We start from the raw sequence: 41402 nt of genomic DNA, 5'->3' as shown, positions 1-41402 counted from the left end.
TGGCTCGGTAGCTCAGTTGGTAGAGCAATGGATTGAAGCTCCATGTGTCGGCGGTTCGATTCCGTCTCGCGCCATTTGTTTATATTTTGGAAGGGTAGCGAAGAGGCTAAACGCGGCGGACTGTAAATCCGCTCCTTCGGGTTCGGGGGTTCGAATCCCTCCCCTTCCATAGTTACGGGCATAGTTTAAAGGTAGAACTAAGGTCTCCAAAACCTTCAGTGTGGGTTCAATTCCTACTGCCCGTGTTAGTAAAGTGGCGAATGTGGTGAAGTGGTTAACACATCAGATTGTGGCTCTGACATTCGGGGGTTCGATTCCCCTCATTCGCCTATATATTTGGGGTATAGCCAAGCGGTAAGGCAAGGGACTTTGACTCCCTCATGCGTTGGTTCGAATCCAGCTACCCCAGTTATACTTTGCCGGCGTGGCGGAATTGGCAGACGCGCTGGACTCAAAATCCAGTGTCCGCAAGGACGTGCCGGTTCGACCCCGGCCGCCGGTATAGTATTAAAGACAAGGTTTTCGGACCTTGTCTTTTTTTCTTTGTTGTAAGTCGAGTTACCAATTTTTTCCATTTTAAAATAAATCATCAAGTTTATTAGCTAATGTTTTCTGTTTGCTAGGGTACAAATGGGAATAAGTATCAATTGTTGTCGTAATAGATGCGTGTCCTAATCTTTCTTTAACAACAAGATAATCTTCCCCTTGATTTATAAGTAATGATGCATGAGAGTGTCTTAAATCATGAATTCTTATTCTCTTTAAATCTTTATCCCTTTCTAGTATTTGCTTAAACTTCTTATCAATCATATTTTTTGTAATAGTTATTGGTGTACTCTGTATTATTTGTAGTTCGTCAGTATTTTTGGTAAATTCCTTAAGTTTTTCTTTTTGTTTTTCTTTCCAATCTTTTAACATTTCTGCTAATTTCTGATTGATTGTAATATTTCTAGTTCCTGAACGTGTTTTTGTTGTATTAATGTAGCTTGTATTATTTACAAAGTATACCGTTTTGGTAACGAAAATTGTATTTGTTAAAAGATTTATATCATTCCAGTTCAATGCGAGTATTTCTCCCATTCTCATCCCAGTAAAGAAAGCAATTACGAAAAACAGGTCATAGCTTATTTCATCATCTTGAATAAGTTCTCTAAATCTCGTGAATTCTTCTATACTCCAAAATTTGATATTAGGCTTCCTAATTGGTAATTTTCTCAGATTCTCAACAGGATTTTTATCAATAAGGGATTTTCTTATACCAGTGTCAAAAATTTTTTTAAGTAGAATTAGAACTTTATTAATTGTATTAAAACTTAAAGTTTCATTTTCATTTTGTTTTTTAGGTTTTGTTTTTAGGTATTCACGAAATTCGAATATATGGTCATACGTTAATTTATTTAAATTTGTATTTTTAAAATATGGTTTAATATGACGCTCATAATTGTTTCTTTGTGTACTTGTATAGCTTATTTTTCTGCCATTTTTCAAATCGTCTTCTTCAAGCAACTGGAATAACATATCTGTTGTTACTACAAAGTCAAATTGTTTTTCCTTTAATTCTACAACTCGAATATGTTGTTCTAGTTCTAGTGCTTCCTTTTTAGATTTTAATCCTTTTCGAATGATACGTATTCTTTTTTGTGTGACTGGGTGGAAACCATTAGAAACATCAACGGTCCATTTACCACTTTTAGTTTTACGAATAGTCATTCATTATGCTTCTTTCTGGAGTTCAATTCCTAGTAGTTCTTCAGCGACACTGGCTGGAATTGTACCAATCCGTTTGTTATCGTAGATGTTAAAACCACGATTTACTAATAGTAATTTGCCAGTATGGATAATCTTTCTTGCAGTTCCTGGAGCAAATCCAAGTTCGATAAGGTCATCTTTTGTTACAGTTTTAATCATGTGATCTCCTTTTCTAATTAGATTAAGTAAGGGGAGGATTAACTCCCCTTGTCTGATACTTATTTTTGTTTTACATCTACTAAATGGATAGCATCCGCCTTGTAATACATTGTCGAACTAATCATAGTAGCTTGTAAATTGTCAAATGTAACTGGTACTTCATCCATTGCTTGGATATAGTCATTATCAACTAAAGCTTCTGGATTGTCTACAGAGACTTGGGTTGATTTCTTTTTGAATTGTCCATCCTTGATTGTTACATTGTATTTCCAACCAATGATTTTATCGGTATTAAAACGTCTTTCGCTACCATCTCGGTTTTTGATAATTTCTCCGTTTGCATCTGCACGGACTTCCGTTTCAAATTTTGGAATGACTTCATCCAATTCAAATTTTGTTCCAATGTTATTAAAATTCCAGTCATTTTGTGAGAGCATTTTTGCCATAGTTAATTTCTCCTTTTGATATTTTCTTTGATTGTAGGGATCAAATCCTCTCTTTTAAAGAGTATTGCCCTTTCTATTAATCCACTTGCTAAATCTGGTGGATATTCCATATTGTTGAGTGCGAGATAGTTAGATTTCTCATACTCATGCAGTAAATTATTGTCGTATAGAAATTTATACGCTTTCAGAATAGCTCCTGAACCTTTATAGGTAAACCATTCTAATTTTTGTTCCAGTTCTGTTTTTGGTTTTGAAATAATGATAGAGACAGGTTTTGAGTGACCTAAAAACTTTTCCCAAGATCTCAAAGGTTTTGAGAAATGACTATCACTATAGAATCTCACTTTTTCTTTGAGATATCCCTTGGTAAAGTTGAGAAGATCTATTTCTGAATGCAACCATTCTTGAATGAAGTAGTGAGCTTTTTCTTTCCTAAGTTCTAACTCAGTTCTTATCCAATTTTCTATATACCGCTTGCTGATACCGAGCTTCTCAGCTCGTTCTAAGCGTTTATCGTAAATTCTAAGTCTTTCATCATCATTGGGTTTTCTCAAATATAAGGTCTGACCGATTGTTTCATCTCCGTAGGTATTGTAGTAGGTGCTTTTTCCATATATAAAGCGTTTCTTCTGACAAATCTTTAGAAGCTGATTAGGAGTGAAATAGGGTGTTTCATTAAAATCATCTATTGCAATATCAATTCGTCTTACTGAAAATTGATTGTAATTGTAGTAGAGGTTGTCCAGAAACTGTCTTTCGGACAGACTATTTGGATCTAATACCTTATCTCTATAGAACTCTAGTGCCTGTCCTGACATGACAAGCATGTAGGACGACTCTTTCGATCCATAGTAGATACGGATATTCCCATAATGAAGCTGGCTATCATAGTTATAGTATTTAAGGCTCCCCTTATTCTCAATAAATAGGTCAAAGTCAAGAAATAGGATATCTTCGATTATTTCTTTTGGCGAAAATTCAGTCTTATCAAACTGAATTTGAATCCAGTCAAATACAGAACGTAAATGCTCCTTTTTTGCCATAGATTTTGATTCAACTTTTTGCCTAATTTTGCCACCCTTGAAATCTCCAAAACCCTTGGTAATACTGAATTCTTTCGATGGTACACCTAACTTGCAGAGGGTGGTGTTACTACACACCCTATCGGTCAAAAATGGTCCGTCCGCATCTACGCTCATTTTCGGCTTTCTGCCTCATGGCTCAGCCGAAAACTCGCTATTAGCCGAACCTATTTTTTGACCTCTTGTTAACAAACCCTAGTAAGCCGGTTTGCATCGACTCTTCAATATCTTGGATTTTCTTTTTTAGGTTGGAATTCTCAATTTTTATCAGTCGCATTTCTCGCTTAAATTCCTGTTTTAAGGCGCTCAGTTCATCGTAGAGCTCATCTATTACTTGGTTTAGGGATTCATGTTCATTGTCTGCTAGACTCCCAAATACGGCTTGTATAGCCTCTTTTAGACCTATTTCAAGTTTTAGTTTAGCTAACTTTTGAAATTGTCTAAGGTCTTCGTCTGTAAAATCATAGGCAACTGTATAACTTAATTGATGAGTTCTGGGATTTCTACTGATAGGAACTTTAATTTTCTTAAATTCCTTGCCACTTATCTCTTTAATCAGTTGAATCCAATTTTTAAGAGTAGAGGTAGAGTTTAGGCCAGAAATTTGATTGACTAACTCTTTATTGGTCATCTTTTTGTGAAACCTCCGAAATTTTCTTGTGCAACTGAAGAGTTTTCTGTGGTATAATTGTTACATAATATGTTTTGATCTTGGAACGAACGGCACATTTGTTTCAAGATTTTTTATTTTGTCGAATCCTACCTCCTTTATTAAAATTTTTTAAATCGACTACTAGTTACATACGCTTTTACCTCCTTTTATGCTATAATATTCTCAATGGAATATTCAATCTCAAAATAAATATTCCTTATGGAATAATTCTATTTTATACCGTTTAGAATATTTTGTCAAGCTAAAATATACGAATAAGAATATCTATAGGAGAATTATGTATACAGAGGATTATAAATTTTCAGAGAGGTTAAAAACTCTCAGAAAATCAAAAAAGTTAACTCAAGTACAAATATCGGAATTAATTGGAGTTCAACAAGGGACATATTCTCGGTGGGAGAATGGAACGTTAGAACCAGGATTAGAATTCGTTGTGAAATTAGCAAATATCTTTGGGACTACTACAGATTATTTGCTGGGACAAAAACCTTATTCAATTATCAGTAGTTTACCTCTAGAACAATTAGATCTTACCAATATTGCAAACTTTTCAAAGGATGAGTTTGATATTTTGAAACATTCAATAGCAGTTTCGGTGGCAAGAAATAAAATAAAGGCAACAGAACTAAAAGATAGAGTTATAGAAAAAAATCAGTTGTCAGAAAAAGATGCAGAACTTTTGAATAAGATTTTTGAAGAAGTTAAAACTTATTGGGAAAATTAGGAGGACGCTAGTCTTCAAAATTCCCTCCCAAAATGTGTCCAAAATATTGACAGAATTCTAGCTTTTCATTATAGTTCTTATGGAACTTTTTTTCTACAACAAAATAGGCTCCATAATATCCATAGGGGATTTACCCACTACAAATAGTATAGAGCCGGTTTTATTAATGTCCTGCATTTCCTAATAAGTTAACCATGACAACACCAATGATAATCAAAATTAAACCGATAATGCTATAAACATTTAGTGTTTCTTTGAAAATCATTACTGCGATAGAGGCTGTCAAAACTAAACCGACAGCTGACCATGTTGCATAAGCTATTCCTAAAGGAATTTTTTGCATTGCTAGTGAGAGGAAATAGAAACAAACGCCATAGCTAAGTAGGGCAGAAACGGTTGGAATAGGCTTTGTAAAACCGTCTGATAATTTCAAAAGGTTAGTTCCCAATATCTCTCCTACAATGGCGATAAAAAGATAAAAGTATGACATGTCTTTAACCTCCTATATGTCATGTTTTTGCTCTAAGAGCTATTATAGCTATCCGTTTTTTATAAATCTTGGCACAAGTCATGAGAATTTGTAGTAAAACTGTGGCAGACACTTTTTCAGAACCAATAGCTGATAAGTTTAGTATATCATAAGATAAATTTTAAAAAAAAGTCTTGATTTATTTCAATGTCTTGCGTGGTCTCGATTTTACTGGTAAAATTACTTTTAAGAACTTTAAAAAAGAGGTTTCTATATTTGACAAAACAATGACTTGTTGTCCCGAATGTGGGCATCCTTTGGAGAAAAAATTTTTAAAAGATGAGGGAGATATTCCTTATTGTTCACAATGTGCGAGTTTTCGTTTTCCAGTCTTTAATACAGCAATTAGTGCGATTTTATTTAATGAAAAACATGATAAGATTCTCTTGATTAAGCAATATGACATGGCTGAGCATATTTTGCTAGCTGGTTATGTGTCTAATGATATTCACAACCAATTTCTACAATCATTAAAGGCAATTAATTTAGCCTCTCTTATTACGGATATGGGTAATAAAATTGCACAAAACTAGTCCAAAACTCTTTTTAATAAGGAGTATACTTTCTAGCATTTTATAGTTACTAAAAAGTATCTAAACTTTGGAAGTGATACTAAGTTTTAAAAAATATTATGGAAAAAAAGCTTATAAAATCAATATTTCTGAGATTTAAAACTAATAATATTAGACTCAAAATCTAAAAGAAAAATATTAGAGTCATTTATACAAAAACTAGATCTAATTTATGTTTAGTTTGTTAATATTCCATATACCTCAAATAATCGTACAAGTGTCTTGAATACCTCTGGATGAATATAACCTGTTGGGACATATCGTCTATTCTCTGATGATGCTCTTAGAACGATAAGGTATGGAGTGTTACCAAAAAGTTACTAAAATTTGAAAAATGAGTCTATTTTGCAAGATTTAAAAGGCTTAAAGCCCTATTAAATCAAGGTTGTAAGATTTAAATAATGGAGTTATGGAACTCAAAATCCAGTGTCCGCAAGGACGTGCCGGTTCGACCCCGGCCGCCGGTATAAGTTACACTCCTTTAGGAGTGTTTTTTTGTATATAGGAGTTTAATTTTTATGTCTGATAAATTTCAGCTTCTCTTAAAACAAATTCGTTTTCCTAAGGAACACGATGCTTTTAAAGAAATTAAAGATGGTTCTATCGAAACAGTAAAACTATTTAAATCAAAACGGCAGTGGTTTTTTGTTTTTTCTTTCCCTAGTGTTCTTTCTTATGAGTCTTTTGTGCTTTTTGATAGTTTATTTCATTCTTCCTTCGATTCTTTAGGTGCCAAAGCTTCTTTTGAGATTCGTTTATTTTCTACTTCTTGCGATGATTCTTTACTTGGAGATTATTTTTCATATGCCTTAGATAGTTTAAAAGTTTCTCACTTTTCTATTTATTCTTTATTCTCAAATCTAAAGGTTGAAATTTCAAATAATAGTATTTGTGTTAAGACTCCAGCGCATATTATTAAAGAAAATTTACAGGATAGATTTATTTCTTTGATTTCTAAATCTCTTTCTCAAGTTGGTTTATCTGACGTATCAATTTCTGTTCTTGAAGATAAGGAAGCGTCATCTTCTTTAGAAGAGGCTTACGAAACAAACAAGGTTTCTTTACAAGAACAAGCTGAATCTCAGGCAAGACAGGCTCTTCAATCTATTCTTGAGAGTGCTCCAGCACCGAAACCTGTGAACGAACCGGCCCAAAATTTTGCTGAGAAACAAAGTCAACGTCAGGCTAGTTTTGATAAGGCTGAAATAACGCCAATGGTTGATATTAATTCTGAAGAGAATCGTGTTGTTTTTGAAGGATATATTTTTGATGTAGAGCAACGTGAAACTAAGACGGGTCGAATTATTATTAATTTCAAGGTAACTGATTATACCTCTAGTTTTGCAATGCAGCGCTGGGTCAAAGATAGTGATGAGCTTGCTAAGTTCGATATGATAAAAAAGGGAAACTGGGTAAGAGTTCGCGGTCGTATTGAGAATAATCCTTTCACTCATAGTCTGACAATGAATGTACAAGATATCAAAGAGATTTCTCACACACCTCGCAAGGATTTGATGCCTGAGGGACAAAAGCGTGTGGAATTTCATGCACATACTAACATGTCGACTATGGATGCCATGCCAACTGTGGAAGAGCTTATTGATACTGCTGCTTCTTGGGGGCATCCAGCTGTTGCTATAACTGATCACGCTAATGTTCAGAGTTTTCCTCATGGCTACCATAGGGCTAAGAAAGCTGGTATTAAGGCTATTTTTGGTCTTGAAGCCAATCTTGTTGAGGATAAAGTTCCTATTGTTTATAATTCCCAGAATTTGGAATTAAAAGAAGCTACTTATGTTGTATTTGACGTTGAGACAACGGGCTTGTCTGCTGTTCATAATGATTTGATTCAGATTGCGGCATCAAAAATGCATAAAGGTAATATTATTGAGCAATTTGATGAATTTATAGACCCTGGGCATCCTCTTTCTGCTTTTACTACTGAGTTGACAGGTATTACTGATAATCATGTAAAAGGTGCTAAACCTTTAGTCCAAGTTTTACAGGAGTTTCAAGAATTCTGTCAAGGAACTGTGCTAGTAGCCCATAATGCGACCTTTGACGTTGGTTTTATGAATGCCAATTATGAAAGACATCAGTTACCAACAATTTCACAACCAGTTATTGATACTTTAGAATTTGCACGAAATCTTTATCCTGAGTATAAGCGTCATGGTTTGGGTCCTTTGACGAAGCGGTTTGGTGTGGCTTTAGATCACCACCACATGGCCAATTATGATGCGGAAGCAACGGGCCGTTTGTTGTTTATCTTCATAAAAGATGTGTTTGATAAGCACGGTTTGACTAATTTGGAACAGTTGAACACGGATTTGGTTTCTGAAGATTCGTATAAAAAGTCTCGTGTTAAACATGCGACGCTGTATGTTCAGAATCAAACTGGCTTGAAGAATATCTTTAAGTTGGTAAGTTTATCAAATGTCTCATACTTTGAGGGGGTAGCACGTATTCCTCGTACGGTCTTAGATGAGTATCGTGAGGGAATCATTGTAGGTTCTGCTTGTGCTGATGGTGAGGTTTTTGATACGCTTCTGTCTCATGGTATTGACAAGGCAGTTGAAGTTGCTAAATATTATGACTTTATTGAAGTTATGCCACCAGCGATTTATGCACCATTGATTGCGAAGGACTTAATTAAGGATGAGGTGGCTATAGAACAACTGATTCGAGATTTGATTGAAGTTGCTAATCGTCTGGACAAGCCTGTGCTTGCTACAGGAAATGTACATTATATCAATCCTGAGGATGCGATTTATCGTGAAATCATTGTTCGTGCTTTAGGACAAGGAGCAATGATTAATAGGCCAATCGGTAAGGGAGAAAATGCGAAACCTGCTCCTTTACCTGAAGCGCATTTTAGAACAACGAATGAGATGCTAGATGACTTTGCCTTTTTGGGAAAAGACTTAGCCTATGAAATTGTTGTAACTAATACGCAGGCTATGGCAGAACAAATTGAAGAGGTCGAGGTTGTCAAAAAAGACTTGTACACACCTTTCATTGATCGTGCGGAAGAACAGGTTGCGGAGATGACATATGCTAGAGCGTTTGAGCTCTATGGTAATCCTTTGCCTGATATTATTGATCTGCGAATTGAGAAAGAGTTGTCCTCAATTCTTGGTAATGGTTTTGCCGTAATTTACCTGGCTTCGCAGATGCTGGTTAACCGTTCAAATGAACGTGGGTACCTAGTTGGTTCGCGTGGATCTGTCGGTTCTAGTTTTGTTGCGACGATGATTGGAATTACTGAGGTTAATCCGATGCCGCCACACTATTTATGTCCTAAATGTCAACACTCAGAGTTCATTACAGATGGTTCTTATGGATCTGGCTTCGATTTGCCTGATAAGGAGTGTTCGGAATGTGGAACGGAGTATAAAAAAGATGGTCAGGATATTCCTTTCGAGACTTTCCTAGGTTTTGATGGGGATAAGGTTCCGGATATCGATTTGAACTTTTCCGGTGATGATCAACCATCAGCCCACTTGGATGTTCGTGATATTTTTGGAGAGCAATATGCTTTTCGTGCTGGAACAGTAGGTACTGTTGCAGATCGGACGGCTTATGGTTTTGTCAAAGGTTACGAACGTGACTACAATAAGTTTTACCGAGATGCCGAGGTCGACCGTTTAGCCATGGGGGCTGCTGGTGTTAAGCGAAACACAGGTCAGCACCCGGGTGGTATCGTTGTTATTCCAAATTATATGGATGTCTATGATTTCACACCTGTTCAATATCCGGCCGATGATGTAACGGCTGCCTGGCAGACGACTCACTTTAACTTCCACGATATTGATGAGAACGTGTTGAAGCTTGATATTCTGGGACATGATGATCCGACTATGATTCGTAAGTTGCAGGATTTATCAGGAATTGATCCAAAAGATATTCGAGCAGATGATCCAGATGTAATGAAACTTTTTTCAGGGACTGATATTTTAGGGGTAACACCTGAACAGATTGGGACACCAACGGGAATGTTGGGAATCCCTGAGTTTGGGACTAACTTTGTTCGTGGTATGGTCGACGAGACGCATCCGACGACCTTTGCGGAACTCTTACAGTTATCTGGTTTGTCTCATGGAACAGACGTTTGGCTAGGTAATGCACAAGATTTGATTAAGGAAGGTATCGCCACTCTGAAAACAGTTATCGGTTGTCGTGATGATATCATGGTATACCTAATGCATGCGGGGTTAGATCCTAAGATGGCCTTCACTATTATGGAACGTGTGCGTAAGGGGATGTGGTTGAAGATTTCCGAAGAAGAGCGTAATGGCTATATTCAAGCTATGCGTGAAAATAATGTTCCAGACTGGTACATTGAATCTTGTGGTAAAATCAAGTACATGTTCCCTAAAGCCCATGCGGCAGCCTACGTTATGATGGCCCTACGTGTAGCTTATTTCAAAGTGCACCATCCTATTTATTACTATTGTGCCTACTTCTCGATTCGAGCTAAAGCATTTGAGCTTAAGACGATGTCTGCAGGTCTTGATGCTGTTAAAGCTCGAATGGAAGATATTAAGGAGAAGCGCCAACGAAATGAAGCGACTAATGTTGAAAATGACTTATTTACGACGCTTGAAATTGTCAATGAAATGTTAGAACGTGGCTTTACCTTTGGTCAGTTAGATCTTTATAAGAGTCAGGCAACTGAATTTCTGATTGAAGGAGATACTTTGATTCCACCGTTTATTGCACTTGAAGGTTTGGGTGAGAACGTTGCTAAGCAAGTGGTTGCTGCGCGTGAAGAAGGTGAATTCCTTTCCAAGACAGAATTGCGTAAACGAGGAGGCCTATCATCAACCTTGGTTGAAAAATTGGATGAAATGGGCATCCTAGGAAATATGCCAGAAGATAATCAATTAAGTCTTTTTGATGATTTCTTTTAATGGCTAAAGAGAATCGTCCTCAACTTTGAGAGAATGGAGTCAGTCTCCGTTCTCTTTTTGTTTAGGGGTCTGCATGTGATGCTAAAAAGCCAAAGCTGAGAGGAAACCTTTTTCTTCGTCTTATGGTATACTGATAGAAAATTATAGTTTCAAGGAGTTAATCATGGTTTTACCAAATTTTAAAGAAAATCTTGAGAAATATGCTAAATTACTGGTTGCTAATGGGATTAATGTGCAACCTGGTCATACAGTGGCCTTGAGCATTGATGTAGAACAAGCAGAGCTAGCACACCTCTTAGTTAAAGAAGCCTATGCTTTAGGAGCAGCTGAGGTAATCGTTCAATGGTCAGATGATATTATTAATCGCGAGCGCTTCCTGCATGCTGATATGGACCGCATCGAAGAGGTTCCCGCCTATAAAAAAGCTGAAATGGAATATTTGTTAGCCAAGAAGGCAAGTCGCTTAGGTGTTCGTTCATCAGATCCAGGTGCCCTTAATGGTGTAGCTCCTGAACGTTTATCTGCTCATGCTAAAGCTACTGGGGTGGCCTTTAAACCTATGCAGGTGGCAACTCAGTCTAATAAGGTTAGTTGGACTGTAGCTGCTGCAGCTGGTAAGGAATGGGCTAAGAAGGTCTTTCCTGATGCTTCGAGTGATGAGGAAGCTGTAGATTTACTTTGGGACCAAATTTTCAAGACCTGTCGTGTTTATGAAGAGAATCCTGTACGTGCTTGGAAGGAACATGCTGACCGTTTGGATGCTAAAGCACGCCTACTCAAAGAGGCACAATTCTCAGCCTTACACTACCAAGCACCTGGAACAGATTTGACTCTAGGATTGCCTAAAAACCACGTTTGGGAGTCTGCAGGTGCCATCAATGCGCAAGGTGAAGGCTTCCTTCCTAATATGCCAACAGAAGAGGTCTTTACGGCACCAGATTTTCGTCGTGCAGATGGTTATGTCTCAAGCACAAAGCCTCTAAGCTACAATGGTAATATTATTGAGGGAATCAAGGTAACCTTCAAAGATGGTGAAATTGTAGATATCACAGCGGATCAAGGTGATGAAGTGATGAAGAATCTCGTCTTCAACAATAATGGAGCGCGTGCTCTAGGTGAATGTGCTTTGGTTCCAGATCCAAGTCCGATTTCACAGTCAGGCATCACTTTCTTTAACACTCTTTTTGATGAGAATGCATCCAACCACCTAGCTATTGGAGCAGCCTATGCTACCAGTGTTGAGGGAGGGGCAGACATGACAGAAGAGGAACTTAAGGAAGCTGGTCTTAATCGTTCAGATGTGCACGTAGACTTTATGATTGGTTCAAATCAAATGGATATTGATGGTATCCGCCAAGATGGTAGTCGTGTACCAATCTTCCGAAATGGGGATTGGGTAATCTAAGTATGATGGAGAATTTATCATGATTGGAAGTATGATAGTTGGTTTTCTAATTGGCCTTATTGCTTCTGCTATATCAAATAGGGGTGAACGTATGGGCTGTATTGGCAAGACTTTTGTTGGATGGCTAGGTGCTTTTGTTGGTCAGCTTCTTTTTGGAAATTGGGGACCGATGTTAGCAGATACTGCTATAGTCCCTTCGGTACTAGGTGCTGTTATCTTATTAGCCCTTTTTTGGAATCGTAATAGTTAGAAATGAAAGAGTTCTGAGGTATTGGTTAGATATCTAAGGACTCTTTTTTCTTATTTTTTCATTTTCATATACCACTTTTAGAAAAACTGTGGTAGAGTAATAAAAACAGCATCTATTTGGAAAGGACTAGAATGAGCGACTTAGATAAAAATATGGCTGTAAAAAGTATGGTAGTTATGCGTAAGGCTTTTCGTACCATCGATGCCAAGGTTTCTGAGACCTTTAAAGAATTTAATTTGACACCAACTCAATTTGGAGTCATGGACGTGCTAAATGCCAAAGGACGTATGAAGATTGGCGAATTAATTGATCGCATGCTTGCTACCTCCGGTAATATGACTGTCGTCATTAAAAATATGGAGAAAAAAGGCTGGCTGACGCGAGAAGCCTGCCAAACAGATAAGCGTGCTTTCGAGGTTGATTTGACGGATGAGGGACGTCGTATTATTCAAGCAGCAATCCCCCCACATCAGCGAGCTATTGAGGAGACTTTTTCCGTTCTGACACCTGAAGAGCAGGCACAGTTGGTAGAGCTACTGAAAAAATTTAAGAATGTCTGAGCATATTTCTTTATATTTCTAATGAAATCGCATATATTACTATGTAGTATTAATTATTAATTGTTAGAAATACAAAGGAAATGTATCATGAAAAACATTCTATTTATCGTTGGGTCTCTTCGTAAGGGATCATTTAACCACCAATTAGCAGAAGAAGCTGAGAAAATGCTAGCTGATAAAGCTAATGTTTCTTATCTTGACTATAGTCAAGTACCTGTTTTTAATCAGGATTTAGAAAGTCCGGTTCTTCCTGTTTTGGTAGAAGTTCGAGAGCAGGTCTTGGCAGCAGATGCAATCTGGATTTTCTCACCGGTTTATAATTTCTCAATTCCTGGGCCAGTAAAAAATCTGCTTGACTGGTTGAGCCGGGCCCTTGACCTATCAGATCCTTCAGGACCATCAGCTCTTCAGGATAAGATTGTAACCGTGTCATCAGTTGCTAATGGTGGTCACAATCAACTTTTTGATGTCTACAAAGAGTTGTTACCATTTATCCGTACCCATGTGGTTGGTGATTTTACAGCGACACGTGTAAATGATACAGCCTGGGTGGATGGAAAATTCGTAGCAACTGAAGAAGTTCTTGAAAGCCTTCAGAATCAAGCAGAGGCTTTGGTTGAAGCCATTAAATAAGAATAACGAATACCCGAGGTTTCTAGCTTCGGGTATTTTTATATGCAACAATGAAAAAAGACACCCTAAGGTGTCCTCGTATTATGAAGGCGGTAGACGGATTTGAACCGACGATCAAGCTTTTGCAGAGCCGTGCCTTACCACTTGGCTATACCGCCATAACAGATACCATTCTATCGAAAAAACAAAGATTCGTCAAGTCTCTTTCATCAAATTGGCTGGTTGATTGTTCAAACTGCCTATTTACAAGAAATATAAAGAGGCTGAAAGACATTCAACCTCTTTATATTTCTTGTAATTGTTGTAGATAGATTACTAACACGTATGTTTTGATTATTGTCTAATCAAGTAATCAAAGGCTCCGATAGCAGCTGTAGCACCAGATCCCATGGAAATAATGATTTGTTTGTAGGCGCTGTCAGTACAGTCACCTGCGGCAAAAATACCAGGGATATTTGTTGAACCAAATTTATCAACGATAATTTCTTGGCGTTCATTGAGTTCAATACCACTGTCTTTGAGCCAAGCAGTACTTGGTACAAGACCAATTTGGACAAAGACACCTTCAAGATCAAGATGTTTTTCTTCGTTTGTATCACGCTCAACGTAACTCAAACCAGTCACATGATCTTGACCAAGAATTTCTTTGGTTGCAACGTTCTTAAGAATGGTTAGATTATCAGTTTTAGCAGCTCGTTCTTGTAAGACTTGATCTGCCTTTAATTCAGGCAAGAACTCTAAGACTGTAACGTGTTTAGTAATACCCGCTAAATCCAAAGCAGCTTCCAAACCTGAGTTACCACCACCGATAACAGCAACATCTTTTCCTTCAAATAGAGGACCATCGCAGTGTGGACAGTAAGTAACCCCTTTATTGCGGAATTCTTCCTCGCCAGGAACGTTGATATTACGCCATTTGGCTCCTAGTGCTAGGATAGCAGTTTTAGCCTGTAGAACGGCACCGTTAGCTAGTGTGACTTCAATAAGTTCTTTCTTCTCAATGCCAGTAGCTAATTGACTTTTGATGATATCAACATTGTAAGATTTTGTATGCTCTTCAACTTGGGCCATTAACTTAGGACCTTCTGTATATAGCGTACCAATCATGTTCTCAATACCAACTGTCTCGATAACTTGTCCACCAAAGGTTTCTGCTAAAAGCCCAGTTTTAAGCCCTTTACGAGCAGCGTAAATTGCAGCACTGTTTCCAGCAGGACCACCACCAATAACCAAGACATCATAGACCCCTTTATCAGCGAAAGCCTCAGCATCAAGTGGGCCGTCCAATTTTTCTACAAGCTGTTCAATGGTTGCACGACCAGAAGTAAATTCTTCTTGGTCTTTGTAAACCGTAGGAACAGACATGATACCTTTGGCTTTGACCTCATCTTGATACATACCACCTTCAATCATGGTGTGGGTGATGTTGGGGTTTAAAACAGCCATTATATTAAAGGCTTGAACAACGTCTGGACAATTGTGACAGGTTAGTGAAACATAAGTTTCTAAATCGATGGTTTTATCAATCTTCTTGATACGTTCGATAATATCCTCATCAACTTTAGGTGGACGACCAGAAACTTGCAAGAGAGCTAAAATGAAAGATGTGAATTCGTGGCCCATTGGTAAGCCTGAGAAAATAACACGACTTTTTTGCCCTTTTTGTGCAATACCAAAACTAGGTTGACGTTTTAAATGTGTTGATTCAAGACTAATGCGGTCAGACATAGCAACAATCTCGTCTAGAAATTCTTTTACTTTACGAGAATTATCATCATCCCCTAAATCTGTTTGTAATACAATATCAGATTCTAGTAAATTTAAATACTGCGCTAATTGTGTCTTGATTTCTTTATCTAAGACCATGGATACCCCCTGGTTGTTAAATTTTACCTACAAGATCTAAGCTAGGAGTAAGTGTTTCAGCTCCTTCTTTCCATTTAGCTGGACAAACTTCACCTGGATGTTGACGAATATATTGAGCAGCACGGACTTTATCAACAAGAGTACTTGCATCGCGTCCAATACCATCAGCGTTAATTTCCATCATTTGGATAACACCATCTGGATCAATAATGAATGTACCACGTTGTGCGAGACCATCTTGTCCAAGAACATCAAAACCTTGTGAGATGTGGTGTGAAGGATCCCCAATCATAGGATAAGTAATAGTTCCAACAACATCTGAGTCATCATGCCAAGCTTTGTGAACAAAGTGAGTATCGGTAGAGACAGAGTAAACCTCTACACCAAGAGATTTAAGAGCTTCATATTGTTCTTGAAGGTCACCGAGTTCAGTTGGGCAGACAAATGAAAAATCTGCAGGATAGAAGCAGAAGACCGCCCATTTACCTTTAACATCTTCATCTGTAACAGTAATGAATTCCCCGTTGTGATAAGCCTGTGCTGAAAATTCAATAATTTCTTTTCCGACTAATGACAAAATAATGTCCTCCTCTATTTTTGATAGCCTAATTATAAACAAAATACTCATCAACCTCAAAGAAAACGATTGCAATTTTAATGAGAGGGGATTTTTCTAATGGTCAGACTGGTTTTAGAGCTTGTCAAATGTCACTTTTTTTGATAAACTATTATAGTTGCGTAAAGTGACAAATACTCATTCTAAGCCGATTGTGGTCTTGTTGCCGCAGGGTGGGACTGCAAGTCTAAAGCTTAGAAGAGGAAAAAACAATTTTTAAGGAGAAATACTCATGGCAGTAATTTCAATGAAACAACTTCTTGAGGCTGGTGTTCACTTCGGTCACCAAACTCGTCGCTGGAATCCTAAGATGGCTAAGTACATCTTCACAGAACGTAACGGAATCCACGTTATCGACTTGCAACAAACTGTAAAAATGGCTGATACAGCTTACGAATTCGTTCGTGAAGCAGCAGCTAACGATGCAGTAATCTTGTTCGTTGGTACTAAAAAACAAGCAGCTGAAGCAGTAGCTGAAGAAGCAACTCGTGCTGGTCAATACTACATCAACCACCGTTGGTTGGGTGGTACTCTTACAAACTGGGATACTATCCAAAAACGTATCGCTCGTTTGAAAGAAATCAAACAAATGGAAGCTGATGGAACTTTCGAAGTTCTTCCTAAGAAAGAAGTTGCACTTCTTAACAAACAACGTGCACGTCTTGAAAAATTCTTGGGTGGTATCGAAGATATGCCTCGCATTCCAGATGTAATCTACATCGTTGACCCACACAAAGAACAAATCGCTGTTAAAGAAGCTAAAAAACTTGGTATCCCAGTTGTAGCGATGGTTGATACAAACGCTGATCCAGATGAGATCGATGTAATCATCCCAGCTAACGATGACGCTATCCGTGCCGTTAAATTGATCACTTCAAAAATGGCTGATGCTATCATCGAAGGTAACCAAGGTGAAGATGCTTCTGCAGATTTCCAAGAAGCAGCTGCAGCTGATTCAATCGAAGAAATCGTTGAAGTTGTCGAAGGTGACAACAACTAATCTTTAAGATTGGTTAGGGCTATATGCCCACTTAAGATACGACAAACACCTAAGGGGCGGGGCTCAGCCCTGCCCCTTAGTTTGATAAAATAAATTTGGAGAAAAACAAAATGGCAGAAATTACAGCTAAACTTGTTAAAGAATTGCGTGAAAAATCTGGTGCTGGTGTCATGGACGCTAAAAAAGCATTGGTTGAAGTTGAAGGTGATATCGAAAAAGCGATTGAATTGCTTCGCGAAAAAGGTATGGCTAAAGCAGCTAAGAAAGCTGACCGTGTTGCAGCTGAAGGTTTGACTGGTGTTTACGTTAACGGTAACGTTGCAGCAGTTGTTGAAGTTAACGCTGAAACTGACTTCGTTGCGAAAAACGCTCAATTCGTTGAGTTGGTAAACGAAACAGCTAAAGTAATTGCTGAAGGTAAACCAGCTAACAATGAAGAAGCACTTGCATTGACTATGCCTTCAGGTGAAACTCTTGAAGCTGCATACGTAACTGCTACAGCTACTATCGGTGAAAAGATTTCATTCCGTCGTTTTGCAGTTGTTGAGAAAACTGATGCACAACACTTCGGAGCTTACCAACATAACGGTGGACGTATCGGTGTTGTTTCAGTTATCGAAGGTGGAGATGATGCTCTTGCAAAACAAATCTCAATGCACATCGCAGCGATGAAACCAACTGTTCTTTCATACACTGAATTGGATGAACAATTTGTTAAAGATGAATTGGCACAACTTAACCACGCTATCGATCAAGATAACGAAAGCCGTGCAATGGTTAACAAACCAGCTCTTCCACACCTTAAATATGGTTCTAAAGCTCAATTGACTGATGCTGTTCTTGCTCAAGCTGAAGAAGATATCAAAGCTGAGTTGGCTGCTGAAGGTAAACCAGAAAAAATCTGGGATAAAATCATCCCAGGTAAAATGGACCGCTTCTTGCTTGACAACACTAAAGTTGACCAAGCTTACACTCTTCTTGCTCAAGTTTACATCATGGACGACAGCAAAACAGTTGAAGCTTACCTTGAATCAGTAAACGCTTCAGTAGTAGAATTCGTTCGCTTTGAAGTTGGTGAAGGTATCGAAAAAGCATCTAACGACTTTGAATCAGAAGTTGCAGCTACAATGGCAGCAGCACTTAACAACTAATTCTAGTTGCTAGATAAAAAGAAAGAAGTTACGTAAATGAATCGTAACTTCTTTTTTGTTGTTATAAAAAAAACATCTGAGCATGCCCCAGACGTTAACAAAGTAATTAATGAGCGAAGGTATTTACACCAAGTAGAAGAGAGAGTGTTCCCATGATGATACCTGCAAGGATAACCCCCAGCATAACGGCAATAACACTACGTTTAAAGTCCCAATCTAGGATAGATGCTGCTAGGGTACCAGTCCAGGCTCCTGTTCCTGGAAGTGGAATTCCCACAAAAAGGAGGAGGGCCCAGAAGACCCCCTTATCTCCGGCAGCTTTTTCAAGTTTTTGCCCACCACTGTGACCTTTTTTAAGACACCAGGTAAAGAAGCCACCAATTAGAGGTTTGTCTGCCCCCCATTCGAGAACACGGCGGGCGAAGAAGAAGATAATTGGAACTGGAATCATGTTCCCAATAACACAAAGAATAAGGGCTTGCCACCAAGGGATACCTGAGGCGATAGCAACAGGAACGGCTCCACGGAGCTCAACCAAGGGAATCATAGAGATTAAGAATGCAATGATGTATTTCATGAGTAACCTTTCATAGAGAAATAAAATAAAGACTAAAAGTCACAAGAGCTTTATCAAGAGTGATAAGACTAATACTACTGCGAAAGTGCTAAAAAGTACTTGTTGGATTAGGTGAGGCTCAGCCTGTCAAAGTGGATCAAACACTTAAAGTTACCTAATATTTTAGTCTTATTTATTGTATCTTATATGGTCTCTAATGACAACTTTAAAAAGCTTTTTGAAGGTATAGTTTCCCATGTGCTGACATTTTTGGTATAATAATAGTCAGTTATAGTCAAATTAGACTGGAGGAATTAAGATGGCAAGAAATACATCAGATAGTATAGAAGAATATATTAAAGAATTGCTGGGCCAGTCTGGAATTGCTGAGATTCAACGCTCGAACTTAGCAGATACTTTTCAAGTTGTACCGAGTCAGATTAATTATGTTATTAAGACCCGCTTTACAGAAAGTCGTGGTTATATTGTTGAGAGTAAGCGTGGAGGTGGCGGTTATATTCGTATCGTCAAAGTCAGATTCTCTGATAAGCACCACATGATTAATGATTTGCTTCAGAACTTAGCGGATCAGCTCAGCGAGCAGGTATTTACAGACTTGATCCAGTTGCTTTTTGATGAAAAAATCATCACAGAACGTGAGGGAAATTTGATTTTAGCAACTGCTAGTGATGATATTTTAGGCGCAGATGCGGCTGCTATTCGTTCGCGTATTCTACGCTCGCTATTACTTAGATTGGATAGAAAAGGAAATTAGATGACGACATATTCAAGAAAAATGCAGGCCATTTTCCATCGTGCACAGCTTGAGGCAGAGCGTTTTGGAAGTCCTTTTCTGGAGACTTGGCATGTGCTTCTGGCTATGGTTGAGGTTCCAGGATCTGTAGCCTACCTAACATTTACTGATTTTGAGGACCGTATTCGTGCGGAAGAGATTGAGACAGCAGCTGTACTAGCGATGGAGAAAAGTCCAAAAGACTTGTCTGAATCAGATATTATCGATTTACGTGTACAGTCACATGCTTTAGAGGCTATGTTGCAAGAGGCAGAGGGAATTGCTGGTGTGACTGGTGCTGTAGAGGTAGGGTCTGAACATGTATTGATGGCCTTTCTCCTTCATAAGGATTTGATGGTTTGTCGTCTCCTTGAAGTTGCTGGTTTTCAATATAAGGATGACAGTGATAAGCCTCGCATTATCGATTTACGACGTTCTTTGGAGCGTTACGCAGGTCTTAGTAAGCAAGACTTGAAGGCCATTCATGACCTTCGTAAGCCTAAAAAATCAAAGGCATCAGGAAATTTTGCTAATATGATGCAGCCTCCCCAATCTTCTACTGGGGAACTGTCAGATTATACCAAGGACTTAACGGCTGTAGCCGAGTCAGGTGCTCTTGATCCTGTTATTGGACGTGAGAAAGAAATTTCACGCATGATTCAGGTTTTGAGTCGTAAAACGAAGAATAACCCAGTTCTTGTTGGTGAAGCAGGTGTTGGTAAGACGGCACTGGCGCTTGGCTTGGCACAGCGTATTGCTTCAGGCGAAGTACCTTTTGAGCTGGCTGATATGCGTATCTTAGAGCTTGATATGATGAGTGTGGTTGCAGGAACACGTTTCCGTGGTGATTTCGAAGAACGTATGAATCAAATCATCGATGAGATTGAAGCTGATGGAAAAATCATTCTCTTTATTGACGAACTGCATACGATTATTGGTTCTGGTTCAGGTATTGATAGTACCTTAGATGCGGCAAATATTTTGAAACCTGCTCTAGCTCGTGGAACCCTTCATATGGTTGGAGCTACCACTCAAGCAGAGTATCAAAAGCATATTGAGAAAGATGCAGCTCTTTCTCGTCGTTTTGCTAAGATTACAATTGAGGAGCCAAGTGTAGCTGAGGCGATTGATATTCTAAAAGGCCTACGTTCGTCTTATGAAGACTATCATCGTGTAACGATTACTGATGAAGCGGTTGAGACAGCGGTCAAGGCGGCGCATCGTTATTTGACGAGTAAAAACTTACCTGACTCTGCCATTGACCTTTTAGATGAAGCGAGTGCGACTGTTCAAGGTCGTATTAAAAAAGAAGCCAAACGTGAGATAACGCCTTTGGATGAAGCGCTTCTATCTGGTGATATGAAGTCTGCTGTTAAACAATATAAGGCTAGCCAAAAAGCAAAATTACCAAAACCTGCCTTGGTAGATGCGGATCAGATTATGCAAACCCTTAGTCGTCTATCAGGTATCCCTGTTGAGAAGATGACTCAGGCAGATAGCAAGCGTTATTTGAATCTGGAAGCAGAGCTTCACAAACGTGTTATTGGCCAAGACGAAGCAGTTTCAGCGATTAGTCGTGCTATTCGTCGTAACCAGTCAGGTATTCGTACTGGAAAACGTCCGATTGGTTCCTTCATGTTCCTTGGGCCTACTGGTGTTGGTAAGACAGAATTGGCCAAGGCATTGGCGGAAGTTCTCTTTGATGATGAGTCAGCTTTGCTTCGCTTTGACATGTCAGAATACATGGAAAAATTTGCGGCTAGCCGACTTAACGGTGCTCCTCCAGGTTATGTTGGATATGATGAGGGCGGTGAGTTAACAGAAAAAGTTCGTAATAAGCCTTACTCAGTTCTTCTCTTTGACGAGGTGGAAAAGGCTCACCCAGATATTTTCAATATTCTCTTACAGGTTTTGGATGACGGTGTCTTGACGGATAGTCGAGGTCGTAAAGTTGACTTCTCAAATACCATTATCATTATGACTTCGAACTTGGGAGCGACTGCTCTTCGTGATGATAAGACCGTTGGTTTTGGAGTCCAAGACATTTCTCATAATCACCAAGCTATGCAGTCACGTATCATGGAAGAGCTTAAGAAGGCCTACCGACCAGAGTTTATCAACCGTATTGATGAAAAGGTTGTCTTCCATAGTTTAGAGGAAGAGCAGCTTCGTGAGATTGTCAAGATTATGGTAAAACCGTTGGTATCAGCTTTGGCTGAAAAAGGGATTGACTTGAAGTTCCAACCAGCTGCCCTCAAGCATTTGGCTAAAGATGGCTATGATGTTGAGATGGGTGCTCGTCCATTACGTCGTACGATTCAAACTCAAGTGGAGGACAAGTTATCTGAGCTCTTACTAGGTGGCCAAGTAGTTAGTGGACAAACTCTTAAAATCGGCTGCTCGAAAGATAAATTAACCTTTACAGTAGTGTAAAAATCAAACAAAAAGACAGATTACAGGTGTAGTTTGTCTTTTTGTTGTGTCAATAGGAGTCAAGATAGAGTCAATCTTTCTGTAAAGTTGGGGTAAAAGAAAAAGCCGAGCAAAGCTCGACTGTAATGATTAGAGTTTTTCGTTGACAAAGTTGACAAAGTGATTCCACCAGACCTTGAGGAAGAAGCTTTTCTTAACTTCTTTACCAGCAACCAGTTCCATGCTAGGCATACCTTGGTTAGGCAAGTAACCTTCTCCTACAAGTGACTTATCTTCAAAGGTAGCAGTTCCAACCTTGTTACTTGAGTTGACGGGGGCTTGGACTTGATTTGTAGTGACTTTAATATGTTTACTATTGTTAGCATCTATTTTTTGGATGATATTAAAGTCAGACTTAGCGACAGCAGTGACTTGCTTAGATTTACCATCAAGGACATGGGCTTGACTTTTACCGATAGCTTGCCCTTTTTTGGCAATGGTCTTGCTTTCCCAATGATAGACCACGTAATTAAGTAGGTCATTGGTTGCAGTAAAACGGGCGTAGTCATCAGTATCGGTATTATCAGCATTCAAAATGACTGTAATAATGCTCATACCACTTTCATCTGAGTGGGCCACGAAGGAAGCACCGGCTAAATCAGTGGTTCCCGTTTTTAGGCCATCCACCCCTTTACGGTAACTAGGTTGTCCCTTAAGCATATAGTTGAAGGTTTTAAGTTTGTTAACACCATCAAAATCAGCCTCAGTTTTTTTAGTGATATCGAGGATTTCAGGATACTCTTTCACCACGTGTTGTGCAATGATAGCAACATCTTTAGCACTCATGGTATTTTCTTCGTCTGATTTAGAGCCTGGATAGATATTGTCACCTAAGTAAGAATTATTGAGACCAGAGGCATTGACAATCTTGGCATCAGTGATACCCCAATCTTTAAGTTGGGCTTTCATCATGTCGACAAACTTACTTTCGGTTCCTCCGATTTCCTCGGCTAGAGCAATCGATGCACTATTGGCACTGGAAATAAGAGTTGCGTCAAGAAGTTGTTTGACAGTGTATTTGCGGGCATCTAGTGGGATATTGGATACTCCGGCACTGACAGTTAGTTCAAAGGGGTAGTCAGAAATATCAACTTTGCTGTTCCATTTGAGGTCTCCTTGATCTACCGCTTTATAAACCATGTAGGCTGTTAGGAGCTTGGTAATAGAGCCAATCCCTGTAGAAGTGGTTGCATCTTTTTCGTATAAAATTTTGCCAGTAGTAGCTTCGACAGCGATGGCATGTTTGGCTGCGGCATCATATCCTTTTTTCTTATCTGCTGCAAAAGCAGGGGCTACGCTTCCCAGACAGAGTAAGAAGGTCATCATAAGCGTAATCAGTTTTTTCATGGTTTGTTCCTTCATGTATTTTGGATATTTATTATACCACATTTTGAGAGGAACATAAGGTGTAGAGAAGGGGCATTTACTAACAGGACTAATTTTGAAGGCAAGATAAAACTACCTTTTGATATCTAAAAGGTAGTTTTGTGTTTACTTATTTCCTGTAAAGAAATTAACGATATGGTTCCACCAAACTTTTAAGAAGAAACTTTTCTTGATAGATTGGTTGGCTGTTACCGAAATTTGAGGCGGATCAGAGATGTAACCTGTTCCTACGAGATTCTTATCATCAAAGGTTGCTGTTCCAATAGTGTCACCTTTTTTGATAGGTGCTGTTATGGTTTTTGCTTTGATTTTAACAGCATCATTTTTGCTGTTTATTTTTTGAATGACTGTAAGGTCTGACTCGAGCTTAGCAGAGATGGTTTGACGGTCTCCATCGGCTACCTTAATATCATTTTTCTTGACGATTTGTCCTTTGGTGTTGAGGGTTTTGATTTCCCAGTTTTGAGTCACATAATCTAGCAACTCATTTGTGGCTGTGAATCGAGCAGCTTCATCCTCTCCGCCATTGTCCGCATTCATAACAACTGTAATCAAACTCATGCCATTTTCATTGGAGTGGGCTACAAAGGATGCCCCTGCAAGTTCGGTTGTTCCAGTCTTGAGTCCATCAACGCCTTCACGGTAGTTGTCTTGCCCCTCCAACATGTAGTTGTGGGTCGTTAATTTGTTGTCACCTTCGAAGTCAGTTTCGGTTTGCTTGGTGATTTCAAGTACCTGAGGATAGTCTTTGATGAGGTGGTCCGCAATAATTGCAACATCTAGGGCGCTCATCGTATTCTCGTCATCTGGTTTTGAGCCAGGATAGCGGTTATCCCCAAGATATTTATTATTTAGACCAGAAGCGTTAAATAATTTAGCATCTGTAATGCCCCATTCTTTTAGTTGGGCTGTCATAGTGTCAACGAAGGCACTCTCTGATCCTGAGATTTTTTCAGCCAGAGCAATAGCAGCACTGTTAGCGCTGGAAATGAGGGTGGCATCTAGGAGTTGTTTAACAGTGTATTTTCGGGAATCCAGTGGGACATTTGAAACTTCTGAATCAACGGTTAAGTTGAAAGGATAGTCTGAAATATCTACTTCAGTGTCCCAGGTAATTTTTCCTTGATCAACTGCTTTATAGACCATGTAGGCTGTTAGGATTTTAGTCATTGAAGCCACACCATCAGGGGTAGTGGCGTCCTTTTCATAGAGGACTTTTCCTGTAGTTGCTTCGATAGCAATCGCATGTTTAGCGGAAACATTGAAGTCATCTGTCTGTTCTTGTGCTAGAGCAGGTGTTACTAGGCCTAGTAAGATTAAGGCAATCATGATGATGTGTTGTAATTTTTTCATAGTCATTCCTTTGTCTCTCATAGGTGTTTATTATATCACAAAACGACTTAAATATCTGAGAGAAAGGGAATCTTAGCTGCTAACTTATGCTGGAGCTCTGCCATTTTTGACTATATTATGGTAAAATGAAAGTTATATCAAATGAATGACATAAAGTTGACCGGTTCGTTTTTATAAGGGCTGGTCATGGATAAAAAGAGGGATCAAACATGGCTAAACAAACTTTTGAGATGACCTTTGCAGGACGCCCGCTTGTCGTTGAAGTTGGGCAGGTAGCCAAGCAGGCTAATGGTGCTGTCGTCGTGCGTTATGGAGATACAACGGTATTATCAACAGCTGTTATGTCTAAAAAGATGGCAACTGCAGATTTCTTTCCTTTACAGGTTAATTATGAGGAAAAAATGTATGCAGCTGGTAAGTTCCCGGGGGGCTTTAACAAGCGTGAGGGTCGTCCTTCAACAGATGCCACGTTGACTGCTCGCCTCATTGACCGTCCTATTCGTCCTATGTTTGCGGAAGGCTTCCGAAATGAAGTTCAAGTCATTAACACCGTCCTCTCTTATGATGAGAATGCTAGTGCTCCGATGGCAGCTATGTTTGGCAGCTCTTTAGCTCTTTCTATTTCTGACATTCCTTTCAATGGTCCGATTGCTGGGGTTCAAGTGGCCTATGCCGCAGAAGATTTCATCATCAACCCAAGTGCAGCGGATAAGGAAATTTCACTTTTAGACTTGACAGTGGCAGGTACCAAGGAAGCTATCAATATGGTAGAGTCGGGTGCTCAGGAATTGTCTGAGGATATTATGTTGCAAGCACTCTTGAAGGGACATGAGGCTATTCAAGAGTTGGTTGATTTCCAAAATTATATCGTTGCAGCTGTTGGTAAGGAAAAGGCTGAGGTTGAACTTCTACAAGTTGATGCTGATTTGAAAGTCGAAATCGAAACGGCTTATTATGATCAGTTAGCTAAGGCTGTTCAGGTGGAAGAAAAACTGGCGCGTGAAGCAGCAACTCAGGCTGTAAAAGAAGAAGTCCTCGCCTCTTATCAAGAACGCTTTGCAGAAGATGAAGATAAGGAAACCATTCTGCGTGATGTAGCAGAAATCCTTGAGCAGATGGAACATGCTGAAGTACGCCGTCTCATTACCGAGGATAAGGTTCGTCCAGATGGTCGTCGTGTGGATGAAATCCGTCCTTTGGACGCAGAGATTGACTTTCTTCCTAAGGTTCATGGTTCAGGTCTCTTTACACGTGGACAAACTCAAGCCTTGTCAGTTTTGACTTTAGCACCTATGAGTGATACACAACTTGTTGATGGTTTGGATCCAGAGTATAAGAAACGCTTCCTTCACCACTATAATTTCCCTCAGTATTCAGTGGGTGAAACAGGGCGTTACGGTGCACCAGGTCGACGTGAAATAGGTCACGGAGCCTTAGGTGAACGTGCCCTTGCTCAGGTTCTTCCAAGTGTTGAAGAGTTCCCTTATGCTATCCGTTTGGTAGCAGAAGTCTTGGAGTCAAATGGTTCTTCCTCACAAGCCTCTATTTGTGCAGGAACCTTGGCTCTTATGGCTGGTGGTGTACCGATTAAGGCGCCTGTTGCAGGGATAGCCATGGGGCTTATCTCAGATGGTACTAACTACACTGTCCTGACTGATATTCAAGGTTTAGAAGACCATTTTGGAGATATGGACTTTAAAGTAGCTGGTACACGTCAAGGAATTACAGCTCTTCAGATGGATATTAAGATTTCAGGTATTACACCTGCCATTCTCGAAGAGGCTTTGGCTCAAGCCAAGGTAGCTCGTTTTGAGATTCTTGACGTTATTGAGTCAGCAATCGCTGAGCCACGTCTAGAATTGGCACCAACAGCGCCCAAGATTGACAGTATTCAGATTCCTGTTGACAAAATCAAGGTTGTCATCGGTAAAGGTGGCGAAACGATTGACAAGATTATCGCTGAGACTGGTGTCACTATCGATATCGATGAAGAAGGTCTTGTTCAGATTTTCTCTAGTGATCAGGATGCCATTAACCGTGCTAAAGCTATCATCTCCGATCTTGTACGTGAAGCTAAGGTTGGAGAGGTTTACACTGTACCAGTTGTGCGTATTGAAAAGTTCGGTGCCTTTGTTCACCTCTTTAATAAGACAGATGCTCTTGTCCACATCTCAGAACTAGCTTGGGAACGCACTGAGCGTGTCGAAGATGTGGTTAAGGTTGGGGATATGGTAACTGTTAAAATTATCAAAATCGATGAAAAAGGACGTATCGATGCCTCAATCAAGACCTTGCTTCCTAAGCCTGAAAAGATTGAGGACGGAGAAAATAAAGGAGAGCATCGTCACCGCCGTCGTTCTCATCACAAACCACGCCACCATAATGAAAATGGTGAAGCACCGAAAAATCCTGATAAATCAGAAACGAAAGAACAGATAGAAGAATGACAGAAAATCAAGAATTGCAAGCTTTTGATGAAACTCTAAAAGAATTTTTAAAGGAACCAGACCACTTTTTGACCAGTTTGGCTTTGGTTAATCACCTACAACGTACTCCCGTCTTGGCTGCCCAAGACCTCTACGCAGTTGAAGTGGAAGGCAAGAAGGTTGTTCCTGTCTTCACTAGTGAACAGGACTTACAATCTTTCAAAGCTACTCAAGAGAGTGCTCGAGAACAGACTTGGATAGAACGTTCAAGCTTAGATATCCTAACACAACTGGTTCAGGCAGAGCTTTTTGGTCTTGCTTTCAATTTAAAAGAGGATGGTGATTTCTCAAACACCACTCTGTTTGCAAGCAGTGAACTTATCCAGTTTATCAACTATTTCACTCAGACCTTAAATAATCTTTTGGGTGAGGAAAATCAAAAGGCAGATTTTAAAGATAAGATTTATCTTGTTCCAGCCTTCATTCACAAACGCGAGGAAGATGGTCAGGATGACCGTTTCTTTGCGACCATGTCGAATGCAGAGGGACAGAGTTATGTGCCAGTGTTTACGAACTTAACGAGCTTTGCAAAATGGTACGGTAACGAAACTTTTGGCCTACCTTTCCGTAAGGCTAAAGGGACGATTTTACAATGGCCACTGTCAGAAATTTACCAGCCTTCAACAGGTGAAAATGAGTTGGATAAGGTTCAAGGTATTGTCATCAATCCGTTTGATGAGCAACCTGAGTTAGTCGATTGGTCTTATTTTGAGGGGGATAGCGAGTAGACCTAGTGTTTACAGCTCTCCACTTTAAAGAAATAATAGGGCCACAACAAACAATAATAGCAATAATGATGTAAGGAGTGACCTAAATGGGTTGGTGGAAAGAAAGTATTGATATAGTAAAGAAAAATGACCCAGCAGCTCGGACGAGTCTGGAGGTTCTTTTAACCTACCCTGGATTAAAAGCCTTGGCTGCTCATCGTATCTCACATTTTCTCTGGCGCCACCATTGTCGACTCTTAGCGCGTATGCATAGTCAGTTTTGGCGCTTCTGGACTCAAATCGAGATTCACCCAGGGGCTCAGATTGCTGAAGGTGTTTTCATCGACCATGGCTCAGGCCTTGTCATTGGTGAGACAGCTGTTGTGGAGAAGGGTGCTATGCTTTACCACGGTGTCACTTTAGGTGGTACTGGTAAAGATGTCGGAAAACGTCACCCAACCGTTCGTGAGGGTGCCTTGGTTTCAGCCCATGCTCAGGTCATAGGCCCTATTGAGATTGGAAAGAATTCTAAGGTCGGTGCGGCAGCTGTGGTTGTTGCGGATGTCCCAGAAGATGTTACAGTCGTTGGTGTTCCTGCTAAGGTTGTGCGTGTTCATGGTCAAAAGGATGAAGAAGTTATTCACGATATTGAAGAAGGACGTGAATACTATAGCGAAAAACTAGAAGACCTTCTAAAAGCAGCTAGCTTCCACTCATCACGGCTATAAGGAAAGGAAACGATGAAACTATTTAGTTCAAAGGTGACTCGATTGACGGTCGTGGGCCCTCTTGCCCTTGTTTACATTGCTTTACATAGAGCAGACTATAGCATGGCAGCCTTGTGGTTTTGCATTGCTCTTTTATGGGCTGGTCTTGTTTTTAAGCAACGTCACAAGTAATACTTGAGTTATGAAAAATTTATTCAAAAACAATCCTTTTTTGGTCTTCTATATAGTTGGGAGTTTCCTTTCAGCTATGTCTCTCTTGGCTCAAGGTCAGCTAGTTGCGGCTATATGGATTATCATTCTTGTGATACTCTTGTGTTTATACCTAAACCATATCAAGGATAAAAAATAGTTTCCAGTTAATTGAAAGGAATCTCTAGTGATTAAAATTTATGATACGATGACGCGTTCGCTCCGTGATTTTGTACCTTTGACAGAAAATGTTGTCAATATGTATGTCTGCGGACCAACAGTTTACAATTATATTCATATCGGAAATGCCCGTTCAGCAGTAGCTTTTGATACTATTCGTCGTTATTTTGAGTATTGTGGCTACACAGTCAACTATATTTCTAACTTTACGGATGTAGATGATAAGATTATCAAGGCAGCCAATGAAGCTGGTATTTCAACTAAAGAATTGTCGGACAAGTTTATCGCAGCTTTTATGGAAGATACTGCACAGCTTGGCATTAAACCAGCGACACAAAATCCTCGTGTTATTAACTACATGGATGAAATCATTGCATTTGTGTCAACCTTGGTTGACAAAGGATTCGCCTATGTCTCTGAAGGTGATGTTTACTTCCGAGTAGCTAAGTCAAACAACTATGCTAAATTAGCTAACAAGACTTTGGAAGATCTTGAAATTGGTGCAAGCGGACGTACGGATGCTGAAACAGAACGTAAGGAGAATCCTCTGGATTTTGCCCTTTGGAAAGCTGCCAAAGAGGGAGAAGTTTCTTGGGACAGCCCGTGGGGACTTGGTCGTCCTGGTTGGCACATCGAATGTTCAGTTATGGCGACTGAAATCCTTGGAGATACCATCGACATCCATGGTGGAGGGGCAGACCTTGAGTTTCCACACCATACCAATGAAATTGCACAATCAGAAGCCAAAACTGGCAAGACCTTCGCCAACTACTGGATGCACAACGGTTTTGTCAATGTGGACAATGAGAAAATGTCAAAATCCTTAGGTAACTTTGTAACGGTTCATGATATGCTTAAGACAGTCGATGGTCAAGTGCTTCGCTTCTTCCTAGCAACACAACAGTACCGTAAGCCAATTAACTTTACTGAAAAAGCTATTCATGATGCTGAAGTCAATCTTAAGTATTTGAAAAACACCCACAGTCTTCCCTTGACAGATCAGGTGAATCAAGATGAGTTGCAAACTTATCTTGAAGCCTTCCAAGAAGCTATGGATGATGACTTTAATACAGCGAATGGTGTGACTGTTCTGTTTGACATGGCCAAATGGATTAATTCAGGCAATTATGACCAAACCGTTAAGGATGCTTTTGAAAAAATGCTCCAAGTCTTCGGTATTGTTTTCGAAGAAGAAGTCCTTGATGAAGATATCGAAAAACTCATTGAAGAGCGTCAAGCAGCGCGGGCCAACAAGGACTTTGCGACAGCAGACCGCATTCGCGATGAGTTAGCTGCTCAAGGTATCAAACTTCTTGATACCAAGGATGGTGTGAGGTGGACACGTGACTAAACACCTTGATGTCAACCTTATTAATGGTATTGCTCTCGCTTTTGAGGGAGATGCTGTTTATTCCTTGTACATTCGCCGTCACCTGATTTTTCAAGGTCAGACCAAGCCAAATCAATTGCACCGTCTAGCTACACGCTATGTGTCGGCAAAGGCGCAGGCTAGTCTCATTGAAAAAATGCTAGAGCAAGAGCTTTTGACTGAAAAAGAGCTAGATATCTATAAACGAGGTCGTAATGCGAATAGCCATACCAAGGCTAAAAATACAGATGTCATTACCTACAAAATGTCAACAGGCTTCGAAGCAGTCATGGGCTATCTTCATATGACCGAGGATATTGCTCGCTTAGAGGCACTAATTGCTTGGTGTATTGACGAAGTTGAAAAAGAAATCTAAAAATTCTGCCGAGAGCAGGATTTTTTGTTATTTTTTAAAGGCTATAAAAATTGTAACAGTTAGCCAGAGTTTCAAAATTTAGATTATTTGAAAATCAAAGTAATTCAGCGTCTTGACAATGAAAAATAAGATGAAACTAATATTTAGCACCTTGAAAATGAGAAAGTTAAGGGATGTCTGACACGTGTAAAACCCCGATATTATAGCGTTTTTTAATAAAACTAATTTGACAGAAAGTAAAAAAAAAGTCTATAATATTAGTAAATGAGGCCATCTAAAAAATGAGGAGGTGAATGGAAATAGCTAAGAAAAAAGTTTTCTATACAACTTTTGCTGCTTTGATTTTATCTAGCTTTACGCTTCAAACAGGTAAAGCAGATGAAGTTCAGGTAAAACCTGATGAAGCTAAAATAGATTATGTTAATAGTGAGGCACCGGCTCCAGTTGCTCCTCAGGCTGATTTTTCATCAGTAGGAGCTAAGGCAGAGCCAGCGAGTCAAGTAAGTTCAGTAGTGACCTCAACATCACTGATGGTTGTCTCTTCAAGTGAGACAGATGAGGGGCTTCTTGAGGTACATTCTCAAGTTGATATCGTGGAGACTAGCGTTTCTACGACGACACCTCATTCAGAAGAGGCTCGTGCCCAGGCTTTTGGTGAGGATCGATCAGTAGCGGCATCTGAACGAGGAGATGCAAACCTAACATCTGATTCTGAACAAGCAAAACCAAATATTGTGCTTACTTATGATAAGTCTCGTGAGGCTACAGCGACTGCAGAGTCTCAAGCTGTGACTTCAATGTATAAGAGTGAAAGCACCTTATATACATCTGAACTTGCTGGAAATACACATGCAGTTATTGAAAAATCAGAGTATTCTTCACTGGATTCTCATACGACATCTGTAAGTGCGACTCCTACTAGCCAAGCTATTGCAACTTCTGAAGTCGCTTCTGAGTCTGCAAGTACTGCAAGCTCTCTTGCATCTACCGCTCCAGAAACGAGTCAGTTAAATAATAATTCAGAAGATAGCTTAACTGTCCTTACGGTTGGCTGGAAAGATTCATCATCAACTTCTGAGGTCTTTAAAACTTCTGAAGTGGTTTCTATGTTGCAAAGTGAGAGTTTGACCTATTCGTCAGAGGTAACCTTTACGGATGGACTCATCTCAGAAATCTTAGCAACTCCAATCACTTCTGAAGTATACACCGTTGTTCCAAAACGAGATAGTACTGGAGCGCTTCTTGAAGATCAACCTGCTGTTACAGGGAATACAGATATTCTTTATTTAGCACGTGGTGAAATCTTTAACGTCAACTTTGATGTTAACAAGATGGAAGGTAAGAAGATTAAGGGCCTTAATCTAGTCCTTGATGGCAAACAAATTCATCATAGCTACTTTGTTGAAGGAACTTTGGATGAGGTCAATGCTGGTTTGAGTGCCTACCATTTGGCAGAGCAAACGACTGGTATTCATAAAATGACCTTTGAGTTGATTGATACGAATAACAATATTCATTATCTGACACAGACTTTTAGCGTCTTCAATGAAGGCGAGCGTCCAGTGACACCGGATAGTTACCGTAGGAATCAGTATTCATCAACAACGACAACAACGACTGTACCGGTTACTTATAATACCAGTGCAAATAGCTACACTGAAACCGCCAATCATATACAAGCTACGGCTGTTAATGAGTTGGCTGAGACAACTAGAGCGCTAACACAGCAATTAGCAGAACAAATTGCTGAGGTTTTGAGTGGTTGGTCTTCAGCAATTTCTGGAAATAGTTCAACAAGCACAGGTTCAATTGATATCTTCCAAGCAGCAGGTAAAACCATTACTCAAGCTGCGAGAAAGATTGCAGAATCAATCTCAGATCCAGATACAATTGGTAAGCAAGCTTTGGCTGCTGCAACTGTTGTTCTCGTTCTTCTAGTGCTTTACCTAGCAGCAATTACATTTATTTAACATGCTTTGCCCTCGTAAGAGGGCTTTTTTTATGATAGAATTAGCTTATGAAAACAACTAAAGAATCAAGTCTAGACATTGTTTATGGTGTGCATGCCGTAACAGAGAGTCTGGAAGCAAATACTGGAAATAAACTCTATATTCAAGATGATCTTCGAGGGAAAAATGTTGATGCCATTAAGGCCTTGGCAGCTGAAAAGAAGGTCTCCATCTCTTGGACACCTAAGAAAACCTTGTCTGATATGACAGGTGGAGCTGTGCATCAAGGTTTTGTTCTTCGTGTGTCAGAGTTCGCTTACTCTGAGCTCTCAGTTATTATGGATAAGGCTGAACAAGAGGAGAATCCTCTAGTCCTCATTTTAGATGGACTCAACGACCCTCATAACTTTGGTTCTATCCTACGTACAGCTGATGCTACTCAGGTGACAGGAGTTATTATTCCTAAGCATCGTGCTGTGGGGGTAACACCTGTCGTTGCCAAGACATCAACAGGGGCAGTGGAACATATTCCCATTGCCCGAGTGACCAATCTTAGCCAAACTCTTGATAAACTTAAAGAAGCAGGCTTCTGGGTATTTGGAACAGATATGGATGGCACCCCATCTCATAAATGGAACACAGCTGGAAAGGTTGCCCTTATCATTGGTAATGAAGGCAAGGGAATCTCTGCTAACATCAAGAAACAAGTGGATGAGATGATTACTATTCCTATGAGTGGTCACGTGCAGAGCCTTAACGCTAGCGTGGCAGCTGCAGTTCTCATGTATGAAGTTTATCGAAACCGATTGTAACTATGAAAAAAAGAATACTTCTAGTTGATGGTTATAATATGATTGCCTTTTGGCAAGAAACCCGTCAACTCTTTAAGACCAATCAGCTTGATGAAGCTCGTGAAACATTGCTTCGTAAGCTCAATCATTATGCTAACTTTGAACATATTGATATTATCTGTGTGTTTGATGCTCAGTTTGTTCCAGGGAGCCGTCAGCGTTATGATCAGTATCGTATCAGTGTTATTTTTACTGAGGAAGATGAGACAGCAGATAGCTATATTGAGCGCGCAGCGGCTGAGATGAATACTGTTCAAAATTTAGTTGAAGTAGCAACTAGTGACTTAAATGAACAGTGGGCTATCTTTTCACAAGGAGCTTTACGTGTTTCGGCGCGTGAGTTGGAAGAGCGTGTCAATACTGTTAAGTCTGACTTAGACAAGATGTCGGCACATATTGACTTAAAGACACCAAAACTACGTCCATGGGACGATGCACAATTAGGGAAATTACAGGACCTTTTAAATGAAATAGAATAGAGGGACATATGACATTTAACATTTTGACAGATTCCACAGCAGATCTAGATGAAAAATGGGCTCAGGAGAATAAGGTAGAGCTCGTTGGTTTGACCATTACGCTTGATGATATTGCCTATGAGACCGTTGGCCCTAACCGTTTAACGAGTGGCCATCTCTTGGAACGTATGCAGGAAGGCAGTCAGCCAACCACAAGCCAGGTGAATGTTGGTCAATTTGAAGAGGTTTTTCGTCGTCATGCCAAAAATGGTGATGCTCTTCTCTATATTGCCTTCTCATCAGTGCTTTCAGGTACTTATCAAAGTGCTGTTATAGCGCGTGACATGATTTTGGATGAATACCCAGAAGCTGTCATTGAGATTGTAGATACCCTGGCGGCAGCAGGTGGGGAAGGTTATCTCTCTATCTTGGCGGCAGAAGCTCGTGATCAAGGTAAGAGCTTGTCTGAAACGAAAGCCATGATTGAGGACATTCTGCCACGTTTACGGACCTATTTCTTAGTTGATGATCTCTACCATCTCATGCGTGGGGGTCGCCTTTCTAAGAGCTCAGCCATTATTGGTAGTTTGATTAATATCAAGCCTCTTCTTTGGCTGGACGCTTCAGGTAAGTTGGTTCCTCTGGCCAAAATCCGTGGACGTAAAAAAGCCATTAAAGAAATGGTCCTACAAGCTACCCAGGATATTGGACATAGCACAGCAATTGTCGCTTATGCCAATGATATTGAAGCAGCGAAGAATCTAAAAGAACAATTATTAGCAGTTGACGGCATTGAGCAAGTGCTTATTATGCCACTTGGACCAGTCATCTCTACCCACGTCGGACCAGATACCTTAGCTGTCTTTACGATTGGTAAAGAAGCTAGATAGAAATAGTGTCAGATAGGATTTCCTATCTGATTTTTTGTTTTCTGAAATGATAGATTAATAGAATATCAAAAGATAATCCATACAAAATGAATGATATATTTGACATAGTGTAAAATAATGCTATAATGAATCTAGAAAATGGAGGAAACAAAATGAAAAAGTCAAAGAAAAAAGTAGCTAGCACGATGGATGAACGTGCTCAGTTGATCAGCGGAGAATCTTCTGCTAGAGGTTATTGGGTAGCCATGCTTGGTATATTTGTAACGATTATGGTTGCTAGCAAGACACACTCCGTCGAATTAGTGCAGTCACTATTAATCATCACTTTCTTTGGTTCTATGTGCCTAGTATTAGTTCACAGCGTATCACGTAATGGGCATCCATGGTTGCTAGACAAAAAACTTGAGAAGAAGATGCTTATAATTTCCTGGGTAATGTGTTTTTTGGGAATTTTTATATTGCTAATGGGCCTCTTAAGTCTATTTCAGTCGTTTAAGATAGGGAAGAATCTTATGAGTAGTGTAGCATTTTTGACATTGGGTTTGACCCTTATTTGTGACTGCTGGGTTATTATTAAAAGAATCAAGAAGAACCGTCTGGAAGAACAGGAAGACGAAGAGTAGGTTTTTTAAATGAAAAATTTAAAAATGAAGTCAGCGCGTGTAGCAAAGGATCTCACTCAACAGGGGTTGGCAGATGCTATAGGAGTCTCTCGTCAGACTATCTCAGCTATTGAAAAGGGAGACTACAACCCGACTATAAATCTGTGTATTGCTATCTGCAAAACTCTGGACAAAACTTTAGACCAGCTTTTTTGGGAATCTGAGGATTAATTTGTACCCCCTTAGAGGTTAATTAGGTATGATTTCTAGTCTTACACCTTATAAAATTAGAGACTAAAAAAATACAAAAAATAAAAGAAAAACACCTCCAAATGACTTGCCTTGGACGTGTTTTTTTGATATTATGTTAAACGGTATTGTTTACCCCATTTGAAAGGCCCCGGAACCTTCCAAATACTTTTCGATGGGAAGGAACACCCATCACTCGTAAACAAAAATCGAACTATATATAGGAGAAATCATGAACAAAACAACATTTATGGCTAAACCAGGCCAAGTTGAACGTAAATGGTATGTCGTTGACGCAACTGATGTGCCACTTGGACGTCTTTCTGCAGTAGTTGCTAGCGTACTTCGCGGAAAAAACAAACCAACTTTCACACCACACACTGATACAGGTGACTTCGTAATCGTTATCAATGCTGAAAAAGTTAAATTGACTGGTAAAAAAGCAACTGATAAGATCTACTACACTCACTCAATGTACCCAGGTGGATTGAAACAAATCTCAGCAGGTGAACTTCGTTCTAAAAACGCTGTTCGTTTGATTGAAAAATCAGTTAAAGGTATGCTTCCACACAACACTCTTGGACGCGCACAAGGTATGAAATTGAAAGTCTTCGTTGGCGGTGAGCACACTCACGCTGCACAACAACCAGAAGTACTTGATATCTCAGGACTTATCTAATTCTAAGAGGAAAGGAGCACTAATATAATGGCACAAGCACAATATGCAGGTACAGGACGCCGTAAAAACGCCGTTGCACGCGTACGTTTGGTTCCAGGTACTGGTAAAATCACAGTTAACAAAAAAGATGTAGAAGAATACATCCCACACGCAGACCTTCGTCTCGTTATCAACCAACCTTTCGCAGTTACTTCAACTGAAGGTTCATACGACGTACACGTTAACGTTGTAGGTGGTGGATACGCTGGTCAATCAGGTGCGATCCGTCACGGTATCGCTCGTGCACTTCTTCAAGTAGATCCAGACTTCCGCGATTCATTGAAACGCGCTGGACTTCTTACTCGTGATGCACGTATGGTTGAACGTAAGAAACCAGGTCTTAAGAAAGCTCGTAAAGCATCACAATTCTCAAAACGTTAATCAATACGATTATATCAACGTTTACAGACATTCAAGAATTATTTCTTGGATGTCTTTTTTGTTTCAAAAAATCAAAGTTCACCCCAAAATTCACCCCATATTCACCCCATCAATTTTTTAAACTACGAAAAGCAATATCACCTACAGTCTGATTGACTTTATCTTTGATATTAACGTAAGTTTTTGTAATCTCTTTATTACTATGAGTAAGAGCTTCTGAGAAGGCTTCAAGAGAAACACCTGCTTGTTTAGCAAGAGTAGCACCAGTATGTCTTAGTTTGTGTGGTGATGCTGGTGCTAGTTCAGGATGCCTGCGTCTGACTGATTTCATCTTGATAAAACTTAAAATCTTTCTAATTATAACAAAGCATAGTCAAAAAGCTATGACCTCTATATTCACAAAAAAATCCAGACCAATACTAGTCCAGATTTCTTGTCTATTAAACATTCTTTTCAAAGAATGGAAGAACGGCTGTAACGGCTTTGTCAACGCAATTATTTAACTGTGAGAATCCGACGCACATAAATTTTAAATGGCGTCTCAGTCACATTTAAATTTATGAGACGCTTAGACGTTAGGCTTTCAATTTATCAAATTTTGATTTGATGTTTGCCTTGAACTCTTCAATTTTGGCCTTGCGCTCTGCTTTACGTTCAGCCTTCATTTGCGCACGCGCTTGGTTGTAGAGGTCTTCTTGGACTTGCAGGGCTGCTTCAACTTCAGCTACGACGGTTGCCACATCCCAACGCAAGATTTGGGTGTCGTACTTGGTGAAGTAAGCATCGATGACTGCTTCGTTGTTTTCTTGCACCAAGGCGACAACGGCTGTTTCGCCGTCGGTCAATTTTTGAGACACAACGTCAATCAAGCCAGCTTCTGTCGTGTCAACGGTGTCACCAACAGCCAGACCATAGAGGCTACCAAAACTATAGCCAAACAAGACACCGATGGGACCACCTAAAAGGCCGACAACAGCACCGACCAAGCCACCCTTTAAGGCTCCATTCGTCGATGAGTCTTCAAAATCATAGCGCTCTTTTTCAACGATATGACTGTTTTCATTCTTGACCAGAGCGATTTGAGCAACCTTGGTTGTCGGAGTTTGGCGGAAAGCCTTCAAATCCGCAAAGGACTGATAAGCTTCGCTTTCGGTGTTAAAGATTGAAATTACCAAGTTTTCCATAGTCAGTACCTCTTTTCTAAATATACACGTACATTTTAACACAGTTTCAATCACTTTTCAATCATTTTAGTGCGACATTTTAATTGATATGTCGCGTTTATCAGCGTCAAAGAACAGTTTCAGTAGCGGTATATCTTTGCCATATCCCAGCCCAGACACTCTGGAGACTCTGAGTGACTATCAAGAAAGATGTCCATCAGATTCTTAAAGCCTCCCGTGCAAAAAGTAAATAAATAGTGTTTTTCCTGTATGCCTGTCACACGGCTAAAAGACCGCTTGACCAAATCTTCCAGAAAATTATAGCAGATATTATGTACCAGCTCTGTGTAGTGAGTCTGATGAGCGTGCCGAATCACAACGACACTTTTATAGAATCTGCCAACTGTTTCCTTATGGTCGAATCCTTGAAAGAAGTCGCTTTATTCGTCGGTCAAGACAATTAATTTGGCTGGTGCAACTGATTCGCCAAGCTATGAACAAGCAATTATTACCTTTTGAAAGCGAAAATGGCAATTATGAAGGTGAAGCTACTCAGGTCTTAGTTCTTCTATCTAATTACTATGCAGACAAAAAACTATTTGATGAAAATACAGATGGATATGGAAATATCTTGATTTTAAAGGATGCATCCATCATTTCTAAATTATCGGCTATCCCAGATTTATTAAAAGGGGATCTAGTAGATAACAATAATATCGAATATATCAAAGCACGCAATATTTGGATTTCTTCAGAGGTTGAGTTAGAGTCAGATGTTGATGGGGATAAGTCGGATAATCTGCCAATAGATATAAAAATACTAGAAAACAGGCTTGAAAAAGGCTCGTAAAGCTAGCCAGTTCTCTAAACGTTAATTCGTTGCTGGACAGCAGAATACAAACGAAAACACTTTGCATCTTGCAAGGTGTTTTTTTCTATGAGAACTGGCGGTGCGCAATTAGGATAGCTCTAGCGACTTTAGTCGCATAGAGATATGCTATGCACAGTTGCCCCAAGAAAACAAGCGAAGCGATGTTTGATTGGATGGCAACCACTGCACTCAAAACGTTAATCAACACGATTATATCAACGTTTACAGACATTCAAGAATTATTTCTTGGATGTCTTTTTTTGTTCAAAAAACTAAAGTTCACCCCAAAATTCACCCCAAGTTCACCCTATTACTTTTTGAGACTTCTAAAGGCTATTTCTCCTGCTGTTTGATTTACTGTTTCAGTAGTATTGACATAAGTCTTCGTTATTTGGATGTCACTATGAGTAAGTGCTTCTGAAATAGCATTTAATGATGTTCCAGCCTGTCTTGCCAGAGTTGCTCCGGTGTGTCTTAATTTGTGAGGAGATGCTGGAGGAAGTTCCGGATGTCTTCTTCGAATAGAATTCATTCGATGATTAAGATAATCAATATGAAGTGGAACGTTAATACCGTTTGTTCTATTATTGTATGTGAAAACGAATTGCTTTTCATTCTGTCTGATTCCAAACAGCTTTAGTTGCTTTTTTTGTTCTATTTTCCAATCGGTCAGGATATTCATTAGTTCTTTAGGTGCTTTAAATAGAGTTTTTTTATTTCCTTTAGTTGATTTAACATTTCCGAATTTGTCTAATGCTTGTTCAATGAGAATTTCATTTTTTTCAAAATTGATATGTTTCCATTGGAGAGCGTAGGTTTCTGATTTTCTATCTGATAAAAAGAATGTCGTATAGAACAAAGCATAATCTTTTAATTCCATTCGATCATTTTTTAGATCGTCATCAAATGCTTGTAGCCATTGTTTAAGTTCTTCCTCATTTAATGCTAGGTCTTCAAACTTTTTACTTTCTTTGAGGGCTAATTTTTTATTAGCTTTAATTCTACTGATTGTCTTTTTTACCTTATTGACTTGAATATATTCAAGCTCTTCTGCCCAGTCCAAGACAGAATTGACGTACCCTCTAATGGATTTAAAGTTGGCATAAGAATTCGATAGTGGAGTAAGAAGTGACAAAACTAGTTGTTTATTTTCATTGAGATGATCAATAGAATAATTACCTAGGACTGGAAGAATTTGCAAACGAAAGAGATTTTCTGTTTGAAAGACAGTTACTGCTGTAGGTGGTTTAATAGTAGCAGTAGCTTGTCCTGCTTTATAGGGTTCTAGCCAAATGTCTTTGTAAAAATCTTTAAATAGGATGTCTCCTTTTCTTTGAGATAAAGTAGAAAATCTTCCTAAACGTGCATTTTCAATGTCAACAGCTAACTTAATTTCTGCTTCCTTTGCCTCTCTGCGAGTTTTGAATCTTTTTTCAAATCGTTTACCAATTCCTAACTTTCCTTGGACGTCATCGGGTATGTACACCCTTAGCCTATAAGATCCATTTTTTGTTTTTGAAATGCCCATTTTTGCCTCCTTATGCGCTTATCTCTAGTCGAGTCATCCACTGATTGATACTTTCTTTGCTGAAACGAATGGATTTTCCAATTCGAATATAGGGTAATCCCATTGCAATCCAGATATCAAGGGGATTATGTGAAACTCCAAGATAATGGCACGTTTGTTTTTTGTTCAGAAATGGAGTATCTAATCCCATATCTTCTTTGAAATGATGAATCTCATCTTTGATAAGAGTTGCAATCATTTTTTGAATTTCTTGTGTCTGTTCTTCTGGTAATGTTACCTGCATAATGTCCTCCTTATAAAAAAGAACCGTAATAATACGGTTCTATATTAAGTAAATTGTTGTTCATAAAAGGATAAGCTTTCCTGAATAAAATTATCTAGAGAATTTATCCATTTCAATATATCCTTAGGGAAGTTTGAGTGAATTTCATTGCCTAAATTAAGATACAGTGTGTCATCGTCATTTTTATATTTTTCAATTAATTCCTTGTATTTAGTAAATTTCCCTTTTAAGATACTTTCATACACTTCAAAAAAGTGCTTAGTAGATATTAGTAGACTATGATGATACTCTGTAATGGTAGTGTAAAAATCTATATTAGCAATATCAAAACGATCCTCTAAGATTGTATTCCTTACTTTTTCTAAGGTACTTTTAGCAGAGTTACTAAATTTAAAATTTTCACCTTCTTTAAGGATATATTCTAGGTTAAAACTATATCTTAAGCCATCGAAATAAATATGATATGCCCCCTGTCAAGTAGACAGGTTAAATATCTAAAAAAGTGTCTGTTTTTGAAGGTCAGTCGTACATAATAA

39 protein-coding genes, 7 tRNA genes and 2 pseudogenes are annotated in these 41402 nt (G+C 39.3%); 32 read left to right on the top strand and 16 right to left on the bottom strand.

Annotated elements, in window-relative coordinates; translation table 11 throughout:
* Position 1: 1 nt before the first annotated feature.
* From H7U02_RS09725 to H7U02_RS09700, 6 genes are all read left to right on the top strand, one after another.
* Positions 2-74: transfer RNA gene (locus H7U02_RS09725), tRNA-Phe, on the top strand.
* A 14-nt stretch (positions 75-88) separates the two neighbouring features.
* Positions 89-169: transfer RNA gene (locus H7U02_RS09720), tRNA-Tyr, on the top strand.
* 5 nt (positions 170-174) lie between these two features.
* A tRNA-Trp gene (locus H7U02_RS09715) sits at positions 175-245 on the top strand.
* 11 nt (positions 246-256) lie between these two features.
* A tRNA-His gene (locus H7U02_RS09710) sits at positions 257-329 on the top strand.
* Positions 330-337: 8 nt separating this feature from the next.
* Positions 338-409, top strand: a tRNA-Gln gene (locus tag H7U02_RS09705).
* 9 nt (positions 410-418) lie between these two features.
* Positions 419-502: transfer RNA gene (locus H7U02_RS09700), tRNA-Leu, on the top strand.
* Between the two features lie 74 nt (positions 503-576).
* Here H7U02_RS09700 and H7U02_RS09695 read toward each other — a convergent pair.
* The 5 genes from H7U02_RS09695 to H7U02_RS09675 are packed head-to-tail and all read right to left on the bottom strand — an operon-like array spanning position 577 to position 4067.
* The gene (locus H7U02_RS09695; RefSeq protein ID WP_118172281.1) at positions 577-1710 is read right to left on the bottom strand and encodes a tyrosine-type recombinase/integrase; all 1134 of its coding nucleotides are present in this window, start codon (positions 1708-1710) and stop codon (positions 577-579) included.
* Between the two features lie 3 nt (positions 1711-1713).
* Positions 1714-1908, bottom strand: a complete 195-nt coding sequence (locus H7U02_RS09690; RefSeq protein ID WP_000598356.1) for a DUF3173 domain-containing protein — start codon at positions 1906-1908, stop codon at positions 1714-1716.
* A 59-nt stretch (positions 1909-1967) separates the two neighbouring features.
* Positions 1968-2354, bottom strand: a complete 387-nt coding sequence (locus tag H7U02_RS09685; RefSeq protein WP_006595173.1) for a hypothetical protein — start codon at positions 2352-2354, stop codon at positions 1968-1970.
* 2 nt (positions 2355-2356) lie between these two features.
* Entirely contained in the window at positions 2357-3553 is a 1197-nt protein-coding gene (locus H7U02_RS09680; protein ID WP_118172280.1) for a replication initiation factor domain-containing protein, read from the bottom strand.
* Between the two features lie 40 nt (positions 3554-3593).
* Positions 3594-4067: a hypothetical protein gene (locus tag H7U02_RS09675; protein WP_000182279.1), complete on the bottom strand. Its 474-nt coding sequence runs from the start codon at positions 4065-4067 to the stop codon at positions 3594-3596.
* Positions 4068-4386: 319 nt separating this feature from the next.
* Here H7U02_RS09675 and H7U02_RS09670 point away from each other — a divergent pair, with 319 nt between their 5' ends.
* Positions 4387-4833: a helix-turn-helix transcriptional regulator gene (locus H7U02_RS09670; protein ID WP_000287814.1), complete on the top strand. Its 447-nt coding sequence runs from the start codon at positions 4387-4389 to the stop codon at positions 4831-4833.
* A gap of 163 nt (positions 4834-4996) precedes the next feature.
* Here H7U02_RS09670 and H7U02_RS09665 read toward each other — a convergent pair whose 3' ends face one another.
* Positions 4997-5323 carry a DMT family transporter gene (locus H7U02_RS09665; protein ID WP_009732038.1) on the bottom strand — a complete coding sequence of 109 codons (327 nt, stop codon included), beginning with the start codon at positions 5321-5323 and terminating at the stop codon, positions 4997-4999.
* Between the two features lie 173 nt (positions 5324-5496).
* On the opposite strand from H7U02_RS09665, the gene H7U02_RS09660 reads away from it, so the two are divergent.
* From H7U02_RS09660 to H7U02_RS09635, 6 genes are all read left to right on the top strand, one after another.
* Entirely contained in the window at positions 5497-5895 is a 399-nt protein-coding gene (locus tag H7U02_RS09660) for a hypothetical protein (protein ID WP_009732039.1), read from the top strand.
* Positions 5896-6452: 557 nt separating this feature from the next.
* On the top strand, positions 6453-10847 hold the full coding sequence (locus H7U02_RS09655; protein WP_201043276.1) for a PolC-type DNA polymerase III: 4395 nt from the start codon (positions 6453-6455) through the stop codon (positions 10845-10847).
* A 163-nt stretch (positions 10848-11010) separates the two neighbouring features.
* Entirely contained in the window at positions 11011-12252 is a 1242-nt protein-coding gene (locus tag H7U02_RS09650; RefSeq protein WP_080611074.1) for an aminopeptidase, read from the top strand.
* A 19-nt stretch (positions 12253-12271) separates the two neighbouring features.
* Complete coding sequence (locus H7U02_RS09645; RefSeq protein ID WP_002889604.1) at positions 12272-12502, top strand: GlsB/YeaQ/YmgE family stress response membrane protein; 231 nt, start codon at positions 12272-12274, stop codon at positions 12500-12502.
* 131 nt (positions 12503-12633) lie between these two features.
* Positions 12634-13062, top strand: a complete 429-nt coding sequence (locus H7U02_RS09640; RefSeq protein WP_002886332.1) for a MarR family winged helix-turn-helix transcriptional regulator — start codon at positions 12634-12636, stop codon at positions 13060-13062.
* Between the two features lie 87 nt (positions 13063-13149).
* Positions 13150-13695 (top strand): NADPH-dependent FMN reductase, encoded by a 546-nt coding sequence (locus H7U02_RS09635; protein WP_073686370.1) that lies wholly within the window; start codon positions 13150-13152, stop codon positions 13693-13695.
* An 87-nt stretch (positions 13696-13782) separates the two neighbouring features.
* On the opposite strand, the gene H7U02_RS09630 is transcribed toward H7U02_RS09635, so the two are convergent.
* From H7U02_RS09630 to ahpC, 3 genes are all read right to left on the bottom strand, one after another.
* A tRNA-Cys gene (locus tag H7U02_RS09630) sits at positions 13783-13853 on the bottom strand.
* 175 nt (positions 13854-14028) lie between these two features.
* Positions 14029-15561 carry an alkyl hydroperoxide reductase subunit F gene (ahpF, locus tag H7U02_RS09625; protein ID WP_107372453.1) on the bottom strand — a complete coding sequence of 511 codons (1533 nt, stop codon included), beginning with the start codon at positions 15559-15561 and terminating at the stop codon, positions 14029-14031.
* Between the two features lie 16 nt (positions 15562-15577).
* Positions 15578-16138 carry an alkyl hydroperoxide reductase subunit C gene (gene ahpC, locus H7U02_RS09620; protein WP_037599758.1) on the bottom strand — a complete coding sequence of 187 codons (561 nt, stop codon included), beginning with the start codon at positions 16136-16138 and terminating at the stop codon, positions 15578-15580.
* Between the two features lie 271 nt (positions 16139-16409).
* On the opposite strand from ahpC, the gene rpsB reads away from it, so the two are divergent.
* Positions 16410-17177 carry a 30S ribosomal protein S2 gene (gene rpsB, locus H7U02_RS09615; RefSeq protein ID WP_002886342.1) on the top strand — a complete coding sequence of 256 codons (768 nt, stop codon included), beginning with the start codon at positions 16410-16412 and terminating at the stop codon, positions 17175-17177.
* Positions 17178-17287: 110 nt separating this feature from the next.
* On the top strand, positions 17288-18328 hold the full coding sequence (tsf, locus tag H7U02_RS09610; RefSeq protein ID WP_002886343.1) for a translation elongation factor Ts: 1041 nt from the start codon (positions 17288-17290) through the stop codon (positions 18326-18328).
* 106 nt (positions 18329-18434) lie between these two features.
* Here the strand turns inward: tsf and H7U02_RS09605 are convergent, their stop codons facing one another.
* Complete coding sequence (locus H7U02_RS09605) at positions 18435-18905, bottom strand: COG2426 family protein (RefSeq protein ID WP_002889614.1); 471 nt, start codon at positions 18903-18905, stop codon at positions 18435-18437.
* A 298-nt stretch (positions 18906-19203) separates the two neighbouring features.
* On the opposite strand from H7U02_RS09605, the gene H7U02_RS09600 reads away from it, so the two are divergent.
* Both H7U02_RS09600 and H7U02_RS09595 read left to right on the top strand, forming a co-directional pair.
* Positions 19204-19659, top strand: a complete 456-nt coding sequence (locus H7U02_RS09600) for a CtsR family transcriptional regulator (RefSeq protein WP_002889615.1) — start codon at positions 19204-19206, stop codon at positions 19657-19659.
* Positions 19660-22110, top strand: coding sequence for an ATP-dependent Clp protease ATP-binding subunit (locus tag H7U02_RS09595; protein WP_107372454.1), 2451 nt, complete (start codon positions 19660-19662; stop codon positions 22108-22110).
* A 129-nt stretch (positions 22111-22239) separates the two neighbouring features.
* Here H7U02_RS09595 and pbp3 (H7U02_RS09590) read toward each other — a convergent pair whose 3' ends face one another.
* Together pbp3 (H7U02_RS09590) and pbp3 (H7U02_RS09585) are read right to left on the bottom strand one after the other, a co-directional pair.
* On the bottom strand, positions 22240-23496 hold the full coding sequence (gene pbp3 / locus H7U02_RS09590; protein WP_145517282.1) for a D-alanyl-D-alanine carboxypeptidase PBP3: 1257 nt from the start codon (positions 23494-23496) through the stop codon (positions 22240-22242).
* Positions 23497-23640: 144 nt separating this feature from the next.
* Positions 23641-24888, bottom strand: coding sequence for a D-alanyl-D-alanine carboxypeptidase PBP3 (pbp3, locus tag H7U02_RS09585; protein WP_173017859.1), 1248 nt, complete (start codon positions 24886-24888; stop codon positions 23641-23643).
* A gap of 209 nt (positions 24889-25097) precedes the next feature.
* On the opposite strand from pbp3 (H7U02_RS09585), the gene pnp reads away from it, so the two are divergent.
* The 13 genes from pnp (at position 25098) to rpsI (ending at position 37021) form a co-directional block, all read left to right on the top strand.
* Positions 25098-27335, top strand: a complete 2238-nt coding sequence (gene pnp / locus H7U02_RS09580) for a polyribonucleotide nucleotidyltransferase (protein WP_155213428.1) — start codon at positions 25098-25100, stop codon at positions 27333-27335.
* Positions 27332-28102, top strand: coding sequence for an SseB family protein (locus H7U02_RS09575; protein ID WP_049546073.1), 771 nt, complete (start codon positions 27332-27334; stop codon positions 28100-28102). The genes pnp and H7U02_RS09575 overlap by 4 nt, the downstream gene beginning before the upstream one ends.
* Before the next feature lie 86 nt (positions 28103-28188).
* Positions 28189-28809 (top strand): serine O-acetyltransferase, encoded by a 621-nt coding sequence (gene cysE, locus H7U02_RS09570; RefSeq protein WP_014633706.1) that lies wholly within the window; start codon positions 28189-28191, stop codon positions 28807-28809.
* 376 nt (positions 28810-29185) lie between these two features.
* Complete coding sequence (gene cysS / locus H7U02_RS09565; protein ID WP_201043275.1) at positions 29186-30529, top strand: cysteine--tRNA ligase; 1344 nt, start codon at positions 29186-29188, stop codon at positions 30527-30529.
* A complete protein-coding gene (locus H7U02_RS09560) occupies positions 30522-30923 on the top strand; it encodes a Mini-ribonuclease 3 (protein WP_110981024.1) in 402 nt (133 codons plus the stop codon). The genes cysS and H7U02_RS09560 overlap by 8 nt, the downstream gene beginning before the upstream one ends.
* Positions 30924-31216: 293 nt before the next feature.
* A complete protein-coding gene (locus tag H7U02_RS09555) occupies positions 31217-32893 on the top strand; it encodes a hypothetical protein (RefSeq protein ID WP_201043274.1) in 1677 nt (558 codons plus the stop codon).
* A 47-nt stretch (positions 32894-32940) separates the two neighbouring features.
* Positions 32941-33684: a 23S rRNA (guanosine(2251)-2'-O)-methyltransferase RlmB gene (gene rlmB / locus H7U02_RS09550; RefSeq protein ID WP_002886369.1), complete on the top strand. Its 744-nt coding sequence runs from the start codon at positions 32941-32943 to the stop codon at positions 33682-33684.
* A gap of 2 nt (positions 33685-33686) precedes the next feature.
* On the top strand, positions 33687-34202 hold the full coding sequence (locus H7U02_RS09545; protein WP_002889631.1) for an NYN domain-containing protein: 516 nt from the start codon (positions 33687-33689) through the stop codon (positions 34200-34202).
* Positions 34203-34210: 8 nt separating this feature from the next.
* The gene (locus H7U02_RS09540; protein ID WP_201043273.1) at positions 34211-35071 is read left to right on the top strand and encodes a DegV family protein; all 861 of its coding nucleotides are present in this window, start codon (positions 34211-34213) and stop codon (positions 35069-35071) included.
* Between the two features lie 152 nt (positions 35072-35223).
* The gene (locus H7U02_RS09535; protein WP_201043271.1) at positions 35224-35694 is read left to right on the top strand and encodes a hypothetical protein; all 471 of its coding nucleotides are present in this window, start codon (positions 35224-35226) and stop codon (positions 35692-35694) included.
* Between the two features lie 9 nt (positions 35695-35703).
* A complete protein-coding gene (locus H7U02_RS09530) occupies positions 35704-35904 on the top strand; it encodes a helix-turn-helix transcriptional regulator (RefSeq protein ID WP_002886373.1) in 201 nt (66 codons plus the stop codon).
* A gap of 250 nt (positions 35905-36154) precedes the next feature.
* Positions 36155-36601, top strand: coding sequence for a 50S ribosomal protein L13 (rplM, locus tag H7U02_RS09525; RefSeq protein ID WP_002886374.1), 447 nt, complete (start codon positions 36155-36157; stop codon positions 36599-36601).
* A 27-nt stretch (positions 36602-36628) separates the two neighbouring features.
* Positions 36629-37021 (top strand): 30S ribosomal protein S9, encoded by a 393-nt coding sequence (rpsI, locus tag H7U02_RS09520; RefSeq protein WP_002888293.1) that lies wholly within the window; start codon positions 36629-36631, stop codon positions 37019-37021.
* 109 nt (positions 37022-37130) lie between these two features.
* Here rpsI and H7U02_RS09515 read toward each other — a convergent pair whose 3' ends face one another.
* Complete coding sequence (locus tag H7U02_RS09515) at positions 37131-37352, bottom strand: tyrosine-type recombinase/integrase (RefSeq protein WP_201043268.1); 222 nt, start codon at positions 37350-37352, stop codon at positions 37131-37133.
* A gap of 244 nt (positions 37353-37596) precedes the next feature.
* Positions 37597-38205 carry a DUF1269 domain-containing protein gene (locus H7U02_RS09510; protein WP_195950897.1) on the bottom strand — a complete coding sequence of 203 codons (609 nt, stop codon included), beginning with the start codon at positions 38203-38205 and terminating at the stop codon, positions 37597-37599.
* Positions 38206-38554: 349 nt separating this feature from the next.
* Between H7U02_RS09510 and H7U02_RS09505 the strand changes: the two are divergent.
* Both H7U02_RS09505 and H7U02_RS09500 read left to right on the top strand, forming a co-directional pair.
* Positions 38555-38698: pseudogene (locus tag H7U02_RS09505) on the top strand (IS982 family transposase); the annotation flags it as partial.
* Between the two features lie 3 nt (positions 38699-38701).
* A pseudogene (locus tag H7U02_RS09500) lies at positions 38702-39034 on the top strand (diacylglycerol kinase family lipid kinase); the annotation flags it as partial.
* A 331-nt stretch (positions 39035-39365) separates the two neighbouring features.
* On the opposite strand, the gene H7U02_RS09495 reads toward H7U02_RS09500, so the two are convergent.
* Positions 39366-40583 carry a tyrosine-type recombinase/integrase gene (locus H7U02_RS09495; protein ID WP_037611323.1) on the bottom strand — a complete coding sequence of 406 codons (1218 nt, stop codon included), beginning with the start codon at positions 40581-40583 and terminating at the stop codon, positions 39366-39368.
* Positions 40584-40593: 10 nt separating this feature from the next.
* Positions 40594-40866, bottom strand: coding sequence for a helix-turn-helix domain-containing protein (locus H7U02_RS09490; RefSeq protein WP_201043264.1), 273 nt, complete (start codon positions 40864-40866; stop codon positions 40594-40596).
* Between the last annotated feature and the right edge of the window lie 536 nt (positions 40867-41402).

Origin of the sequence: Streptococcus sp. 3.1 (assembly GCF_016648915.1) — a bacterium.
Classification (GTDB): Bacteria; Bacillota; Bacilli; order Lactobacillales; family Streptococcaceae; genus Streptococcus; species Streptococcus salivarius_E.
This window is presented reverse-complemented; position numbering and strand designations above follow the sequence as displayed.

What these genes read in the sequence shown, in the direction of transcription:
- H7U02_RS09695 (WP_118172281.1), bottom strand. Translation starts at nt 1,710, where the DNA reads ATGACTATTCGTAAAACTAAAAGTGGTAAATGGACCGTTGATGTTTCT.
- H7U02_RS09690 (WP_000598356.1), bottom strand. Translation starts at nt 1,908, where the DNA reads ATGATTAAAACTGTAACAAAAGATGACCTTATCGAACTTGGATTTGCT.
- H7U02_RS09685 (WP_006595173.1), bottom strand. Translation starts at nt 2,354, where the DNA reads ATGGCAAAAATGCTCTCACAAAATGACTGGAATTTTAATAACATTGGA.
- H7U02_RS09680 (WP_118172280.1), bottom strand. Translation starts at nt 3,553, where the DNA reads ATGAGCGTAGATGCGGACGGACCATTTTTGACCGATAGGGTGTGTAGT.
- H7U02_RS09675 (WP_000182279.1), bottom strand. Translation starts at nt 4,067, where the DNA reads ATGACCAATAAAGAGTTAGTCAATCAAATTTCTGGCCTAAACTCTACC.
- H7U02_RS09670 (WP_000287814.1), top strand. Translation starts at nt 4,387, where the DNA reads ATGTATACAGAGGATTATAAATTTTCAGAGAGGTTAAAAACTCTCAGA.
- H7U02_RS09665 (WP_009732038.1), bottom strand. Translation starts at nt 5,323, where the DNA reads ATGTCATACTTTTATCTTTTTATCGCCATTGTAGGAGAGATATTGGGA.
- H7U02_RS09655 (WP_201043276.1), top strand. Translation starts at nt 6,453, where the DNA reads ATGTCTGATAAATTTCAGCTTCTCTTAAAACAAATTCGTTTTCCTAAG.
- H7U02_RS09650 (WP_080611074.1), top strand. Translation starts at nt 11,011, where the DNA reads ATGGTTTTACCAAATTTTAAAGAAAATCTTGAGAAATATGCTAAATTA.
- H7U02_RS09645 (WP_002889604.1), top strand. Translation starts at nt 12,272, where the DNA reads ATGATTGGAAGTATGATAGTTGGTTTTCTAATTGGCCTTATTGCTTCT.
- H7U02_RS09640 (WP_002886332.1), top strand. Translation starts at nt 12,634, where the DNA reads ATGAGCGACTTAGATAAAAATATGGCTGTAAAAAGTATGGTAGTTATG.
- H7U02_RS09635 (WP_073686370.1), top strand. Translation starts at nt 13,150, where the DNA reads ATGAAAAACATTCTATTTATCGTTGGGTCTCTTCGTAAGGGATCATTT.
- ahpF (WP_107372453.1), bottom strand. Translation starts at nt 15,561, where the DNA reads ATGGTCTTAGATAAAGAAATCAAGACACAATTAGCGCAGTATTTAAAT.
- rpsB (WP_002886342.1), top strand. Translation starts at nt 16,410, where the DNA reads ATGGCAGTAATTTCAATGAAACAACTTCTTGAGGCTGGTGTTCACTTC.
- tsf (WP_002886343.1), top strand. Translation starts at nt 17,288, where the DNA reads ATGGCAGAAATTACAGCTAAACTTGTTAAAGAATTGCGTGAAAAATCT.
- H7U02_RS09605 (WP_002889614.1), bottom strand. Translation starts at nt 18,905, where the DNA reads ATGAAATACATCATTGCATTCTTAATCTCTATGATTCCCTTGGTTGAG.
- H7U02_RS09600 (WP_002889615.1), top strand. Translation starts at nt 19,204, where the DNA reads ATGGCAAGAAATACATCAGATAGTATAGAAGAATATATTAAAGAATTG.
- H7U02_RS09595 (WP_107372454.1), top strand. Translation starts at nt 19,660, where the DNA reads ATGACGACATATTCAAGAAAAATGCAGGCCATTTTCCATCGTGCACAG.
- pbp3 (WP_145517282.1), bottom strand. Translation starts at nt 23,496, where the DNA reads ATGAAAAAACTGATTACGCTTATGATGACCTTCTTACTCTGTCTGGGA.
- pbp3 (WP_173017859.1), bottom strand. Translation starts at nt 24,888, where the DNA reads ATGAAAAAATTACAACACATCATCATGATTGCCTTAATCTTACTAGGC.
- pnp (WP_155213428.1), top strand. Translation starts at nt 25,098, where the DNA reads ATGGCTAAACAAACTTTTGAGATGACCTTTGCAGGACGCCCGCTTGTC.
- H7U02_RS09575 (WP_049546073.1), top strand. Translation starts at nt 27,332, where the DNA reads ATGACAGAAAATCAAGAATTGCAAGCTTTTGATGAAACTCTAAAAGAA.
- cysE (WP_014633706.1), top strand. Translation starts at nt 28,189, where the DNA reads ATGGGTTGGTGGAAAGAAAGTATTGATATAGTAAAGAAAAATGACCCA.
- H7U02_RS09555 (WP_201043274.1), top strand. Translation starts at nt 31,217, where the DNA reads ATGGAAATAGCTAAGAAAAAAGTTTTCTATACAACTTTTGCTGCTTTG.
- rlmB (WP_002886369.1), top strand. Translation starts at nt 32,941, where the DNA reads ATGAAAACAACTAAAGAATCAAGTCTAGACATTGTTTATGGTGTGCAT.
- H7U02_RS09545 (WP_002889631.1), top strand. Translation starts at nt 33,687, where the DNA reads ATGAAAAAAAGAATACTTCTAGTTGATGGTTATAATATGATTGCCTTT.
- H7U02_RS09540 (WP_201043273.1), top strand. Translation starts at nt 34,211, where the DNA reads ATGACATTTAACATTTTGACAGATTCCACAGCAGATCTAGATGAAAAA.
- H7U02_RS09535 (WP_201043271.1), top strand. Translation starts at nt 35,224, where the DNA reads ATGAAAAAGTCAAAGAAAAAAGTAGCTAGCACGATGGATGAACGTGCT.
- H7U02_RS09530 (WP_002886373.1), top strand. Translation starts at nt 35,704, where the DNA reads ATGAAAAATTTAAAAATGAAGTCAGCGCGTGTAGCAAAGGATCTCACT.
- rplM (WP_002886374.1), top strand. Translation starts at nt 36,155, where the DNA reads ATGAACAAAACAACATTTATGGCTAAACCAGGCCAAGTTGAACGTAAA.
- rpsI (WP_002888293.1), top strand. Translation starts at nt 36,629, where the DNA reads ATGGCACAAGCACAATATGCAGGTACAGGACGCCGTAAAAACGCCGTT.
- H7U02_RS09515 (WP_201043268.1), bottom strand. Translation starts at nt 37,352, where the DNA reads ATGAAATCAGTCAGACGCAGGCATCCTGAACTAGCACCAGCATCACCA.
- H7U02_RS09510 (WP_195950897.1), bottom strand. Translation starts at nt 38,205, where the DNA reads ATGGAAAACTTGGTAATTTCAATCTTTAACACCGAAAGCGAAGCTTAT.
- H7U02_RS09495 (WP_037611323.1), bottom strand. Translation starts at nt 40,583, where the DNA reads ATGGGCATTTCAAAAACAAAAAATGGATCTTATAGGCTAAGGGTGTAC.
- H7U02_RS09490 (WP_201043264.1), bottom strand. Translation starts at nt 40,866, where the DNA reads ATGCAGGTAACATTACCAGAAGAACAGACACAAGAAATTCAAAAAATG.